Source organism: Thermus hydrothermalis (assembly GCF_022760925.1).
Classification (GTDB): domain Bacteria; phylum Deinococcota; class Deinococci; order Deinococcales; family Thermaceae; genus Thermus; species Thermus hydrothermalis.
In genome coordinates this window covers 108,376-162,597 of sequence record NZ_JAKTNT010000005.1, presented here as the reverse complement: position 1 = coordinate 162,597, position 54,222 = coordinate 108,376, and the positions used below count along the sequence as shown (strand labels likewise).

The window sequence follows — 54,222 nt, the reverse complement described above, 5'->3', positions numbered from 1 at the left end:
CATAACATCAGTCTCCTGACCCAGAAGATGGCTGGGTAGCAACTTGGGTTACACTTACTGGCATGCGGTGAACGAGGAGTATTCGGGGCGGCTCCAACTCGCCCAGATGGACACCGGCTACGTGAGCCCCAAGGAGCCCACCCCTTGGGCGGAGGTGTTGGGCTTTTAGGCTACTGGGCGCTTTCCAGGTCGGGGCGGAGCTTTACCGCCTCCCGTAGGTAGACGTGGCGTACCCGGTCCTGGGGGGTGTCGGTGTTCCACAGGGCCAGGACCCGGATAACCCGGGGGAGGCTTCCCGGCACCGGTACCTCCCGGGCGGAGAGGAGGGGCACCCGGTGCATGCCGATCTGCCGGGCGGCCTCCGCCGGAAAGGCGGAGGTGAGGTCCTCCGTCACGGTGAAGATGATGGCGGCAAGCTCCTCGTGGCTTTGGATGCCGTTGGCCTCCAGCATCTTCAGGAGAAGTTCCCGCGTGGCCTGGTGGATGGCCTCTGGCGTGTCCTCCTCCACGGTGATGGCGCCCCGTATGCCCCGTACCATATTAGGCCCCATGCTAAGGGGTTTCCCCTCCTGGGGCAAGGCGGGTAGACTCTAGCCCATGAACCTTCTCGCCGTGTTTGCCCACCCCGATGACGAGATTGGAGCGGCGGGGACCCTGGCCCTGCACGCTAGGAGGGGCGACCGGGTGATGCTCGTCTGGATGACCAAGGGGGAGCTGGCGAGCCAGTTCGGCGAGGCTCCTCCTGAAGAGGTGGCGCGGGTGCGGGAGGGGCACGGGGCCCATGTGGCGGGGCTTATCGGCGCCGAGCACCGCTTTTTGCCCTTCGGCGACACCCTCCTCACCGGGGGAAGGGAGGAGGCCTTGGCCCTGGCCCGGATCATGGCGGAGTTCCGCCCCGACGCCGTCCTCACCTGGGACCCCCTGGATGTCCACCCCGACCACCGGGCCACCCACCAGGCGGTGCTTTCCGCCTTGAAGCTTTGCCGCATCCCCAAGCTGGTGGGGGAGGCCCACCGGAAGCCCGTAAGGCTCTACCATTACCCCCGGAAGGAGCTTGCCCGCCCCTGGGTGTACGTGGACACCACCTCCACCCAGGAGGTGGCGGAGGCGGTCTTTCAGTTTTACCGGGAGTTTTACCGCTGGCCCTTTAGCCTGGAGGAGTTTCGGGCCCGGCGGCGGCTTCTGGGCCTCGAGGCGGGGGTTCGCTTTGCGGAGGCGTTTCAGACGGATGCCCCTCCGGCGTGGCCGGCGCTTCCTTAAGGCCCTCCTCCGGGTCGTGGGCGGGGGTCAGGGCGTAGGCCAGGAAGACGGCGGGCAGGGCTAAGGGGAGGCTTGCGTACCCGCCCCACTCCGCCGCCAGGGCCAGGCCGGCGAAGGGGGCCCGGGCCACCCCGGCCAGGACCGCCACCCCGCCCGCCAGGGCCAAGGCCTCGGCCGGAAGGTTGAAGGGCCCGGCCAGGTGGGCGAGGAAGGCGCCCAAAAGCCCCCCTAGGACCAGGGCCGGGGTGAAGGGCCCCCCGTACGCCCTTACCCCCAGGGCCAGGATGAGGAGGAGGAGCTTGGCGAGGAGGAGGTAGAAAAGCGCCCAAGGGGCGAGGAGGGGCGTGGTGGCCACCGCCACCCAGCCGAGGCCGTTTCCCAAGGCCTCGGGGAGGAAGAGGAGGGCGAGGGCGAGGGCAAGGCCCAGGAGGGCGTGGCGGAGGGGGAAAGGGAGGGGCTTAAGCCAGGCGGCAAGGGCCCTTCCCCCCTCGGTCCACAGGGTGGCCAAGGCGGCGGCCAAAACCCCCAGGAGGAGGCCTGCGGGGAGGCTTGCCAGGTCCAGGCGCACGGGAAAGGGAAGGAGGGGCTCATAGCCGAAAAAGGCTCCGTAGACGGCGAAGCCCGAAAGGGCCCCGATGAGGGCGGGGGTGAGGGCCCGGGCCTCGAGGAGGAGGGAGCGGTAGAGGATCTCCGTGGCGAGGAGGGCCCCCGCCACCGGGGCGTGGAGGGCGGCCCCGAGCCCGGCGGCAAGCCCGGCAAAGGCTAACCCTCCGCCCAAGCGGGGAAAGCGGCGGTCCAAAAGGAGCCCCAGCCAAAGCCCCAAAACCCCGAAAGGCCCCTCCCGGCCCATGGGGGAGTAGAGGGCGATCTGCAACGCCCCGCCCAGGACCGCCCGGGGGTGGGCGAGCCGGGGGGCCGGGGTCCCTTCCCGCGCCTGGCGCAGAAGGGCGGCGAGCCCCTGCCCGGTGCCCAGGTAGCTCGTGAGGGCGTAAAGGGGCGGGAGGAGGAAGGCGAGGGGCCAGAGAGCTGGCCCCGTGAAGGCCTGGAGGAGCCCCCCTTCCCCCGGGGGCTCGGGGGCCAGGTAGCCGAAAAGGTTGCCTACCCCTTCGGCCAGGGGCCGCAGGGCAAGGTTCAGCAGGGCCACCAGAAGCCCCGCCAAGGCCCCGGTGAAGGCGCTATAGAGGATGAGGGGCCCGGTGTGGCGCACCTCCTCGTCCCAGAAGGAAGGCAGGGAAAGGTGGGGGCCGCGGCCCAAGGGGCGCATCAGAGGGAGTGTACCAGAGAAACGGGCGTTCCCCGGGTAATCCGGGGCGTGGGGAGGCCCAAGGCCCTATACCCCCCTCGGGTTAGGGCCCGGACCAGGAGGCGGGGGTCCGCCTTGCCCCAGAGGAAAAGGGCCTCCTGGCGCACGTCCAGGTCGGGGCTGCTCGCCCGGGAGTCCGTGCCCAGGGCGAGCTCCACCCCGTACCGGGCGTAGAGGGGGATGGGCGCCTCGCCCACCGCCAGGTTCTGGTTGGAGCGGGGGCAGAGCACCACCTTGGTCCCGGTTTCGGCGAGGAGGGCCACCTCCTCCTCGTCCACCTGGACCCCGTGCACGAGAAGGGTGGTGGGGCCGAGGACCCCCAGTGCGTGGAGGAGCCGCACCGGGGTGAGGCCTGGGGGCGTGAAGGGGGCTTGGCTAAAGCGGCGGTGCACCTCGGCCAAGGGGCCCGTTCCCTCCCGGAGGAAGGCCACCTCCTCCGGGCTTTCCGCCGCATGGACCATGAGGGGGATGCCCTCGGCCTGGGCGTACTGGGCGAGCCGCTTGAGGAGGGGCAGGCTCACGGAGTAGGGGGCGTGGGGGGAAAGCCCCACCTTCACCCTCCCCTCCCGCTTCCGCCACGCCGCCACCTTGGCCTTCACCCGGGCGAAGACCTCCTCCGCCTCCAGGGGGTCCGGGGCGAAGACCTCGTAGAAGGCCACGCCGGGAAGCGGGCTTTCCAGGAGGAGGAAGTCCATCACCTCGTCCTTGAAGACGATGTCGGCGAAGGCGCCCACCCCGGTGGCCAGAAGCTCCTCTAGCCCCCACCTCGCCCCCAAAAGCCCCCGGCTTTCCCGGTGGGCCACCACGTGGGAGAGAAAGCCGGCAAAAGGCCCTCGGTAAAGGGGCAGGAGGCTTAGGTCCAGGTGGGTGTGGGCGTTCACGGGCGGGGGGAGGAGGGCCTTGCCTTTGGCCACCACGGGTGCCTCGGGAAAGCGGGCCTTAAGCTCCGCCAGGCTTCCCACCCCCACCACGTGCCCTCCCTGCACCGCCAAGGCCCCCCGGAGCATGGGGGTGCCGAAGCCGGCGTAGACCACCTCAGCGGTCCAAAGCTCCGTCTTTAGCCAGGACATAGCGGTTCGGGTGGCGCAGGAAGTCCACCGCCACAAAGCCTCGGGCGAAGTAGTGGCCGAGGACCAGGCGGCTATGCTCCCGCCACGTTAGGGCCAAGGCGGGGTCCTCCCGCAGGATCCGCCCCCAGTCCTCGGGGATCTGGAAGAGAAGCCTTGGGGCCTCGAGGTCCAGGCGGGCTTCCACGGGCACGTCCCCTTCCACCCGGTTCGCCTGGGGAAGGCCTTCCCCCGTTGGCGTGGGGGGCGGGGCGTAGATCCTTTGGTAGACCCTCGGGGCGAGGAGGTCCCACTCGGCGAGAAGCCGGTCCGAAGGGGCCCCGGCGTTGATGCCGGTCATGGGGCCGTAGTGGTCCGGGAGGTAGGTCCTGGCGGTGGCCCCGAGCTTCCGCAGGTTGAAGTTGGCGTTCACCCCCCTCAAGGGGTCAAAGGTCCAGACCACCTGCCGCACGCCCCGGACCAGGCACCAGTCCCGTTGGAAGCGTTTTAGGAGAAGGGCCGCCCCCGTGCCCCGGTGGGCCTCCAGGACTCCCAGCATGTGGGAGTGGTGCCGGGTTGGGTCCGCCGTGGGGAAGCCGAAGACGAAGCCCACCATCCTTCCCCCGAGGAAAGCCCCCGCCACCAGACCCCCCTCGTCCTGGGCGGCGATGAGGAGGCCCCGGGGGACCAGGTCCCGGGCGTCCCGCCCCCAGATGGCCTCCTGGAGGGCCACCACCTCCTCCATCTCCTCCCAGCCCTTTAGCTCGCGGACAAGTACCGCTTCCATAGGGTGATCCGCTCCACGAAGGGGAGCTTCAGGTGCACCCCAATCCCCGGCCCCTGGGGCACGGGCATGAGGCCTTCTTGGGCCTCGAGGGCTTCCTCCACGATGTCCTCCTCCCAGTAGCGGCTCGCCGAGCTCACGTCCCCCGGTTTGGTGAAGCCGGGGAGGCTCGCCAGGTGCAGGTTGTGGGCCCGCCCCACCCCCGCCTCCAGCATCCCCCCCATCCACAAGGGGATGCCGGCGGCCTCGGCCAGGGCGTGGACCTTGAGGCTTTCCGTGTGCCCGCCGAGCCGGGCGGGCTTGATGTTGAAGACCCGCCCCGCCCCAAGCTCAATGGCCTTCCTCGCCTTCTCCTTGGAGGTGAGGCTCTCGTCCAGGCAGATGGGGGTGGCGAGCTCCCGTTGCAGCTTGGCGTGGTCCAGGAGGTCGTCGTAGCCCAGGGGTTGCTCAATGTAGTCCAGCCCAAGCTCGTCCAGCCGCTTCAGGCGGGCGAAGTCAGCGAGGCGGTAGGCGGAGTTGGCGTCGGCGGTGAGGGTGGCCTCGGGGAAGGCCTGGCGCACCGCCTTTAGGACCTCGTAGTCCCAGCCCGGCTTGATCTTGAGCTTGATGCGGCGGTAGCCCTGGGCCAGGTGCCGTTCCACCGCCTTCAGCGTGTCCGCCACCGTGGGCTGGATGCCCAAGGAAACCCCCACCTCCACCTCCCGCCGCACCCCGCCCAGGACCTGGTAAAGGGGCTTAGCGAGGCCCTTGGCGTAGAGGTCGTAAAAGGCCATCTCCAGGACCGCCTTGGCCATGGGGTTTCCGCGGAAAGGGGAAAGCGCCTGTCCAAGGGCCTCGGGGTTTGGGAAGTCCCGGCCCAGGACCTGGGGCAGGAAGACCTCCTCCAGGAGGTACCGGGCGCCTTCCACCGTTTCCTCCCGGTAAAGGGGAAGCCTTTCCATCACCCCTTCCCCAAGGCCCTCGAGGCCCTCGCCAAAGAGCCTGAGGAGGAGGATGGTGCGCTTTGTCTGCACCCCGAAGCTCGTTTCAAAGCGGAACTTCAGGGGAAGCTCTAGGATCCGGAGCTCCGCCCCCTCTAGCCGCATGGCTCCAACACCTCCTTCCCCATGTAGGGGACCAGGGCCTCGGGCACCCGCACCCTTCCGTCTTCCAACTGGTGGTTTTCCAGGAGCATGGCCAGGATGCGGGGGGTGGCCAGGGCGGTGTTGTTGAGGGTGTAGGCGTACCGGACCCGGCCCTCGGGGTCGCGGTAGCGTAGCCCCGCCCGCCGCGCCTGCCAGTCCAGGAGGGCGGAGCAGGAGTGGGTTTCCCGGTAGCGCCCCTCCGAGGGGAGCCAGACCTCCAGGTCCACCTGCCGCCACTTCCCCGGGCCCATGTCCCCGGTGGAGACCTCGAGGAGCCGGTAAGGGAGCTCCAAGAGCGTCAGGATCTCCTCGGCGTTTTGCAAAAGCTCCTGGAAGGCCCGGTCCGAGGCCTCGAGGCTCGCCTCGGTGAGGACGTACTGCTCCACCTTGTGGAACTGGTGGACCCTAAGAAGCCCCCGCACGTCCTTGCCGAAGCTTCCCGCCTCCGAGCGGAAGGCGGGGGCGTAGCCGGCGTAGCGCTTGGGCAGCTCCTCGTAGGCCAGGATCTCCCCGCTATGGAGGGCGTTTAGGACCACCTCCGCCGTGCCCGTGAGGTAGAGGTCGGTGCCGGCGATGGCCCAGACCTGGTCCCTGGCGGCGGGGAAGTGGCCCGTGCCCACGAAGGCCATCTCCCGGGCGTAGGAGGGAAGGGTCATGGGCAGGAAGCCCCGCTTGGCCATGAAGTCCATGGCGAAGCGGAGGAGGGCCATCTCGTAGAGGGCGAGGTCGCCCCTTAGGGCGTAGGAGCGGCTTCCCGAAACCTTGCTAATCCTAGGCTCCCACCAGCCATTCCGCTCCATGAGGGCCACGTGGTCCAGGGGCGGGAAGGAAAACGTTCTCGGGCTTCCCACCCGCTTGATCTCCACGTTGGCGCTGTCGTCCTCCCCTATGGGGGCCCCGGGCCAAGGGGGAAGGGGCACCTGGAGGAGGAGCTCGGTGAGGCGCGCTTCCTTTTCCCTTAAGGCCTCCTCCAGCCCCTTCACCTCCTCCCCCAGGGCCTTCCCCCGGGCGATGAGGGCCTCCTTGGCCTCCGGGGGCGCCTTGGGTACCTCCTTGGCGATGCGGTTCCGCTCCGTCTGCAGGTCCTGTAGGCGTTGCTTCAGGCCCTGCACCTCCTGGTCCAGGGCCAGGAGGGCGTCCAGGTCCAAGGCGATGCCCTTTTCCCGGATGGCCTTGCGGAAGACCTCCGGCTCCTTACGCAGGCGCTTTAGGTCCACCATGGCTACTCCAAGACGGGGGGCACGCGGAAGAACCCCTCCTCCCGTTCGGGGGCGAGCGCCAGGGCCTCCGCCTGGGGGAGGGAAGGGGCGGGTTCGTCCTCCCGCAGGCGGCCCGTGGGGGCCTCCTCCTCTATCCCTTCCACCTGGGGGAGGGCGTCCACGAAGTCCAGGATGCGCTTCAGGTCTTGGAGGAGGAGGGCCTCCTCCTCTGGGGAAAGCCGGATTTTGGCGAGCCCCTCCAGCTTGCGCAGGAGGTCAAGGGATAGCTCCATGGTGGGCATTCTACGTCAGGAGGTCGGCGAGCCACCACACGAGGGGGGCAAGGAGGAGGGCGGGGAGGAAGGAGCCCACCCGCACCTTGGTGAGCCCAAGAAGGTTAACGCCTACCCCGAGGACCATGAGCCCCCCCACCCCCGTGGTGAGGAGGACCCGGGGGTCCTGGGCGGGGTCGGGGAGGGCCTGGCTTAGGGTCCCCGCCAGGAGGGCCACCCCTCCCTGGTAGAGGAGGATAACCAGGGTGCTAAACCCCACCCCAATCCCGAAGGAGCTCGTCAGGGCGATGGCGCTCATGCCGTCCAGGGTGGCCTTGAGGAGGAGGAGGCTCGCATCCCCGGTGAGGCCGTTTTGGATGGAGCCGAGGAGGGTCATGGGCCCCACGCAGAAGAGGAGGCTCGCCGCCACGAAGCCCTCGGTGAAGCTTCCGCCCCCCCGCACCGCCTGTTTGATCTTTTCCCCTACGTTCTCCAGCCCGTCCTCCAGCCGGGCCCACTCCCCCAAAAGCCCCCCCGCCACCAGGGCGAGGAGCCCCAGGACCACCCCGTCTATATTCCCCCCCTTGGCCCGGCCCAGGGCCTGGGCCATGGAGAGCCCGATGAAGAGGGTGGTGAGCCCCACCCCCTGGACCATGATGCGGGCCATGCGCTCGGGAAGCCGGCCGCGGAGGAGGAGCCCAAGCCCCGTGCCCAGGACCACGGTGAGGGCGTTCACCAGGGTTCCGGAAAGCTTCTGCCAAAGGCTAAGCTCCATGGGGGTATTCTATCCAGGATGGAGCGCTTCCTCACGGCGGACGGGACCCCTACCCTGTACCACCCCCGCTACCGGGAGGCCTACCACCCTCGGCAGGGGGCCCTCCTGCAGGCCCGCAGGCTCTACGTGGAGAAGACCCTGACCCACCTCCACCCCGCCCCTAGGGTCCTCGAGGTGGGCTTCGGCCTCGGGGTGAACTTCCGGGCGGCCCTGGAAAGCGCCCTGGAGCGGGGGGTGCGGCTTCGCTACCTGGCGGTGGAGAAGGAGCCTTTGCCGAAGGAGGTGCTTGCGGGGCTCGCCCTTCCCCTCTCCCGGGCGGAAAGGGTGTTTAGGGAGATCCTCGAGGCCTGGCCCGCCGAGCGCTTCGTGGGGCCTTGGGGGGAGCTACGCCTGCTTTTTGGGGACATACGGGAGGTGCGCCTCCCCCGGGCCTGGGCCACGGCGGTGTTTCTGGACCCCTTTAGCCCCAAGGCCAACCCCGAGGCCTGGGAGCTCCCCGTGCTCCTTGGGCTTCGGCAGGCCCTCAGGCCCAGGGGGCGGCTTGCCACCTACTCAGCGCAAGGGGCCTTCCGCCGGGCCCTGAAGCGGGCGGGGTTTAGGGTTCACCGCCTTCCGGGCCTGGGGAAGCGGGAGTGGACGGTGGGTATCGCCGTAAAAGCTCCTCCCGGGTGAGGTAGGCGAGGCTTGCGCAAAGGTTCTCCCGCTTGGGGAGTTCCCCCCGGTAAAGCCAGTAGAACCAGGCGCTGGCCAGGCTCGCCACCAGGCGGGGGAGGGGGGGGAGGGGGGCGGTGGCAAAACCGAAGAGCCTGCTGCCGGGGGCTAAGGAGGTGTAGCCGTACACGAGCCGCACCTCGGGGTCCTGGGCCACGCGCAGGGCCACCTTCTTAAGGCTTTCCCGGGTGTAGCGGATGGCCTCCAAAGGGGATAGCTCCATGGCCCTCTGGCTTTCCAGGTGGAGCTCCAGGGCGGGGGTCCCTTGGGGCAGGCCCGGGAGGCTCGGCCCGGGGAAAGGCTTTTTCTCCACCCGGAAGAGGTCAAAGGGGCCAAGCCCCGCCCGTTCCACCCGGTGGCGGAGGTTGTAGCGCTCCTCAAACCCCTGGAGGCCCCGGATGAGGGCGAGCCTGGGGGTGAGGGGAAGGGGGTTTAGCTCGTCCAGGGTTACAGGCCGGTAACCCAGGGCGAGCATCTTGGGCAAGGCGGTTTCCAAAAGCCTTAGGGTGCGCTCGGGGCCATCGTGGAGGAGGACCACCGAGCCTGGACGCAGGTAGTAAAGGAGCCTTTCCGCCAGGGCCTCGGGGGGGAGGGGAAGCCAGTCCTTGCCTTCCAGGTCCCAAAGGGCGATGCGCTTGCCCAGGGCCCTGGCGAAGAGCCGGGTGAAGGGGGTATGGAGGCCGTGGGGCGGGCGGTAGTACCGGGCGGGGGTTTGCGCCATGTGCCGCCACTCCACCCATGGGATGAGGAGCGCCCAGGCCCGGTGGTACGCCCCGTGGTCCTCCACCTGGTGCCCATCCTTCCGGATGGCCTCCACCAGGTGGGGAAAAGCCCTCGCCCTTTCCCCCGTGAGGAAGAAGGTGGCCTTTACCCCGTGGCGGCGGAGGAGGGCGAGAAGGGCCTCGGTCCTTTCCGAGGGGCCATCGTCAAAGGTCAGGGCCACCTTGGGCTCGCGCCGGCTTCCGTGGGCGTAGGCCCCAAGGCCCAGGAAGCGGAAGAGGAGGTCGGAAAGCCCGTAAAGGAGGAGGACGAGGCCAAGGGCTAGGTCCATCGTTCCCTCCTTAGAACGAGAGCGTAAAAGACCCCCAAGGCGAGGAAGGTGGCGCCGCCCGCAAGGAAAGGCGCTTGCGGGCCAAAGGCTTCCCAAAGGAGGCCTCCCACCGCCGGCCCCAAGGCCACCCCAAGCCCCTCCACGGTCATGAGCCCGCCCCAGACGGCGGCCCGGTTCTCCTCGGGGAGGTTTTTGGCCAAGAAGCCGTTCCAACCGGGCAGGAAGAGGCTATAGCCCATGCCCCCTAGGACGGCGAGGAGGGCCACCTCGGGCAAGCTTTTGGCGCTGGAGAGGCGCAACATGACCAGGGCGAGGAGGAAAAGCCCTCCCAAAAGGGCCAAACGGTAGCCCCGGCGGTCCACCAACCGGCCGGTGAAGGGAAGGAGGCCAAAGGCGAGCCCCCCTCCCAGGAGGAGAAACCCCCCCAGGGCCAGGGGCTCGAGGCCAAGCCGCTCCTTGGCGTACCGGAGGAGGAAGAGGGAGACCAAAGCGGGGGCGAAGGTCTGGCCGAAGGCGGCGGGAAGGAAAAGGAGAAGGCGGCCCCAAGGGTACGCCTCCCGCTTAGGAGGGGGCAGGGGGATGCGGAAGCCAAGGAGGCTTAGGGTGAGGAGGAAGGCCGCTCCCTGGGCCAGGAGGAGGAGGGTGAGGGCCGCCTCGGCGTGACGTTGGGCCACCTGCCCCACCCCCACGAGGCCGATGCCCGCCCAGGGCAGGACCAGGGTGAGGGTGAAGGAAAGCGCCCGGGCCTCCCGCCCAGGCACGGCGATGCGGCTCGCCAGGGTCATGAGCCCCGGGTAAAGGGTGGAGAGGGAAAGGCCCCAGAGGATGGCAAGGGCCCAGAGGATCCAGGCGGCTTCCGCTTGCGGCGTGAGGAGGAGGACCAAAAGCCCCACCCCTCCCGCCAGGGTGGCGCTCTTGCCGAAGCCCACCCGCTCCGCCAGGAGGCCCCCGAAGCTTTTGGAGAGGTTTTCCGCCAGTTGGTGGAGGGTGTAGGCCAGGGTGAAGACCCCGGGGCCCAGGTGGAGGCGGTCGGGGGCGTAGAAGGGCAAAAGCCCGGCGAAAAACCCGCTCCTTACCCCCTCCATGAGGCCCACGGCCAAGACGAGGCGAAGGAAGACGAACAGGCCTTCCCTGGCCCACGGCAAGAGGCGAAACACGCTAGAGTATACCCGTGCGCATCAGCGTGGTGATCCCCGCCCACAACGAGGAGGCCTACCTGGCCGGGGCCCTCGAGGCCGTCTTGGGGCAAGCCCTTCCCCCTTTTGAGGTCATCGTGGTGGACAACGCCTCCACCGACCGCACCCGGGAGGTGGCGGAGGGTTTTGGGGTGCGGGTGGTCCACTGCGCCCGCAAAGGGGTGGCCTATGCCCGCCAGGCGGGGCTTCTCGCCGCCCGGGGGGAGTGGGTGGCCATGACGGATGCGGACTCCAGGCCCTTACCCCACTGGCTCGCCGCCCTTTCGCGCCGGGCGGAGGGCGCTTTGGCCCTCTACGGGCCTTTGCGCTTCTACGGCGTTTCCCCTTGGGAGGCCGCTTTTTCCGAGTGGGGGTACCGGGCCTTTCTGCGCCTCATGGCCCTCTTGGGAAGGCCCAACCTGGCGGGGGCCAACATGATGGTTCTCAAGGAGGCCGCCCTTCGGGTGGGCGGCTTTCCCGAGGTGGAGGCCCGGGAGGACGTGCTTTTGGGTTACCAACTCGCCCGGCTTGGCTCCGTGCGCTACGTGCCCGAGGCCTTGGTCCTCACCTCGGCCCGGAGGCTAAAGGGAGGGTGGGGGAGGTTTCTCCTGAGGCAAGCTAGAAACCTCCTGGGCGATCCTCGAGGCTACTTCGGGGAAGGCGGGGAAAGGGAAAGATGAGCCGCCTGGGCTCGGCCCGCAGGATCTCGCTCGCCTCGTCGTAGACCGCCACAATCCTTTCGGCAATGCGCTCCGCCGAGCGCTCCATGGCCCAGGCACGGGCCTGGAGGGCCATGGCCTGCCGTTTGGCCTCGTCCCTTAGGAGCGCTAGGGCCTTCTCCGCCAGGGCCCGGTAATCCCCGGGGGGAACCAGGTAGCCCGTCCTGCCGTCCTCCACCCCCTCCAACACCCCTTCCGCCCCCACCGCCACCACCGGGACCCCCATGGCCTGGGCCTCCCAGATGACGAGGCCCTGGGTTTCGGTCTCGCTGGCGAAAAGGAAGAGCTCCGCCAGGCGGTAGTAGCCCCCGATGCGGTGGTAGGGCACAGGGCCCAGGAAGCGCACCCGCTCGGCGATGCCCAGCCCGTGGGCCAAGGCCTCGAGGGCAGGCAACTCGGGCCCTTCGCCGATATGGACCAGGTAGACGTCCGCCTCCCGGCTCAGCTCCGCCACGGCCTTCAGCACCACGTCAAAGGACTTCTCCTTGCCCAGGCGTCCCACGGTGATGAGGCGGCGCTTGCCCTCGGGCCAGGAGGAGGGGGAGGGGAGGGGGGCTTCCTCCAAAAGCCGCGTGTCAATCCCCGTGGGGATGACCCGGATGGGCCTTTCTATGCCGTAGCTTTCCGCCAGGCGTTTCACCGGCTCCGTGGGGGCGATCACCACCTCCACCCGGTTGTAAAAGGCCTTGGCCAGGCGGGGGACGATCCCCGTGTACTTGTCCAGGATGGCCAGGCCCGGCACGTAGTGGGCGTACTTCTCGTAGTGGGTGTGGAAGGTGGACACGTGGGGTAGGCCCTTGTTGCGGGCGATGCGAAGCCCCCAGACCCCTAGGGTTAGGGGGGTGTGGGTGTGGATGAGCTCAAACTCCGTGGGCAGGTACTTGGCGGAAGGCAGGGCGATCTGCTGGCCCTCGTAAAAGGGGTAGGCCACCGAGGGCACCCGCACCACCCCTTCCTCCTGAGCCGGGGCCTCGGGGTGCCTGGGGGCGATGACCCAAGCCTCGTGCCCCATGCGGCGAAGTTCCCGCAGGAGGAGGTAGACGCTCGTGGTAACCCCATTGGGGTTGGGGAAGTAGACGTCGGTGAAGAGGCCCACGCGGTAAAGGCGCATTAGCTAGATTGTAATGCCAGGCGCTCTAGTTCCTGGGCCAGGACCTTAGCGCTTAGGGCGCTCGTCCTTTCCTTTAAAATGCGCGCTCTTCCGTTTTTGCCCATGCGCTTAGCCTCCAGGGGATTGTCCATGAGCCAGCGTACTGCCTCAGCGATAGCCCGTGGGGAAGGTTCAATGAGTATGCCTTCGCTAGGTGAAAGAACCTCCTTTTGTGGGGGATGGGCGCTGGCGATGACAGGAAGGCCCGAGGCCATGCCTTCCAGGATGACGAGGCCTGGATTGTCTGCGAGGGTGGGGAAGAGGACGGCATCCACGGCTCGGTAGAGTTCTGGGATATCGTTTCGGTTTCCCAAAAAGCGCACGTTGGATGCCCTCAGGGCTTGGGCAAGCCAGCGGAGGGGATATGCCCAAGTGCCTTCACCCGCCAGGAGAAAGTCGGCTTCCACGTGAAGGGCTGCGAGCACGATGGCGAGTTGGTTTTTCTCAGGCGTGAAGCGCGCCGGCGTGAGGAGCGTGAAGCGCGTGAGTCCAAGTTTCCTCCGTAAGGAGGCACGTTCTTCTGGACTGGGAGGATGAAAGCGGTTGGGATCAACGCCTACGGGAATCACGTGAGCCTCTAGGCCAAAATGACGGCGTACATAGTCGGCTGCCCAATGCGTGCCCACAAAGATGCGGTCCGCTAAGGCCACCTTGCGTGCTTTGGTCATTCGGTACACAAAGCGATATAACCCCTTCAGGCCCAAGGGATAGTGGTACTCCAATTGATCGTGGAGAAACACGCTCCTCGGGCGGGATATGTGGGCCAGAAGTCCATAGGTGGAGGGGAACCAGGCCTGGATTACTCGTACATGGGCTTCCTGGGTAGAGGAAACGAGTTCTTTCAGGCGGGTGTACGTGGTGGTGGGTATGCCCTTTTCGTTTAGCGCCTGGACCAAAAACCGAAGCTTCGGGTTATGGGGTAGGTAAAGGATGGGCCGGATCCCGTAAGCGGTTAAGTGGGGAAGGGTTTCAAGCAACCATATTTCGCTCCCCGCAACCCGAGGAGCATCCGTTAAAAACGCGACCCTAAGCATGGGCTATCTCCGAAAGAACGTTCTTTAGACGCGCTGCGGCCTCAGGGAGAGTATGCTCCCTTAGGACCCGCTTGCGTCCGTTCACTCCAAGTTCTGGGCTTGCCAGGGCTTGGGTCAGGGCGCGGGCAAGGTGGCAAGGGGAGGTGGGGACGGTGAACCCCTCTACCCCATTTTTAAGGAGTTCCTTTTGGGCAGGAATAGGGCTGGTGACCACGGGAAGCCCCGAGGCCATGGCCTCGAGGGTAGCCAGGGATTGGTTTTCCCCCAGGGTGGGGAGAAGCATGGCGTCGGCAACCCGATAAAGCTCGGGCATATCCTCTCTCCGCCCGAGAAAAAACACGTTTTGGAGGTTGAGGGCCCGGGCAAAGCTTCGCCATACCGTAAGGAGCTCCCCGGTACCCACCAGGAGAAAGGTGACCTGGGGAAGCAGCCGAGCGGTCAGGAGCACAGCGAGGTGGTTCTTTTCCGGGCTCATTCGTGCGGGGACCAAAACCACCGGGCCTTGAAGGTTGTAACGTGTTCGTAGATATTCCTTTTCCCCCGGAAGGGGCGGTCGGAAACGGTGCGTGTCCACCCCGTTGGGCACAGGGTAAACTCGCTTCACGCTGTGGACATCTCTTAACCAACGCGCAGCCCAGTTGGAAACGGTGATGACCGCACGTGCCCGCCGAAGGTTAGGGGCTTGAAGTAGGCGGTACCCGAGCCTGTAGAGGTAGCGGCCTCCCAACGGGTAAAAGATTTCTATTTGGTCGTGCACCAGAGGGACGAAATCCGGGAAGCGTGCATGAAAAGCGCGGTAACTATGGGGGTACCAGGCTGAAGCCACCACCAGGTCAAAGGTTCGGGGCAGTTCGTTGAGGCGGGTATAGGCATAAATGGGAATGCCTGCTTGCGCTAAGGACTGACGGATGGGCAGGTTGCCTGGCGCAGAGGGTAGGGCGGCCTCGGGGCGAAGGCCCAGGTCTCTAAGCCGGGGCAACATTTCCCGCAGATAAACCTCACTTCCGCCGATCGTTAGAGCATCGGTAAGGAAGAGCACCCTCACAGCATCTCCAAAAGAAGATGTACGGCTCGGGCCTGCTCCCGTAGGGGTACGTAGGGTCCTCCCCGTTTCAAGGCCAGCGCCTCATCGGGAGGCAGGTGGACGAAGGCCACGGGGACGCTTGGCGGCAGGTGGTAAAGGGAGAGGTAAAAGGCCTGGTTGCACAGGTAGCTTCCTGCGGAGAGGCTTATCCGGGCGGGGATGCCCGCTTCGCGAAGCCGCCGCACGCCCTCCTTGACGGGAAAGCGGGCGGGGAGGGCCAGAGGTCCCCCTGGCACCACCGCTTCGTCCTCCTTGAGGACGCCCCTGTTGTCCGGCCGCTCAAAGTCCAGGAGGTTGACCGCCAAGCGTTCTAAGGTGAGGAGGGGGCGGTTTTCCGCTAGGCCAAGGTGCAGGACGGCTTGGGGGTTTCGGGCGTGAAGGGCCCGCAAGGCTTCCGGGAGCGCTTCGGTGTCCACAGGGAGAAGGGCCGTCTGGATGGGCCTACCCCCTACGCCTTCTGGAAGGAGGGCGAGGAGGGCGGCGGAGGGGTTGTGGTCTAGGCCGCCGAAGGGTTCAAAACCGGTCACGAGAAGCATGGAACAACCCGAGGCGCCATTATAGCCCATAACCTTTTGACCCAGTATAAGATAGGGGGCGTGGAACTGGGCCTCGTGACCGACACGGCGGCGGACCTATCGCCCAAGGTCCTCCAGGAAGAAGCGGTGGGCCTTGTGCCCATTTACGTCCACCTGGCCGGGCGCAGGTACAAGGACTGGCAAGAGCTCACCCCGGATGCCCTTTACCAGGCCATGCGGGCGGGGGCTGAGCCCGTCACCGAGCCCCCCAGTGTGGAGGATTTCGCTGAGGTGTATGAGCGGCACCTTCAGGTATATGATCGCCTCCTTTCCATCCACGTGTCCGGGGAGCTTTCCAAGACCGTGGAACGGGCCCGGGAGGCGGCCTTGAAGGTGGCTCCTACCCGGATCCGGGTGGTGGACTCGGGCATGGTGTCCGCCGGGCTTGGGGCCATGGTGCTCCGGGCGGTGGAGATGCTGAAAGGCGGGGCAGAGGAAGAGGAGGTGGTGCGGGAGCTAGAGAGGCTTAAGCGTTCCAGCCTCTACTTCAGCGTGGCGGACCTCTCCCACCTGGCCCGCAACGGCCGCTTGCCCCGCTTCGGCGAGGTGGTGGGGAACCTTTTGGGCCTTCGGCCCATCCTGCGCATTGAGAAGGGGCATATCCGCTTCCTGAGGGTAGCGCGGGAAAACGCCGTGCCCGAGGTGTTAGCCCGGTTGGTCCTGGACGAGTTTAGGGGGCGTGCGGCCCGCATCACCATCGCCCACACCGATGCCAAGAGCGAATGGATTGAGGGGCTAAAGAAAGCCTTGGAAAGCGCTTTGCGGCTGGAACGGGGCCGCATTACCCGTTCGGGGGCCACCATCGCCGCTAACGTGGGGCTTGGCGCTTTGGCCGTGCACGCCTATTCGGTAGAATGACGGGTGGCCCTTTGGGCCAGCCCATGGATACCCTTCTCCATACCCTCTATGGCCACCGCTTAAGCCTGCCCCAGGTGGCGGCGGCTTGGCTTTTTGCCCGGGAAACACCCCCGGCGGTCCTCTTGGCTCCGGAGGAGCGCTTGAAGCGCTACCAAGATCTTTCCGCCTTTGGGGTACCTGTCTACGTGAACCCAGGCCTCGAGGCTCTGGAGGAGAAGGCCCTTTTTCTCTTCTCCTACGAGGAGGCCCTGGCCCCCTTTCCCGAAAACCCCGAGGCCTGGCGCTTAGTCCTGGAAGTGGGGCGGCGTTACCCGCGGGAAGCCCTCCTTTCCCGCCTCCTCCAGATGGGCTACGCCCGGGACGAGGACTACCGGGTCCTGGGGGAGGTGTTGGAGCTCGGGGAGGTGCGGCTGGAGTTCTTTGGGGACGAGCTGGAAAGGCTCTTGGTGGCGGGGACGGAAAAGCGCCGCCACGTCCTCCTGCCCAAGCCGGGGAAAGCGGAAACCTTCTCAAGCCACAAGATCCGCCACTTCCCGGGGCCCGTCTACCTGGACACCCCTGCCCTGGCCCCCAAGGCCCTCTGGCCCCTCCTGGAGGGGCGGCCCCTGGTGGCCTTGGGGAGCGGGGTGGAGCTACCCCCCATGGAGCTTGGGGTGCGCCCCCTCTCCCCCTACCGGGGAAGCCTGAAGGCCTTGGAGAAGGACCTGGCCCGCTGGCTTGCGGAGGGCAAGCGGGTCCACCTCTTCGTGGGCCATGCCCGCACCTTGGAGTTCTTGAGTAGACGCTTTGGGGCCTTTAGGCCCCAGGTGGTGGAGCAGTTTCCGGGTCCCAAGGGGCGTCTCTCCCTCCTCCCAGGGGCCTTTGAGGGAGGGGCGGAGTGGGGGGAGCATGTTCTCCTCACCGAAGCCTTGGTCTTCGCCACGGGAGGTGTGCGGGCGAGGTTGCGCAAAGGGGAAGGCCTGGCCGACCCTGGGGCCCTTACCCCGGGGGACTACCTCATCCACCCCGAGTACGGCATCGGCCAGTTCTTGGGCTTGGAAACCCGGGAGGTTCTCCGGGCCAAGCGGGACTACTTGGTCCTGCGCTACAAGGGAGAGGGGCGGCTTTACCTTCCCGTGGAGCAGCTACCCCTCCTCCGGCGCCACCCCGGCACCACGGATGACCCTCCGGAGCTCTCCTCCCTTGGCAAAAACGAGTGGCAACGGGTCAAGGAAAGGGCGAGGAAGGACGTGGAGGAGCTGGCGGGGCGCCTCCTGGTCCTTCAGGCCAAGCGCAAGGCCACCCCAGGCCGGGCCTTTCCTCCCTTGCCCGAGTGGGATCCCCTCATAGAGGGCGGGTTCCCCTACCAGCTCACCCCTGACCAGAAGCGGGCCCTCGAGGAGGTTCTAAGGGACCTGGAAAGCCCCCACCCCATGGACCGCCTGGTTTCGGGGGACGTGGGCTTTGGCAAGACGGAGGTGGCCCTAAGGGCGGCCCACCGGGTGGTGGGACACGGGGCCCAGGTGGCTTTCCTGGTTCCCACCACCCTGCTCGCCGAACAGCACGGCAAGACCTTCCGCGAGCGCTACCAAGGGCTTCCCGTGCGGGTGGCGGTGCTTTCCCGCTTTACCCCGGAGAAGGAGGAGGCAGAAATCCTCAAGGGCTTGGCGGAGGGCACGGTGGACATCGTCATCGGCACCCACCGCCTCCTGCAGCCGGACGTGCGCTTCAAGGACCTGGGCCTCCTCATCGTGGACGAGGAGCACCGCTTCGGGGTGGCTCAGAAGGAGAGGATCCGGGAGCTCAAGGCGGAGGTGGACACCCTTTACCTCTCCGCCACGCCCATCCCCCGGACCCTCTACAGCGCCTTGGTGGGCCTAAAGGACCTCTCCAGCATCCAGACCCCGCCCCCGGGGCGGAAACCCATCCGCACCTTTCTTGCCCCCTTTGACCCCCTCCTCGTGCGGGAGGCCATCCTTCAGGAGTTGGAAAGGGGCGGCAAGGTCTTCTACGTTCACGACCGGGTGGCCTCCATTGAGGCCAGGCGGCGCTACCTGGAAAACCTCGTCCCCGAGGCCCGCATCGGGGTGGTCCACGGGCAGATGCCGGAAAGCCTCATTGAGGAGACGATGCTCCTCTTCGCCGAAGGGGCTTACGATGTGCTCTTGGCCACCACCATCATTGAGTCGGGCCTGGACGTGCCCGAGGCCAACACCATCCTCATTGAGCGGGCGGACCGGCTGGGCCTGGCCACCCTTTACCAGCTCCGGGGCCGGGTGGGCCGCCGGGACCAGGAGGCCTACGCCTACCTCTTCCACCCGCCCAGGCTCACGGAGGCGGCGGAGAAGCGCCTTAGCGCCATCGCCGACCTCTCCGACCTGGGCTCGGGCCACCTCCTGGCGGAGAAGGACATGGAGATCCGGGGGGTGGGGAACCTCCTGGGCCCCGAACAGCACGGGCACATCCGGGCCCTCTCCCTGGAGGTCTATACCGAGCTTCTGGAGGAGGCCATCCGCAAGCTCAAGGGGGAGGTGAAGGAGGAAAGGCCCCACGTCACCCTGGACCTGGCCCTTTCCGCCCGCCTGCCGGCGGAATACGTGGGGAGCCTCGAGGCGCGGAGCCGCTATTATGGCCGCTTCGCCGAGGCGAGGAGTTTGGCGGAGCTCTCCCGGCTGGTGCGGGAGCTCAAGGAGCGCTATGGCCCCTTGCCCGAGGAGGCGGAGAACTTCGTGAACCTGGCCCGGCTCCGCCTGGTGGCCGAGCGCAAAGGGGTGGTCTCCATCACGGAGGACCTCACCCATCTCCAGGCCATCTTCGCCCAATGGCCCTTGGACTACGATGCCCGGGGGCTTAAAGGCCTTCCCTTCCGCGTGGAGATGACCCAGTACCCCCCCGGCTTCCGCCTGGAAAAGAAAGGTTTAAGGCCCCGGGACTATCCGGAGGCCTTAATGGAAACGCTGTTTCTTTTCGCAGACCGTTAGCTCAAGTTTAGCCAAATGCTTTTCACTTCCGTATAGTGTTCTAGGGCATAGCGGCCCATTTCCCTACCCAGCCCACTTTCCTTGAAGCCACCCCACGGGCTGGTGGCATCTAGGAGAAGGTAGCCGTTGACCCAAACGGTGCCAGCCTTTAGGCTGTGCGCTACGCGGATCGCTTGCTTTAGATCTTCGCCCCAGACGCCTGCAGCCAGGCCATAACGGGTTGCGTTGGCCCGCTGAACGGCTTCAGTTAAATTCTCGTAGGGGAGAATGGTGAGAACAGGTCCGAAGATTTCTTCCTGCGCGATCGTGTGGTGATCCTCAGCCAGGAAAACCGTGGGTTTGACGTAGAATCCCTTAAGCGAATGGTTGGGTTCCCCACCCAATAGAAGCTCAGCGCCTTCCTCCTTTCCTTTCCGAATATAGGAGAGTACCCGTTCTCTATGTTCCTCGCTGATTAACGGTCCCATTTGGGTAGCCGGATCTAGCGGGTGTCCCTGGCGGATGTTTTTAACTGCATCCAGGAATGTGTTCATGAAGGTGTCCAGGTAGCTTTTGGGTACAAAAAGGCGGCTACCAGCAGCGCAGACTTCGCCCTGGTTAAAGAAGGCGGCAAAAAGTACGCCACGGACTACTTTTTGTGGATCCGCATCTTCCAATACAATGTTGGGCGACTTTCCCCCAAGTTCTAGGGTAACACGCTTTAGGTGCTCTGCTGACTTTTTGAGGATAGACTTGCCAACCTCAGGCGAACCAGTGAAGGATATTTTCGCAACCCTTGGATGCAGAACAAGCGCCTCTCCTGCTTCTGGACCGAAACCCGGTACGATGTTTACTACTCCCTTGGGGAAGCCAGCTGCTTCGATGAGTTCAGCAAGGTACAAGGCGGTAAGGGGGGTAAGTTCAGAAGGCTTTAACACCACGGTGTTCCCTGCAGCAAGGGCGGGGGCTAACTTCCAGCTCGTAATGAGGAGGGGGAAGTTCCAAGGGGTAATTGCTCCGATCACGCCTAAGGGTTCGCGCCGGGTGTAGGCAAGGTAGTTTCCTGGGAGAGAGACCGGGAGAACTTCCCCTGACCATTTGGTACTCCATCCGGCAAAATAGCGAAAGTGTTGTGCAGCCAGGGGAATATCTGCGGTCCGAGCCTCAATATAGGGCTTGCCGACGTTAAGGGCTTCCAGAATGGCGAGGGCTTCGGCGTGCTCCTCTATAAGCTCCGCGAGCCGGAAAAGCAAGCGGCCCCTTTCGTCGGGGCTTGTCCGTCCCCATGAGCCCTGAAGGGCCCTTTCAGCAGCGAGAACAGCCTGGTCTACATCGGGAGCTTTGGCCCGCGCTACCCAGGCGAGGACCTCCTTCGTAGCTGGGTTGAGGACAGGGAAGCGCTCCCCGTCCTCAGCTTCTACGAACCTACCCCCAATGTAAAGCGGTCCAACGCGCTTCAGGAACTCGTCAATTTGACGCGGGACGTTGATGACCATGGTTTAAGCTTCTCCTTCCTCCATTTCTAAGGCAATTTGTTCAATCTCTTTTAGGCTCTGGTTGCGAGCCAGCTCCAATCGCCGGTAGCGCTTTTGGAACTGGCCCATGGCATAGTTGACGAACTCCCCGACTTCTAGTTGAAGGGGAAACCCCTGCGGGTAGGCGCGGAAAATGTCTTGAACGACGCCGAGGGCGTAGGGAAGAAGGTAGTTCATTCGGCGCTCCACGATCTCCCACAAGGATGGGTTTTCTGCGAGCAACCGGGAAAGGAGGTAAATGCCGTAGGCGATATGGCGAGACTCGTCGCGCTGGACATGGCGAATACCCTCTATCGTTCCGGGAAGCTTCACGCCCCGTTGACCTAAGAGTTCAGCGGCGCGATAATAGGCGTAGTAGCCTGTTTCCGCCAAAACGCCCTCAACGATCATGTTGTACGTAACTGCGGCTTCTGCTTGCGCTTCCGGGGAGGGATCGTCCAAAAGCCGCCCCATTGCTTTCGGAAGTTCCTCGTAGAAGATCTTTTTGTAGTTATTGCTATGGAACCGCTCTAGATTAGTTTCTCGGGCCACCTCCCGAATGAGGAGATCAAAGAATTCTACGTGTTTGGCTTCGTCCACGAGGAAGGTGGTTAGGTACATCTCTTCTTCCAATCGCCCCTCACGAGCGATCACCTGAACCAAGGGAAGCAGGTCAAGGGTTACAGCTTCTTCCCCGGACACAAAGAGGGAAGCCAAGTGGAGCGAAGCTTCTTTCTGCCCTTCGTTCAGCGCAGCAAAGCTCTCTTTGTCAACCGAGAAGTCAATGGCTTTAGGGTCCCAGAAATACTTTTTCGCCTTATGGTAAAGTTGGAGAGGAAAGGAATCCTTTAAGCCTTCCCGTGCTGTCTGGAAACCTTCGCGCAACATCTTTTCACCCCCTAACTATCAAAAGCACTTTGAGCGCCTCTTTGCGGTCAAACAGCTCGTATCCCCGAGGAGCTTCTTCTAGAGGAAGATAATGGGAAACGATCTTCTCCGGTTTTAGCCGCCCGCTTGCCAGGAGAGCCAGAACGGTATCAATGTACAAATGGACGTTGGCTAGCCCTATTCGGAAGGTTAGGTCCTTGACTAGCCCAGAAGCCAAGGGAAAGGGGAAGGAGGGTGCGTTGTCCACGCCGACAGCTGATACCCTTCCACCCGGCCGTACCATCTCTATGGCTAGGCTAAGAGTGGTTGGCCCGCCCACGGCCTCGAGGACCAGATCAGGTCCTTCATCATTGGTTTCAGAACGAGCGCGGCGGACCGGATTTTCTCGCTCAGCATTTATAGGAATGGCGCCGAGAGCGGCAGCACGTTCCAAGCGCTCGGGAATACGGTCAATGGCCAGAACTTTGCTCGCGCCTAACGCCTGTGCCACTTCGATGGCCATCAATCCCACAGGCCCAGTTCCGATGACTGCTACGCTGTCCCCGGGACGGAACTGGCCCTGAATAAGGCCCCCGTACGCCGTGGAAAGTATGTCGCCGGCAAAGATGGCCCTCTCAGGGCTGAGGTTTGGGGGCAGTTTGCGAAGATTGACGTGGGCAAAAGGTACCCGTAGCAGTTCTGTTTGGGCACCCTGGAGGTTGCCGAACATGGGGCCGTAACCGTAGACGCCCCCTCGCTCGCATAGGTTGTACTGTTGCCTCCTACAGTAGGTGCAGGTGCCACATGCGATGTGGAAGGGCCCTACAACCCAATCACCCGGCCTGAGGTTCGGGATACCCTCACCTACCGCCTCTACCTGGCCCACGAATTCGTGACCCAGAATGCTTCCTGGGAGTACGGGGATTTTGCCGTGGTAAAGGTGCAGGTCGGAACCGCAAATCCCAGCTAAATGCACCCGTACCAGAGCATCTAACGGGTGTTGGAGGCTAGGGGGGTCCACCCTTTTGACTGCGATTCGTTCCTTGCCTTCAAAAACAACCGCACGCATGGTTAGAGCCCTTCTGGATACTGGGTGGGGACTTGTTTTGCCGTATTGGTGAGCTCTAGGGCTGCCATCATGTACTGGCTGAGCGCGGCAAGGTCCCCCTTTTCGAGCTTTACTTTCCCCCGCATGAGTGCGGATACGGGGTCCAGTTCTCCCTCAATGATTTGCTTCCATGTACGGGCATCAGCGGTAATGATGTATGGTGCTTCCTCAAAATCCTGCGCAGTAGCTTGTCGTGCACCTCGGCATTCACCGTGGTAAAGATCCAGGTAAATGCCCCGCTTTTCTTCCAGGCCAAAGGCGGGATCCGGCTCTACCGCCAAGATTAGCGCCCCTTCCCATGTCGCTGCGGCCTGGCGATAGGCGGAATTGCCGTTCAGTGCTTCGCAGTATGCTTTGGCCCATTCGTCGGAAAAAGGTTCGTACATAGGTTTGTCACCTCCCGTTTGGGAATGCAGTTATCACCTTAGACCGGGTCAAGGCTTCTGTCAAGAGCCGTTAAGATGCTTGTACAATTGAGCTAAAAGGCTAGCAATATCAAAGTTTTGCATAATGTATAAAAAGCGAGACAAAAGACAATATGGACTAAGAGTACGTGTAGTGTTGTTAAAACCGTCCCCGCCCCTTGACGTTCAAGCTTGCCCCCGCCTAATGTAGGCACCAACGCTTGCAGCGGATCGCCTTTAGAAGGCGACGGAGCGGTTTGGAGGGGGGCGAAGCAGATGTTGGTGAGCCTGCGGAAAGCCGTACACGGGGCGGTTATTGGTTTGGTTCTGGTTTCTCAGGTTGGGGTGGGCAATCAATCTGAACTTCGGGTTGTTTCCCCACCGGATTTTCCGTCGGACTTGGCTGACCTCGAGGCCTTGCATGGTGCTGGACGTTACCGGGAGGCGTACGAGAAGGCGCTACAGCGTAAGGATGCTTGGGGCTACATTTTGGCTTCCTATAGCGCGACGAATTATGCCCGCTATCAGGCGCAGGAGGCCGAACGCCAAGACTGGTTTAGGCGAGCTGCGGATGCGGCGCGCGAGGCGATCAAGTTGGCTCCACAAGAGAAGCGGAGGGCATCCTTTGAGGTGAGCGCTGAAGCCAAGGCGTACTTCGCTTTGGGGCAGGCGTTGGGACGGTATGTTCAGTACGCAGGGCTCTTCACGCAAGCCCTGTTGGTGAACCAGATACGTTCTGCCTTCAGTAAATCCATAGAACTGGCACCTCACTTTCCCGACCCCTATATCGGCATGGCTTTGTGGCATGCGGAGGGTGTTTCGCGGAACATATGCTTGATTTTTGGATGTCGGCGGGACCAGGTTCGCGTGTTCCTTGACAAAGCGGAGTCTTTGCGAAGCAACTCCAAGCGGGTCATTCTCGGTTATGTAGATGGGGGCTACGCCAACCTGCTAATAGGGGATTTCCAGGAATCCGATCGCGGGTTAAAAACGGCGCTGGCAACTCCCGCCAACACTGCCGAGGATCAATACGAGCACGAGCGGGCCAGGAAATTGTTGCAGGAGCTAGACCGCAAGAGGGGGGCAGGAAAATGACCCGTGCGCAAGAAAAGCCCTGGCTGAAGTTTTACGACCCGGGAGTGCCGTGGCAGCTTGAGTACCCTGAGGTCCCTGTACATGCTCTCTTGGAGGAGTCAGCTCGTAAGTGGCATTCAAAGGAAGCCCTTTTCTTTTACGGCACGAAGGTGACGTATGGCGAGCTTCTTGCTTTGACGCAGAGGGTTGCGGCAAATTTGCAGCACTTGGGTCTTCGGAAGGGGGATCGGGTAGCATTGATGCTTCCCAATACTCCCCAGTACGTGATGGCCTACTACGGGGTGTTGATGGCGGGAGGGGTTGTCGTCAACATGAGCCCCCTGTATACGCCCCGGGAGATGCGGGCGATTCTTGAGGATACAGAAGCCCGCTTTCTCATCATGATAGACTTCGCCTTCCCCCGCTACCTGGAAATAGAGGCGGAAACCCCTGTAGAGGTGGTGTTCACGGCGGGAATCCAGGATTATCTTCCTCCTCCGCTTAATGTCTTGTACTTGGCAAAGGCCAAACAAGAAGGGATCTGGCAGGAGTTGCCGGAACATCCTAAGCGGAGGGATTTCAGCGCCCTCTTACAGGAAGGAAAACCCGCTCCGGTGGAGGTGGCTCCTGATGATCTGGCACTTTTGCAATATACGGGGGGTACTACGGGATCGCCCAAAGGGGCCATGCTCACCCACAGAAACTTGGTGGCGAACGTTTACCAGGTGTGGTCGTGGATGGAGGCGGGGCGTGTTAGGCAGGACAAGTTCCGCCTCGAGGAGGGCAACGAGGTGGGGCTATGCGCGGTTCCCTTTTTCCATGTGTACGGGATGACAGTAGCCCTAAACCTCGGCATCAAGGGCGGGGGGAAGCTTATTCTCGTACCCCGGCCCGAACCGAAGGAGCTCGTGGACCACGTGGAGGACCATCGGGTGACGCTTTTCCCGGGAGTACCCACGATGTACGTGGGCTTTCTTCAGGTGCCCAATTTGGCGAAACGGGATGTTTCCTCCCTTAAGTTCTGCATCTCTGGGGCTGCTCCCCTTCCTATAGAGGTGGCCAGGCAGTTTGAGGAGGTTACAGGGGCCAAGCTAGTGGAGGGGTATGGTTTGACGGAGGCAAGCCCTGTTACGCATGCCAATCCCCTTTTTGGGAAACGGAAGGTGGGCTCCATTGGCTTGCCTCTCCCTGGGGTGGAGGCCAAGGTGGTGGACAGTGAGGGAAGGGAGTTGCCCCCTGGGGAAGTGGGCGAACTGGTGGTTCGCGGCCCAAACGTCATGAAAGGCTATTGGCGGCGCCCCGAAGAAACGGCCCAGGTTCTGCGGGATGGGTGGCTTTATACGGGGGATATGGCCCGGATGGACGAAGAGGGTTATTTTTACATTGTAGACCGCAAAAAGGATCTAATCATTGCCGGAGGGTACAACATTTATCCCAGGGAAGTAGAGGAAGTTCTCTATATGCACCCGGGTGTCTTAGAGGCCGCGGTTGTGGGGGTGCCTGATCCTTACCGGGGGGAGACGGTCAAAGCCTTCGTGGTCTTGAAGCCAGAAGCGCGTGGGCAGGTTACGGAGGAGGATTTGGAAGCATTCTGCCGCAAACATTTGGCTGCCTACAAGGTGCCCAGAATATGGGAGTTCCGAGAGGAGTTGCCGAAGAGCTTGGTTGGAAAGGTTCTTCGGCGGGTGTTGCGCGATGAGGCTGGGAGTGGAGGTGGATCGTGAAGGGGTGGCGTGCCTACGTTTGGGCGCTATTGGGTGTGTTGTTGGGAGCGTGTGGCCTTCCGAGTCCCGAGCAGGCTAGGAGGAATCTAGCCCCCGAAACTCCACTCACGCCAGAGTACCGGGATATCCCTCTGGCGAGGATTCAGCTGGACGTGTGGGATCTCTACGATCTTCTTTTTGGTGAAAGCCCTAACGTCCGCCTGTTTACGGTAAGCGGGGGTCAGGCAAGAGGCCGTATCCAGCAAGGGGATATGGCCTTGGAGATAGGTGTTCCCGATTTTGGCTTACAGTTTTTCGTTTCTGCGCTAGAGCTTAATCGGGAGGTTAGGAAGGAGATTACGCTTCCCCGGATTAGTGGCGTGAATGCTGCCTTGCAAAGCCTGCTGCAACAGGCGCAACTTCCCGAGGCGTATCTTTTCCAAACGCTTACGCTTACCCTGCCTAGAGGGTACGTACGGGCCAGGGATATCGCTGTGTGTACGCAGGGAGCAAGCAGCAAGTGCACGGGAAATTTGATGGCAGTTAACGGTGGGAGCACGGAATTCCGCTTTAACACAGGGCAACCGGTGGAGGTGGTGGCTGAGGCGAGCGCTTTGCTCAATGCCTTGGGCGTGGCTGTGTTCTCGGGGGAGGTGCGCGTAGACCTTAGGTTGACGCCATTGGCGGATCTGGAGGACCTCCTGAGGTATGTTGCGCAGGAAGGCTGCAGCGTGTTAGGCTGCAACATTAGGCAAGTTGTTAGCCAGGCACGGGTGTTAGCCCCCTTCGGGGCTAAGTCTTCAGGCCCTTTTGTTGTTACCACAAAGGCACTTGCCTCACCACTAGGAGCGCTTCCCGCAGCTACTGTGGAGGAGCTCCAACGGTATACAGAAACGCTTGGGCTTACCCTGGAGTTGGAATCTGAGCTTCCCACAGAGGTCTTGGGCGTCACCCTGTGGGCCGGATCGGGGAACGAGCCTCGGTTTGACACGCCTTTGCCCGGGGATTTCGTCTATACGGTATCCGATCCCATACCTGCTCCTCAGGTAGACGCGGATGGGCGTTCACAGGGTGCAGTTCGTAAGAGGATTGCGGTTGAGCTGCCTCAGGAGGAGGCTAGGCGGTTCTTGGGGCTTCTGGGTCAAGAGAACGTTCACGTGGCGGCACGCTTGCACCTGCAGGGGCCTGCGGGTAGCCAGGGGGTCTTCCGGTTTAAGGCACAAGATCAGCTACGCATTTTTGCTAAGGGTACAGCGAGGTTGCGGATCGGGAGGTGAGGGATGCGCCGTGTTGGCTTGGTTGCGAGCGTTTGCTTGATTTTAGGGTCGGGTGCCTTTGGTCAGCCTGCCTTGTACCCGGAAGGTCCCCAGGCTCTTCCCTTGGAGGGAGGCTTGGAGATCGGGCTTCCGAGCCTGGGGTTGGATGTGGACAACAACACCCTGACCCTTGCCGACTTAATAAACGTGGCTGCCCTGTTGCGGGACCCCCAACCCACGGACATCCTCCTCTTGGCAGCTAAGGTACCCAGGGGTTCGGATTCGGTGGCTACGTTGCGTGGCCTGGGCCAGGTGTTTGCTGTGGCCTGGCCTTTTGGCGTAGACCCGCTAACGGGTTCCGCGGCCTTTAGCCTTGGACTTTCCTACGGGATTGAAGCTCGAGGTCGGCTTAATATTGGAAAAGATTTAGTTTCCCTGGCACAGGATGGAGCGCAACCGGGTGATGTGCTCGTTTTGGATGGCACCCAAGGCACAGGTGTGGTATTTGATCGGCTGACGCTTCAGGCGGCCTTACCGCTCTTGGATGGACTGGTGGTGGCTGGTGCGGAGCTATCGGTGCTTTACGCCCGCTTCCTGGGCCAGGCTGGTCTAGGCGGTAGTCTTTACTACGATGCCAACGGTTACGATGGGGTCGCAAGCCTCGAGGCGGTGGAGGGTGGCGGGGGGTTTGGGTATCAGCTCGGTTTTGGCGTTCGAACCCGCTTGCCTACTGTAGGGGCAGGAATTCGCTTCCGCGTTTTGGGTCAACTCAGCTATACTGGGGAACGTAGAACGGTAAGCGTGCAGGCCACCGATGCAGCGGCCTTGGACATTGTGGAATGCCTTCGCAATGGTACAGGCAATAGCCAGGTGAGTTGCGCTTCGCAAACGACTCAGACGGCTGGATCTTTATCTTTGCCCACAGAAATAGATGCCTATGCGTATTATCCTATTTTCCTTGGTCAGGGGGAGCCTTTGTTCCTTTTGGCTCGGGCACGTGGGGTATTTGGGGGTTTCCTGGACGAGGGGTGGCGGCTAGGTGTGGGCGCCTCGTACCGGTTGTTCACCCGGGTGCCTTTGGGGGTGGAGCTAGGAATTGGGGGTCCTTCGGGCTTCTCGCTAGGTTTTAGGCTGGGGGTGGAGTTGCCAGGAGCAGAGCTCCGTTTCGGTTTGGCGCAACGGGGGGGTTTCCTGCTGGGCGCGAAGGGGGCAGAGTTCCGGCTTGCGGCGGTGTTGAAGTAGGGGGGGATTGCGATGGTGGACTCGGTGCGACGGTACCGCTTATCGGAGGAGGAGCGCAGGCGGCTGAAGCAGGAACTAGAGGCTAAGGCGAAGACGATCACGCCTCGTGCCCGCATGCGAGCTGTGGTAAGCACCATGGCCCGTTATGGATTGTCCCAGCTTCTTGCGGGAGGCCTACCGCGGTCTGAGGAAGGATGGCGGGCACTAGGGCGTCGGGTAAAGCAAGCGTTTCAGGAGCTTGGGCCCACGTACATCAAATTGGGTCAGGTGTTGGTTACCCGGCAGGAGCTCTTTCCCGACCCATTTACGGACGAGCTTAAAACTCTCCTAGACGAGGTTCCTCCCATGGCCTTTCCCTACATCGCTTTGGTTTTGGAGGAGGAACTTCCCGAGGGATTGGAAACGTTTAACTGGATTGATCCCCAACCCCTTGCGTCTGCTTCTGTGGCTCAAGTGTATCGGGCGGAGTTGCGGGATGGGCGTGCTTGTGCGGTTAAGGTGGTGCGCCCGTTGGTGGACCTGTTGTTCCAAACCGACATTGGCGTGATAAAGCGGATCGCGTCCCGGGTTCAACGACTTTTGCCTCCTCCCATTGCTGCTTCGTTGGATTTGCCCGGTATATTGGAGGACTATTATTCTAGCGCCATGTCAGAGCTAGACATGCGTCTTGAGGCGCGCAATACCGAAGAGGGGCGCCGGATGGCGGAAGAATTCGCCACCTTGGCTGTTCCAGAGGTGTACTTGGCAACCCAACGAGTGCTCGTAATGGAGTTTGTAGACGGTTGGAACCTAAAAGATTTTCCGGTAGATTTCTTTACTTTTGAAGAGCGTCTTGAGATCATGTTGGACCTAGCCCACATTTACATTAAAACCTTCCTTGAGGGCTTATATCACGCGGATCCCCATGGGGGGAACCTGATGATACACCGGCATAACCGCAAGTGCTACATCATTGATTGGGGAATGATGGGTCGCATGGACGCTACCCATATAGAGGCGATTTTTCGCACGTTGCTTCATGTGCGGTCGGGCCAAGCAAAGGACGCTGCCGAAACGATCATGGAGGTTTACGAACCCACAGCCTTTACGGATCGGGGGAGGCTGCGGGATCAGCTTCGGGCTCTGGGCATCCATTACGTCAACACGGAGCAGGGTAGCCTGCGAAATTGGGGCGATTTTCTTATACGGTCTATAAAAATCGCCTTCCAAAATCATTGCCGCATCCCCTCGGGTCTTGCCTTGTGGGCAAAAGGATGGTCCGCGGCAGAAGGTACAGCGCGTTGGCTTTGCCCGGAGATTAGCTTCCATCATGTAGTGGAGTCTGCGGACATACGGATTATAGAGAGCTGGCTTAAGCGCCGGTTCAATTATCGCACCAATGCGAGCTTTTTGGCAGAAGGGTTGGAGTTTTTAGCCACGCTTCCCCGAAGGGTTAAGGAGATTTTGGAAAACTTAGCCTGGAATGAGTTTAGATTGGTTCTTGAAGGGAGGCTGGCCCACGATCAAGAGCGTCTGATGTCCCGGTTGGTTAACCGGCTCTCGTTGGGTATGTTAGCGAGCGGGCTCTTTCTCGGGGGATCCATTCTCCTGGCGTTTGGTGGGGATTCCTCCCGCGACCCCTTCCTTGTGCGGTTTGCGGGGCAGTTGGGGCTTTGGGGTGGCCTGATCCTTTCAGGGTACCTGGCGTATAAGGTTGTGCGGCAGCGCATTTAGGGGGTGTTGAATGGGAAAGAGCGATTTGAGCATGGAGGAGCGTATACGGGCCTTTTACAGGCAAAGCGGTGGGCCGTTGAACCCCAAGATCCCGGAACTCATAGAGCGGCATCTTCTTTATGGCAAGGATCACGGTCCCCCTGGACGCCGTGAGACGCTAGCCGATGCTTTCATGCGCTGGTTGATGGAGGATCCGAGCATGCGCCTGGTGGCGGAATGGTACATGCGCCGGCAGATGCGGCAAAGCTCGTTGGAGAGCCGGCTAGGACAAGTAGAGAAGGAGTTGGGAGCCTTGCGTGAGGAGGTGCGGGAGCTAAGGCGCGCGTTTCTGGAGCTTTGTAAGGAGCGACCGGGTAAGTGAGGTGCGATAGGGAGTAGGATACATCTTGACGGCAGATGCCTTTGGCATTAAACTTTGACCGAGTATAAGTTTGGGGAGGAAAAGATGCGTCGGATCAAAAAGGTTGGGGTCATAGGGGCTGGAACCATGGGCAGTGGGATTGCTGCGTTGGTTATTAGCGCAGGCATCCCAGTGGTGCTCCTGGATATACCCGGTCAGGATGACCGTAATGGTCCTGCTAAGCAGGGTCTGGAGCGTGCTCTGAAGTCCAAGTTTCCTGCGTTCATGGATAAGGATTTGGCAAGCTACATTGATGTGGGCAATATTGAGGATGACCTAGACAAACTGAAGGATTGTGACTGGGTAGTGGAAGCAATTGTGGAAAAGGTGGAGCCAAAACGGGCCCTTTATGCCCGGCTGGAATCCGTGCTGCATCCGGATGCTATTGTTAGTTCGAACACCAGCAGCATCCCGATGCGGGTTTTGTTGGAGGGTCGCTCGGAAGGATTTAAGCGCCGCTTCTTGGGGACCCACTTCTTTAACCCGCCCCGGTACCTCCACCTATTGGAGATCATTCCAACACCCGAGACGGACTCGGATGTTGTGGCAGCGATGCGGCGTTTTGGCGAACGTATCCTGGGTAAGGGTGTGGTTCTAGCCAAGGATAGCCCGGGATTTATCGCCAACCGGTTGGGCGTGTATGGAATGGTGCAGGCCATGCGGCTTATGGAAAAGCACGGCCTGACCATTGACGAGGTGGATGCCCTCACGGGCTCCCTCTTGGGGCGTCCTAATTCGGCTACCTTCCGTACGGCAGACCTTACGGGGTTGGACGTACTGAAGCTGGTGGCGGAAGAGCTTGCAGAGGCTACAGGAGAGGACTTTAAGCTCCCAGAGTGGTTTTATCAGCTTGTTGAGCGGGGGCTTTTAGGCGATAAGACAGGGGCAGGTTTCTACAAGAAAGTAGATGGGGAACGTTATACCCTGGATTACGCCACCCTCGAGTACCGCCCACGCCAGAAGCTAGAGCTTCCGGAGCTGAGTGCCTTGAAGGATAAACCCTTGGAGGAACGGCTTCGGGGAGCTCAGCAACTACCCGGAAAGTACGGTGCCTTTTTGAAAGAGCTCTTTGCCTTGACGGCCCACTACACCATTTCAAAGGCCCCCGACATCGCCTATGACCTTGTAGGGGTGGACCAGGCCTTGGAGTGGGGCTTTGGGTGGGAAGAAGGGCCCTTTAAGAACATGGATGCCCTGGGGTTGGATTACGTGCGCCAGGTTTTCCGGGAGTTTGGGCTTGAGGAACCCGACTGGATTCGGGGGCATGAGCGCTTCTATCTCAACGGGACCTTCCTGGGCTTTGATGGCGTATACCACCCCCTTCCAAGCCGTCCCGACATCATTCAACTGAAGCCTCTCAAGCGGGAGGGGAGGGTCCTGCATTCTACTTCCGAAGCTTCCATCTTGGACCTGGGCGACGGGGTGCTCTTGCTGGAGTTCCACAGCAAGATGAATGCCATCGGGGAAGGGGTCCTCCGAACCCTGGAGAAGGCGCTGAGAACGGTGGAAGCGGGGGATTACCTAGGATTGGTCATTGGTAATGAGGACCCCCGGGCCTTTTCAGCAGGAGCGAACCTCGCCCTCATTCTGTCCTTAGCTCAGGAGGGAGATTGGGCTGAGCTCAAGCGCGCCACATACTTTTTCCAACAGGCCACTAAGGCGATTCGGTACGCTCCGTTCCCGGTTGTGGTGGCCCCCTTCGGTCTGACCTTGGGTGGGGGAGCTGAGTTCATGCTCCATGCAGACCATGTGCAGGCGCATGCCGAACTGTATACCGGCCTTGTAGAGGCTGGGGTCGGCTTGTTGCCCGCAGGTGGGGGCACCAAGGAGATGCTCCTGCGCTTCACGAGGGAACTTTCTGGCTTCGCCCAGGCGGACTTGTTTGAGGGTGTGCGTCGGGCATTTGAGCTTATCGCCACGGCTAAGGTGGCCACAAGTGCTCTCGAGGCCAAGAAGCTCGGCTTCCTCCGGGATCGCGATGGCATAACGATGAACCGTGACTTCCTCATCGCAGACGCGAAGCGGAAGGTGCTGGAGCTTGCTGTGGATTACCGTCCTCCCCTTCCTTCCAAAATCACAGTTCTGGGCGATGAGGCCTTGGGCAACTTAAAGTACGCCGTTTGGCAATTCCGGGAGGCAGGGGAGATCACCGACCACGAGGTCAAAATTGGCCAGGAAATTGCGTGGGTTCTTTCGGGTGGAGGTGGACCGCGACGTGAGGTGACGGAAGACTTCTTGCTGGAGCTGGAGCGCGAGGCTTTTGTCCGGCTGTTGGGCACGCGGAAAACGCAGGAGCGGATTGCCTACACTTTGAAGACGGGCAAGCCGCTGCGGAACTAAGGTGGCGCTAGGGGGATGGAAAATGCGTGAGGCAGTCATTGTCAGTGCGGTGAGGAGCCCGGTTGGGCGGGGAAAGCGGGACGGCGCTTTTGCGAATCTGCACCCAGTGGATCTTTCTGCACAGGTGATGCGCGGGGCTGTGGAGCGCATTGGCTTGGATCCACGGGAGCTGGAGGATGTCCTTTGGGGTTGTGCGGTTCCAGAAGCGGGACAGGGGCTAAACATCGCACGGTTGGCTCTTTTGAGGGCTGGCTTCCCAATAGAGGTATCGGGTGCCACTGTTAACCGTTTTTGCTCTTCGGGTCTGCAGACCATTGCCATGGCGGCTCAAGCTGTAATGACAGGGATGGCGGATGGGGTGCTTGCGGGTGGCGTGGAGGTGATGAGTCAGGTGCCCATGTCTGGGTTTGTAACCCGCTTGCACCCTGAGCTTACCCCCGATACCTGGAGTCCAGAGGCGTACTCCACGTACATCGGCATGGGTTACACCGCCGAGCGGGTAGCGGAGCGCTTTGGCATATCCCGGGAAGACCAGGACAAGTGGGCGTATAGAAGCCACCAGCTGGCAGCCAAAGCCCAGCGGGAGGGGAAGTTCACCGAGATCGTTCCCATTCGCGTACCCAAAGTGACTTTCCAGGGCACCAAGAAGGTGGTAGAGGAAACGGTCGTGGAGAAAGACGAAACTGTTCGTCCGGACACCACTCTCGAGGCCCTGGCCAAGCTCCGCCCCGCCTTCAAGAAGGGGGGCACGGTGACCGCAGGGAACGCCAGTCCCTACTCCGATGGGGCGGCGGCGGTCGTTGTCATGAGCCGGGAGAAGGCGGAGGCTCTAGGCCTAAAACCCTTGGCCCGCTTCGTCAGCTTCGCCGTGGCCGGTGTGGAGCCCGACATCATGGGCATTGGACCGGTGAAGGCTATCCCCAAGGCCCTTCAGCGGGCGGGCCTTACCCTGGATCAGATTGACCTCATAGAGTTCAACGAAGCTTTTGCCGCCCAGGTTTTGGCGGTGATGCGGAGCTTGGGGATGCCGGAGGAGAAGACCAACGTGAACGGGGGGGCCATCGCTCTCGGCCACCCCTTGGGGGCCACGGGGGCTAAGCTCACGGCGCAGCTTATTTCCGAGCTTTCCCGGCGCGGTGGGGGGTATGGTCTTGTGACCATGTGCATCGGCGGCGGCATGGGGGCTGCTGGTGTTTTTGAGGTGTACCCGGCGTAGAAGGAGGGGAGTATGGTAGAAGAGAAGAAGCTTTGGCAGAAAGGCGGCGGCTGGCTTTTGGAGGCTCCGGAGCGCATTTACACCCCAGAGGACTTTGACTCCACGATTCGCGAAATTGCCAAGACAACCCGTACGTTTGCGGAGCGGGAAGTGCTCCCTCTTTTGGAGCGCTTGGAGCATGGTGAGCTGGAGCTGAACCGCGATTTGCTCCGCAAGGCGGGGGAGTTGGGCCTTTTGGGTGCTGAAACGCCTGAAGCGTACGGGGGCCTGGACCTTCCTAAGACAGTTTCCACGGTTATTGCTGAAAATCTCGCGGGATTAGGAGGTTTTGCCGTTACACACGGAGCCCACACCACTTTGGCCATGCTTCCCATCATCTACTTTGGCAACGAAGCACAGAAGCAAAAGTATTTGCCGAAGATGGTGACGGGGGAATGGGTGGGCGCTTATTGCCTTACCGAACCTGGGGCCGGCTCCGATGCGCTTTCAGGGAAGACCCGGGCCACCCTTTCGGAGGATGGGAAGTACTACATTCTCAACGGTGTGAAGCAATGGATCTCCAATGCCGGCTTCGCTGACGTCTTCATCGTGTTCGCCAAGGTGGATGGGGAGAAGTTCACCGCTTTCATCGTGGAGCGGGGCTTCGGGGTGAAGGTGGGCCCTGAAGAGAAGAAGATGGGGATTAAGTCCTCCTCCACCAGGCAAGTGATCTTGGAAGACGTCAAGGTGCCCGTGGAGAACGTGCTGGGAGAGATTGGCAAGGGGCACAAGATCGCTTTCAACATCTTGAACGTCGGGCGTTACAAGCTGGGTGCGGGCTCCATTGGTGGGGCTAAACTCGCTTTAGAGATTTCCACCAAGTACGCCAAGGAGCGGGTTCAGTTTGGTAAGCCCATCGCCCAGTTCGGCCTGATCCAGGAGAAATTGGCCGAGATGGCGACGCGGGCCTTTGCCGGGGAAAGTGCCGTTTACCGCACCATGGGCCTCATTGATGAGGCCATCGGTGACAAGAAGGGCCCGGAAGCGGTAATGGCAGGTATTGAGGAGTACGCAATAGAGGCTAGCATCATCAAGGTGCTTGGCTCGGAGGTCTTGGCCTACGCTGTGGATGAAGGGGTCCAGATTCACGGGGGTTACGGCTACTCCCAGGAGTACCCCATAGAACGGGCTTACCGGGATGCCCGTATCAACCGTATTTTTGAAGGGACCAACGAGATCAACCGGCTTCTCATCCCAGGGATGCTCCTACGGCGGGCCATGAAGGGGGAGTTGCCCCTGGTTCAGGCGGCTACTAAGCTTCAGGATGAGCTCATGTCCCCCAGCTTTGAGGAACCTGAAGACCAAGAAGCGGCCTTGATCCAAAACTTGAAGAAGCTCGCCCTCATGCTTTCGGGCCTCGGAGCGATGCGTTTCCAGCAGAGACTAGAGGAGGAGGAGGAGCTCCTTGCCGCTGCTGCCGATCTCCTCATTGACATCTATGCTGCAGAAAGTGCCTTGTTGCGGGCCCGTAGGCTTGGTGGAGTGGCAGAAAAGATGGCCAGGCTCTACCTCTATCAGGCGGCAGACCGGGCGCAGATGCGAGCCAGCCAGGTGGTGCCTCGGTTAGCCCAGGGGGATGAGCAAAGCTTCATCCTCTCAGCTGTGCGCCGGCTTACAAAGCGCCCAGCGGTGGATTTCATTTCTTTGAGGCGGGAGATTGCGGGGGCGGTCCTCGAGGCCGAGGGCTACCCCATCCCCCGCTAGCCTCCTAGGCTCTTGGCCCCCGGGGTATCCCGGGGGCTTTTTAGATGAGCTCAAGCCGCCACTTGGGGCCCTCCTTGGTGTCCTCCACGATGACCCCAAGCTCCTTTAGCCGCTCGCGGATGCGGTCGCTTTGGGCGTAGTCCTTGGCCCTTCTGGCCTCCTCCCGTAGCTCCAGGAGGAGGGCGATGAGCCCTTCCAGAAGGGGCCCGGAAAGCCGGTCCTCCAAGACCCGTTGGGGGAAAAGCCCCAGGATGCCTTCCCCTAGGGTGTGGAAGAGGGCTTCGGCGCGGGCCAGGCTATCCCCCTTGGCCTCGGGCAGGAGGCGGTTGAGCTCGGGCAGGAAGGTGAAGAAGGCGGCGAGGGCCTCGGGGGTAGCGAGGTCGTCCTCAATGGCCTGGAAGAAGGCCCTTTCCAGGTCGTCTAGTGCCCGCTCCAGCCCGGGGGTGGAGCCAGGGGAAGCGGTCTTCCGCCTTTGGCGCACCTCCCGGTAGGCCTGGAGGAGGCGGGCGTAGCCCCGCTTGGCGCTCTCCAGGCCCTCCCAGGTGAAGTCCATGGGGCTCCGGTAGTGGGTCTGCAGGAGGTAGAAGCGGAGGGCCATGGGCTCGTGGGCCTTCAGGAGGTCGTGGAGTAGGACCAGGTTCCCCGTGCTCTTGGCCATCTTCTCGCCCTCTAGGAGGACGTGGTTGTGGTGCATCCAGTGCCGGGCGAAGCGGTAGCCCGCCGCCTCCGCCTGGGCGATCTCGCACTCGTGGTGGGGGAACTGCAGGTCAATGCCCCCGGCGTGGAGGTCAAACCCTTCCCCCAGGTACTTGAGGCTCATGGCGGTGCACTCAATGTGCCACCCCGGGTAGCCTTCCCCCCAGGGGCTCTTCCAGCGCATGATGTGCCCGGGCTCGGCCCGCTTCCAAAGGGCGAAGTCCAAAGGGTCTTCCTTCTCCTCCCGCACCTCCACCCGGGCGCCGGCCCTGAGCTCCTCCAGGCGCTTACCGGAAAGCTTCCCGTACTCGGGGAAGGCCCGCACGCGGAAGTAGACGCTTCCGTTCCGCTCGTAGGCGTAGCCAAGCCTAAGAAGCCGCTCGGTGAGCTCAATCTGTTCGGGGATGTGGCCGCTTGCCCGAGGGGCGATGGAGGGGCGGAGGACGTTTAGGGCCTGGATGGCGTCAAAATAGCTCCACATGTACTTCTCCGCCACCTCCATGGGCTCTAGCCTTTCCAGCTTGGCCCTCTTCTCAATCTTGTCCTCCCCCTGGTCGGCGTCGTCCGTGAGGTGGCCCACGTCGGTGATGTTGGATACAAAGCGCACCTTGTAGCCCTTGTGGAGGAAGTAGCGGCGGAGAACATCGTAGACCACCGGTCCCCGGGCGTGGCCCAGGTGGGGGTCGGAGTAGACCGTGGGACCGCAGACGTAGATGCCCACGTGCCCGGGGGTGGCGGGTTCAAAGGGCACCTTTTGCCGCCTTAACGTATCGTAGAGGACAAGGCCCATAAGGAGGATTATAGGTCCCGTGGCATAATGGCGGGGTATGGGAAGGATTCTTCGGGGTTTGGCCGGCGAGGGGAACCTGCGGGTGGTGGCGGCGGAGACCACGGACATCGTGGAGGAAGCGCGGCGCCGCCACGGCCTTTCCCCCACGGCCACTGCCGCCTTGGGCCGGGCCATGACCGGGGCCCTCCTCCTGGCCCAGCTCCTCCTTAAAACCCCTAAGGAGCGCATCACCTTGCGCATGGAGGGGACGGGGCCCTTGGGGGGGCTTGTGGTGGAGGCGGATGCCCTGGGAAACGTGCGGGGGTACGTGCAGAACCCCAGGGCGGAGGTTCCCTTGCGGCAGGACGGCAAGCTCAACGTGGGCGAGCTTCTGGGGGCCGGGGTTTTGCGGGTGGACCGGAGCCTCCCCAATGGGGAGGTCTACACCAGCACCGTGCCCCTGGTTTCCGGGGAGATCGCCGAGGACCTGGCCCACTACCTCTGGCAGTCGGAGCAGATCCCCTCCGCGGTGCTCCTGGGTGTGCGGGTGAAGGGGGAAGGGGAGGTGGAGGTGGCGGGGGGCGTGGCGGTGCAGGTGATGCCGGGGGCTTCGGAGGAGGCGATAGGCCGCCTCGAGGCCAACCTTGCGGGCATCCCGGGCCTCACCCCTCTGCTTCGGGAGAAGGGCCTGGAGGGCACCTTGGAGGTGCTCCTCGCCGGGCTTGGCTTCGCCCGCACGGACCTTAGGGCCTTGGGCTTCCTGGCGGACGAGATCCCTGCCCGCTTCCGGTGCCGTTGCAACCGGGAAAAGGCCCTGGAGGCCCTGGTCTTCTTCACCCCTGAGGAAAGGGAGGACATGATCGTCAAGGAGGGGGGTGCGGAGGTGGTCTGCCACTGGTGCGGGGAGGTCTACCGCTTCTCCCCCGAGGAGATCCGCACCCTGGTGGCCGAGGTGCGTTGCCCCGACTGCGGGGCGCTCTGGCTTTACCCCAAGGCGGACGGCACCGTCTTCCGCATGGAGGGGGAAACCTGCCGTTGCGGCCGCAAGGTGGAGCTTCCCGCCGAGCGCCGCCCCCAGGCCTAGTGGGGTAAGCTTTAGGCATGTTCAAGACCATCCTTCTCGCCTACGACGGCTCGGAGCACGCCAAGCGGGCGGCGGAGGTGGCCAAGGCCGAGGCCAAGGCCCACGGGGCCCGGCTTTTGGTGGTTCACGCCTACGAGCCCGTGCCTGACTACCTGGGCGAGCCCTTTTTTGAGGAGGCCCTGAAGCGCCGCCTGGAGCGGGCGGAGAAGGTCCTGGCGGAGGGGGTGAGCCTGGCCGGGGTTTCCAGGGAGGAAGGCCTCCTCCTGGAAGGGGAGCCTGCCAGCGCCATCCTCCAAGCGGCCATAGGGGAGAAGGCGGACCTTATCGTCATGGGCACCCGGGGGCTTGGGGCCTTGGGGAGCCTCTTCCTGGGAAGCCAGAGCCAGAAGGTGGTGGCCGAGGCTCCTTGCCCCGTGCTCCTGGTGCGCTAGGAGGTGGCCATGGAGTACGAAACCCTAGCGGTCCTGGCGGGCCTGCCGGAAGACCCTTATGGGGCGGTGGGCCTTCCCATCTACGCCGTGGCCGCTTACGGCTTCAAGACCCTGGAGGAGGGGCAGGAGCGCTTCGCCACGGGGGAAGGGTACGTCTACGCCCGGCAGAAGGACCCCACCGCCCGCGCCCTGGAGGAGAGGCTAAGGGCTTTGGAAGGGGCTATGGAGGCCGTGGCCTTGGCCTCAGGCCAGGCGGCCACCTTCGCCGCCTTACTGGCCCTGGTCCGCCCCGGGGACGAGGTGGTGGCGGCCAAGGGGCTTTTCGGCCAGACCATCGGGCTCTTCAACCAGGTCTTGGCCCCCTGGGGCGTGCGGGTGCGCTACGTGGACCCTAGCCCGGAGGCGGTGCGGGAGGCCCTTAGCGAGCGAAGCCGGGTGCTCTTCGTGGAGATCATGGCCAACCCTGCCCTCCTGGTGCCGGACCTCGAGGCCCTGGCCCACCTGGCGGAGGAGAAGGGCGTGGCCTTGGTCGTGGACAACACCTTTGGCGCTGCCGGGGCGCTCGCCAAACCCCTCCGCTGGGGGGCCCACGTGGTGGTGCAAAGCCTCACCAAGTGGGCCTCGGGCCACGGCTCGGTCCTGGGCGGGGCGGTGCTTTCCCGGGAGACGGCCCTATGGGGGCGCTTTCCCCAGTTCCTGGAGCCCGACCTCAAGGGACAGGTGCCCTGGGAGGCCCTGGGGCCCAAGTGCTTCCCGGAAAGGGTGCGCACCCTGGGGCTATCCCTGGCGGGCATGGCCCTTTCCCCCTTCCACGCCTACCTCCTTTTCCAGGGCCTGGAGACCGTGGCCTTGAGGGTGCGGCGCATGAGCGAAACCGCCCTCAGGCTAGCGGAAACCCTCCGGGCCCACCCCAAGGTGAAGGCCCTCCGCTACCCCGGGCTTCCCGAGGACCCCGCTTACCCCTATGCCAAGAAGTACCTGGCCGCCGGGGGCGGCATCTTCACCCTGGACCTGGGAAGCCTCGAGGCGGCAAGCCGCTTCCTCAAGGCCATCCGCCTCCTCAAGGCCCCGAACCTGGGGGATGCCCGCACCCTCCTCGTCCACCCCTGGACCACCACCCATAGCCGCCTAAAGGAGGAGGCCCGCCTGGAGGCGGGGGTGACCCCGGGCCTGGTGCGGGTTTCCGTGGGCCTGGAGGACCCGGGGGATTTGGAGGCGCTTTTTCTGGAGGCCTTGGCGGCGGTTTAGGGGGAGAGCAAAAGCACAAGCGCAAAGTATCGTGATAAAAAGAACAAACCCTGCCCCCCTTGGGGGGCAGGGAAACGCTTGGCCGCCTAAACCACCCAGACCCCCCGCCGCATGAGGGGTATGCGGGTGCCGTCCTCCAGGAGGCCGTCCACGTCCACCTCCTCCGAGCCGATCATCCAGTCAATGTGCACCAGGCTCTCGTTGCCGCCCCGTTTCCGGAATTCCTCCCCGGAGGGACGGCCCTCGAGGTTCTCCGCATAGGCTTGGCCGAAGGCGATGTGGCTTGCGGCGTTCTCGTCAAAGAGGGTGTCAAAGAAGACCAGGCCCGTCTTGGCGATGGGGTTGTCGGCCGCCACCAGGGCCACCTCCCCGAGGCGCCTTGCCCCCTCGTCCGTGTCCAGGACCCTTTTCAACACCTCCTCCCCCTTCGCCGCCCCCACCTCCACGGCCACGCCCCTTTCAAACCGGGCCCAGATGCCCTCCACCAGGGTGCCCCCCAGGGCGAGGGGCCTCGAGGCCCGCACCACCCCTTCCACCCGCTCCCGGTGGGGGGCGGTGAAGACCTCCTCCGTGGGCAGGTTGGGGTTGCAAAGCCGCCCTTTCTTCGTGGGCGTGGCGCCTCCTTGCCAAAGGTGCCCCTCGGCCAGGCCCACCACCAGGTCCGTGCCCGGTCCCCGGAAGTGGAGGGCGTGGAAGCGCTTTGCGTTTAGGTAGGCCACCTTCTCGTGCAGGAAGCGGTTGTGGGCCTCCCAGGCGGCCACGGGGTCTTCCCGGTCCACCCGGGTGGCCTGGAAGATGGCCTCCCAGAGCTTTCCCACCGCCTCCTCCTCGGGAAGGTGGGGGAAGACCGCCTTGGCCCAGCCCGGGTGGGCGTAGGGCACGATGGTCCAGTTGGTGACGAACTCCGTGATGGCCTCCAGGGCCGGCTTGTAGGCCCGGGCGTTGGCCTGTTGCGCCTTCCCGATGCGCTCGGGGGGAAGGCCTTCCAGGGCCTTGGGGTCGTTGCCGGAAACGGCAAGCCGCGCCGCCCCTTCCCGGAAGGCCTTGGCCATGCCCTCGTAGAGCCAGGCGGGGGCCTTCTCTAAGCCCTCCTCGGGGGCGAGGGAGAGGCGCTTGCGGGAGAGGGCGTTGTCCCCATAGATCACGGTGAAGAGGCTCGCCCCCTCCCGGTAGGCCTTTTCCGCTAGGAGGCGCACGAAGTCCAGGGCCTCAATGGGGGCCGTGGCGATGATTTCCTGCCCCCTTTCCAGGTTTAGCCCCACCCGGATGGCCAGTTCGGCGAGCTTTTCTAGGTTCTTCTGAAAGGCGTCCACGCCCCAAGTCTTTTCCCCTTTGGCCTTCCCGTCAAGCCCGGGGGCAGGACCGGGGGCGGCCGAGGAGGAGGGTGAGGCCGGCGAGGAGGAGGAGGGGTGGGCGGTAGGCCTCGAGGAAGACCGCAAAGCCCACCCACAAGAGGGCCAAAGCGTAGCGCAAGAGAGGCGGCATGGCCCCATTCTAAGGGAAGGGGGGCGGGACATTCCTCACCCCCTTCCAGGGCTAAGGTAAGGGCGAGGTGAAGCCTATGCGTCCCATCACCGTGGACGGGAACGAGGCGGTGGCCCGGGTAGCCTACCGCCTTTCCGAGGTCATCGCCATCTACCCCATCACCCCCTCAAGCCCCATGGCCGAGCTCGCGGACGAGTGGGCGGCCAAGGGGGAGCCCAACCTCTTCGGCCTGGTGCCGAGGGTGGTGGAGATGCAGTCCGAAGGGGGTGCGGCGGGGGCCTTGCACGGGGCCTTGCAGGAGGGCACTCTGGCCACCACCTTCACCGCAAGCCAGGGCCTTCTCCTCATGATCCCCGACATGTACAAGATCGCCGGGCAGGCCTTGCCTGGGGTCATCCACGTGGCCGCTCGGGCCCTCGCCACCCACGCCCTTTCCATCTTCGGGGACCACCAGGACCTTTACGCCGTGCGCCCCACGGGATGGGGGATTTTGGTGTCCGAGTCGGTCCAGGCGGCCCAGGACCTGGCGGCCATGGCCCATGCCGTGGCCCTTCAGGCCAGCCTCCCCGTCCTGCACGCCATGGACGGCTTCCGCACCTCCCACGAGGTGCAGAAGATCCTGCCCCTCTCCGACAAAGAACTCAAGGCGCTCTTTCCCTTCTCCGCCCTCGAGGCCTTCCGCAAACGGGCCCTGACCCCGGAGGCCCCGGTCATAAGGGGCACGGCGCAAAACCCGGACCACTACTTCCAAAACCGCGAGGCCATCAACCCCCTCTACCTCCGCTTCCCGGAGGTGGTGGAGAGCACCATGGCCCGGTTCGCCGAGATTACGGGGCGGCGCTATGCGCCCTACGAGTACTTCGGCCACCCCGAGGCGGAGCGGGTGGTGGTGGTCATGGGCTCCGCTTCCTTGGCGGTGGAGGAGGCGGTGGCGTACCTCCTCAAGCGGGGGGAAAGGGTGGGGATGGTGCGGGTCCGCCTCTACCGCCCCTTCCACGCCCAGGGCTTCTTGGCGGCTATTCCCCCAAGCGCCAAGCGGGTGGCCGTCTTGGACCGGGGCAAGGAGCCAGGGGCGGTGGGGGAGCCCCTCTTTCAGGAGGTGGCGGCAGCCTTCGCCCTCAAGGGGGGAGAGGTACCCCTCCTGGTGGGCGGGCGCTACGGCCTCTCCTCCAAGGAGTTCACCCCGGCCATGGCCCTGGGCCTCTACGAGGCGCTAAAGGAGGAAAGGCCCCGCCACGGCTTTACTCTGGGCATCCAGGACGACGTGTCCCACACGAGCCTCCCGTACCCGGAGGTGGATTTTGAGGACCCCGCTTCCGTACGGGCCGTGTTCTTCGCCCTGGGAGCGGACGGCACCGTTTCCGCCAACAAGAACACCATCAAGATCATCGGGGAGGAAACCCCGCTTTACGCCCAAGGGTATTTTGTTTACGATTCCAAGAAGTCCGGCTCTCGCACCATCAGCCACCTGCGCTTCGGCCCCAACCCCTTGAACAAGCCCTACCTCATCCAGAGGGCCAACTTCGTGGGCATCCACCAGTGGGGCTTTTTGGAACGCTTCCCCATGCTCGGGATAGCGGAGGAAGGCGCCACCGTGCTCCTCAACAGCCCCTACCCCAAGGAGGAGGTTTGGGACCGCCTGCCCAAGCCGGTGCAGGAGGAGATCCTTCGCAAAAACCTCAAGGTCTACGTGGTGAACGCCTACGAGCTCGCCCGCAAGGTGGGGCTTCCGGGCCGCATCAACGTCCTCATGCAGGCGGCCTTCTTCAAGCTCTCGGGGGTCCTGCCCGAGGAGGAGGCCAAGGCCCGCATCAAGAAGGCCATAGAGAAGAGCTACGGGAAGCGGGGAAGGAGCGTTTTGGAGAAGAACTTCCAGGCGGTGGAGCTGGGCTTCCAGGCGGTGGAACCCCTCCCCATCCCCGGGCGCATCACCTCGGAAAAGGGCCTGGTGCCGCCCATGGTGGGGGACCCGCCTCCCTTTGTGAAGGAGGTCCTGGGCCCCATCGCCTTGGGCTTGGGAGATGCCTTGCCCGTGTCCGCCTTCCCCTTGGACGGCACCTACCCCACGGGCACCGCCCGCTACGAGAAGAGGGGGATCGCCGAGTTCGTCCCCACCTGGGACCCAGAGGTCTGCGTCCAGTGCGGCAAGTGCGTCCTGGTCTGCCCCCACGCCGTGGTTCGGGCCAAGGTGGTGCCGGAGGAGGCCTTGGCGGGGGCCCCTCAGGGCTTTCCCCACCGCAAGGCCATGTGGAAGGAGCTTTCCGGGGAGTTCGTCCTCGCCATTAGCGCGGACGACTGCACCGGGTGCTCCTTGTGCGTGGAGGTCTGCCCGGCCAAGGACAAGCGAAACCCGAGCCGCAAGGCCTTGAACATGGCTCCCCGCCTCCAGGTGCGGGAGGCCATGAACGAGCACTGGGACTTCTTCCTCTCCCTCCCCGAACCCCCCCGCCAGGGCCTCAAGCTCCACACGGTCAAGGACGTGCAGCTCCTCACGCCCCTTTTTGAGTTTCCCGGTGCCTGCGCCGGGTGCGGGGAAACCCCTTACCTGAGGCTTCTTTCCCAGCTCTTCGGTGACCGGCTCATCGTGGCCAACGCCACGGGGTGTAGCTCCATCTACGGCGGCAACCTCCCCACCACGCCCTGGAGCAAGAACCGGGAGGGCCGGGGCCCCGCCTGGGCCAACTCCCTCTTTGAGGACAACGCCGAGTTCGGCCTGGGCATGCGTTTGGCTCTGGACAAGAAGGCGGAGCACGCCAGGAGGCTTTTGCCCGAGTTCCGCCACGTGCTTGGGGAGGAGCTTGTGGCGCGGCTTCTCGCCGAGGTGGGGCCGGAAGGGGTGGAGGAGAGGCGAAAGGACGTGGCCCTCCTCAGGGAGCGGCTTGAAGGGCTAGAAGACCCCAAGGCCAGGGACCTCCTGGCGGTGGCGGATGCCCTCATCCCTCACACCGTCTGGATCGTGGGCGGGGATGGCTGGGCCTACGACATCGGCTACGGGGGGCTGGACCACGTGCTGGCCTCGGGGGCCAACGTGAAGGTTCTGGTCCTGGACACGGAGGTCTACTCCAACACCGGAGGGCAGGCCTCCAAGGCCACGGGGCTTGGAGCGGTGGCCAAGTTCGCCATGGCGGGCAAGCCCACCCCCAAGAAGGACCTGGCCTTCATGGCCATGAGCTACGGCCACGTGTACGTGGCCCAGATCGCCATGGGGGCGAACGATGCCCATACGGTGCGGGCCTTCCTCGAGGCCGAGGCCCACAAGGGCCCCGCCCTTCTCATCGCCTACAGCCACTGCATCGCCCACGGGATTGACATGGCCAAGGGCATGGACCACCAGAAGCTGGCGGAGCGCTCGGGGTACTGGCCCCTTTTCCGCTATGTGCCTGGGGAGGGGCTTATCCTGGACTCCAAGCCCCCTACCCTCCCCCTCCGGGAGTACCTCTATGCGGAGAACCGCTACCGCCTTCTCCTGCAGACCCACCCCGAGGAGGCCGAGGCCTTCTTGAAGGCGGCGGAGGAGGCGGTGCGGGCCAGGTGGGAAAGGCTAAAGCGGCTTGCGGGCGAGAAGGCCATCCCGGCGAGCTAGGGGGGCGCCATGGACCTAAGGACCACCTATTTAGGCTTGGAGCTGGACCACCCTTTGGTGGCCTCCGCTTCTCCCCTCACGGAGAAGCTGGATGGGTTTTTGCGGTTGGAGGACGGCGGGGCGGCGGCCATCGTCATGCACTCCCTCTTTGAGGAGCAGGTGACCCTCGAGGAGGAGATGCTGGACCACTACCTCCACTATGGCCACGAAAGCTACGCCGAGGCCCTGAGCTACTTTCCCCGCGCCCACGAGTACCGCCTCACCCCGGAACGCCACCTGGACCTCCTTTCCCGGGCCAAGGAGCGGGTTTCCGTGCCCATCATCGCAAGCCTCAACGGGATTAGCCCCGGGGGTTGGGTGGAGTACGCCCGGCTTTTGGAGGAAGCGGGGGCGGACGCCATTGAGCTCAACCTCTACTACATCCCCACGGACCCCGCCCTCTCCGGGGAGGAGGTGGAGGCGATGTACCTTTCCACCATCCGGGCCGTGGTGGAGGCGGTGCGGGTGCCCGTGGCGGTGAAGGTGGGGCACGCCTTTACCGCCTTCGCCCACTTTGCCAAGCGGGTGGAGGGTACGGGGGCCAAGGCCCTGGTGCTTTTCAACCGTTTCTACCAGCCGGACTTTGACCTGGAAACCCTTTCCGTGGTGCCCACCCTCTCCCTTTCCCGCCCCTACGAGGCCCTTTTGCGCCTGCACTGGATCGCCCTCCTCCACGGGCGGGTGGACCTGGAGCTGGCCCTCACCGGGGGGGTGCACACGGGCAAGGAGGCGGCCAAGGGCCTCTTGGCCGGGGCCCAGGTGGTGATGATGACCTCGGCCATCCTGGAGAGGGGGCCAGGCCACTTCCGCACGGTATTGGCCGAGCTAAAGGCCTTCATGGAGGAAAAGGAATACGCCAGCGTGGCGGAGATGCGGGGGGTCATGAGCTACCAGAAGGTGGCGGAGCCCGCCGCTTTGGAAAGGGCCAACTACCTCAAGGTTCTGGGCTCGTACCGGCTTCTTCCCTAAGGGCGTAAAGCCCGTTCCCTAAGGCCACCACGGGGCTTCGCTCCCACCTGGCGAGGGCGGAAAGCCGCACCTTGGCGATCTTTTCGGGCTCCTTTACCCTGGCCCAAAACCCCTCCTCCTTGAGGAGGCGGCCCACCTCGGTGTAGTGGAGGGGGCGCCCCGCCTCCCTTAGTAGGGCCACCACCCTTTTACGGAACCGGTCCGGCCTGGGCATGGGGTTTCAGTATACCCGTATAGTGAGGGCATGCGAAACCAGGAGCTTGCCCGCCTCTTTGAGGAGATCGGGCTCATGAGCGAGTTCTTGGGGGACAACCCCTTCCGGGTCCGGGCCTACTACCAGGCGGCCCGTACCCTCTACGACCTGGACACCCCCATTGAGGAGGTGGCGAAAAGGGGCAAGGAGGCCCTCCTCGCCCTCCCGGGCATCGGGCCCGACCTGGCGGAGAAGGTGTTGGAGTTTCTGAACACGGGGAAAATCGCCAAGCACCAAGAGTTGGCGAGGAAGGTGCCCAGGGGGGTCCTCGAGGTCATGGAGGTGCCCGGGGTGGGGCCCAAGACCGCCCGCCTCCTCTACGAGGCCCTGGGCGTGGACTCCCTGGAAAAGCTCAAGGAAGCCTTGGATAGGGGAGACCTCCTAAGGCTTAGGGGCTTCGGGCCCAAGAAGGCGGAGCGCATCCGGGAGGGGCTTGCCCTGGCCCAGGCGGCGGGGAAGAGGCGGCCTTTGGGGGCGGTGCTCTCCTTGGCCCGGAGCCTCCTGGAGGAGATCCGCGCCCTGCCCGGGGTGGAGCGGGCGGAGCTTTGCGGTTCGGCCCGGCGCTACAAGGACACCGTGGGGGACCTGGACTACCTGGTGGCGAGCCTCGAGGCCCCTCGGGTGGTGGCGGGCTTCGTGGCCCTCCCCCAGGTGAAGGAGGTTTACGCCAAGGGCCCGGAAAGGGCCACGGTGTTTCTAAAGAATGGCCTCCAGGTGGACCTGCGCGTGGTGCCTCCCGAAAGCTATGGCGCAGGCCTCCAGTACCTCACGGGGAGCAAGGCCCATTCCATCAAGCTTCGCGCCCTGGCCCAGGATATGGGCCTAAAGCTTTCCGAGTACGGGGTCTTCCGGGGGGAGGAGCGCCTGGCGGGGGAGACGGAGGAAGGGGTGTACGCCGCCTTGGGCCTGCCCTTCATCCCCCCGCCCCTCCGGGAGGACCACGGGGAGATTGAGGCGGCGCAAAGGGGAAAGCTTCCCAAGCTCCTAGAGCTTTCCCACGTCAAGGGGGACCTCCAGGTCCACTCCACCTACTCCGACGGCAAAAACTCCCTGGAAGAGCTTTGGGAGGCGGCCAAGGCCCTGGGGTACCAGTACCTGGGGGTCACGGACCACTCCCCGGCGGTGCGGGTGGCGGGGGGGCCGTCCCCGGAGGAGGCCCTAAGGCGCATTGAGGCCATCCGCCGCTTCAACGAAACCCACGGCCCCCCTTACCTCCTGGCGGGGGCCGAGGTGGACATTCGGCCCGATGGCAGCCTGGACTACCCGGACTGGGTCCTGCGCGAGTTGGACCTGGTCCTGATCTCCATCCACTCCCAGTTCAAGCTCTCCAAAGCGGAGCAGACGAGGCGCATCCTGAGGGCCCTGGAGAACCCTTTCGTCCACGTCCTGGCCCACCCCACGGCCCGCCTCCTCGGCCGCCGCCCCCCTATTGAGGCCGACTGGGAGGCCATTTTCCAAAAGGCCAAGGAGCGGGGCGTGGCCGTGGAGATAGACGGCTACTACGACCGCATGGACCTGCCCGATGACCTCGCCCGCCTGGCCTACGGGATGGGGCTTTGGATAAGCCTTTCCACGGACGCCCACCAGACCGAGCACCTCCGCTTCATGGAGCTCGCCGTGGGCACCGCCCAGAGGGCCTGGATTGGCCCGGAAAGGGTGCTCAACGCCCTTTCCTACGAGGAGCTAACCCGGTGGCTCAAAGCCCGGCGAGGGCTTTAGCCCTTAGGAGGACCTCCAGGAACATCTCCCGGGTGAGCTTGCCCGTTTGCGTGTTCTGGCGGGAAACGTGGTAGCTACAGAGGAGGTGCCTCCCCTCGGGCAAGGGGTAGTGGGCCCCGTGGCGGAAGGGGTAGGCGCTCCTTCTCAGGCCCAAGTGGTCCAGGAGGGCCTCGTGGGCGATCCGCCCCAGGGCCAGGTAAACCTGGGCTTTCCGAAGGAGGCCGAGCTCCACCGCCGTCCAGCGGGCGCACGCCCTGAGCTCCTCCGGCGTGGGCTTGTTCCCAGGCGGGGCGCACCGCACCGCCGCCGTGAGGTAGACGCCATAGAGCCTTAGGTCATCCCCAGGGTGGCTTTCGGGCTTGTTGGAAAGCCCCGCCTCGTGGAGGAGGGGGTAGAGGAAGGCTCCCGAGGCGTCCCCGGTGAAGGGCCGGCCCGTGCGGTTGGAGCCGTGGGCCCCGGGGGCGAGGCCGAAGAGGACGAGGCGCGCCTCGGGGTCCCCGAAGCCGGGCACGGGCCTAGCCCAGTAGGGCTCGTGGCGGAAGGCCCTTTTCCTTCCCGCCACCCCTTCCCGCCAGGCCACGAGCCGGGGGCAGAGGCGGCAGGCGGTGAGCTCTTGGCGAAAGCTTTCCAGGTCCATGGGCTTTTAGAGAAACCTCACGTGGGCCAGCTCGCTTCGCTTCTTGACCCCGAGCTTTTGGAAAACCAGGGAAAGGTGGGCCTTCACCGTCTTCACCGAGATGCCGAGCTCCTTGGCAATCTCCTCGTTGGAAAGGCCCAAAGCCGCCAAGGCCGCCACCTCCTTTTCCCTGGGCGTGAGGTGGGGGAGGGGTTCCCCCACCAAGGTGGCCACCACCTTGCGCTCGGCCCAGACCTCGCCCCGGGCCACCGCCTCCAGGGCCTTGGCCAGGACCTCGAGGCCCTGCTCGGGGTAGAGGTAGCCCCGGTACCCCTTTTTGAGGGCCTGGGGCGCTTGCTCCTTGTCCCGAAGCAGGATCACCGCGGGCACAGGGGGTGGGGCGGGGACCTCGCGGCCCGCCTCCACCAGCCCCACCTGGGCCTGGAAGGGGTGGGTCACCACCTCGAGGCCCCAAGCCCCAAGCTGGGCTTCCAACGCCTCTTGATAGGCGCGTAGGGGTACCTGGAGCCAAACCTTCAGCATCTGCTTCCAGTTTACCCAGGCACGCCTCGTGGATGGACTCGGAAGAGCAGGTACCGGCGGGGTTGGGGAGGAGGGGTTTAGAGGGGGATATTGTCGTGCTTCTTGGGTGGCCTCTCCTCCTTCTTGTCCCAAAGCATCCTGAGGTGCAGGTAGAGGAGGCGGCGGGTGTCCTTGGGGTCTATGACGTCGTCAATGTAGCCCCGGGCCGCCGCCACCCAGGGGTTGTCAAAGGCCTGGCGGTACTCCTCAATCTTCTTGCGGCGGGTTTCCTCGGGGTTGGGGGAGGCCTGGATCTCCTTGCGGTAGATGATGTTGGCCGCCCCTTCCGCCCCCATCACCGCCACGGAGGCGGTGGGCCAGGCCAGGACCACGTCCGCCCCCATGTCCTTGGAGTTCATGGCCAGGTAGGCCCCGCCGTAGGCCTTGCGGACGATGAGGGTGATCTTGGGCACCGTGGCCTCGGCGTAGGCGAAGAGCATCTTGGCCCCGTGGCGGATGATGCCCCCGTGCTCCTGGGCCACTCCGGGAAGGAAGCCCGTCACGTCCACCAGGGTGAGGAGGGGGATGTTGAAGGCGTCCATGGTGCGGATGAAGCGGGCGGCCTTGTCCGAGGCGTTGATGTCCAGGGCCCCGGCCATGAACCGGGGGTTGTTGGCGATGACCCCCACGGGGTAGCCGCCAAGCCGCCCCAGGCCCACGATGATGTTTTTGGCGAAGCCGGGCTGGATTTCCAAAAACTCCCCCTCGTCCAACAGGGTGCGGATTACCTGGTGCATGTTGTAGGGCCTGCGGGCGTCGGGGTGGACGAGGTCCAGGAGCTCCGGGGTGGGCCGGAAGGGGTCGTCCTTGGGGTCTAGCACCGGGGGCTTTTCCCGGGAGTTTTGCGGCAGGTAGGCGAGGAGCTTCTTGATGAGGTCCAAGACCTCCTGGTCGCTTTCTCCTTCCAGGTGGGCCACGCCGCTTTTCTCCATGTGCACGTCGGCCCCGCCCAGCTCCTCAAAGGTCACCTCCTCGCGGGTGACGCTTTTAATAACCTCGGGGCCGGTGATGAACATGTAGCTGGTGCCCCGGCTCATGAGGATGAAGTCGGTCATGGCGGGGCTGTAGACGGCTCCCCCGGCGCAAGGGCCCAGGATGGCGGAGATCTGGGGCACCACCCCGGAGTAGATGGCGTTGCGGTAGAAGACCTCCCCGTAGCCGGAGAGGCTATCCACCCCTTCTTGGATGCGGGCCCCGGCGGAGTCGTTGAGGCCGATGATGGGGGCTCCCACCTTGGCGGCCAGGTCCATGAGGCTTGCGATCTTGCGCCCGTGCATCTTGCCCAAGGAGCCGCCCAGGACGGTGAAGTCCTGGCTGAAGACGAAGACGAGGCGGCCGCCGATGGTGCCGTAGCCCGTCACCACCCCGTCCGCGGGCGCCTCGAGGCCCTCCATGAGCCCGGTTTCCAGGTGCTCGGCAAAGGGCATGAGCTCCACGAAACTCCCGGGGTCCAGGAGGTAATCGATCCGCTCCCGAGCGGTGAGCTTGCCCTGCTGGTGCTGCTTTTCTATGCGCTCTTTCCCCCCGCCCAAAAGCACCTTTTTGCGCCTTTCTTCAAGCTCCGCCAAGAGCTCATCCAGGATGAGCCGGGCATTATCCGCCATACTGGCCGTCATGATACACTAAGAAACCAGGCAGGCTTCCAGGAAAGGCCGCCTGGGAAGGAGGTGAAGCGTGCGAAGGTGGCTTTGGTATCTCTTGGCGCTTATTTTGCTGGGGCTTTTGGCCTGGGGAGGCTATGCGGCCTACGCCAGCTACCAAGGCCTGAGGGCCAAGGTGGCGGCCCTGGAGGCCCGGGTAACCGCCCAGGAAGAGGCCATCAAGGGGCTTGCCGAGCGGGTGGGGAAGCTGGAGGAAGAGGTCTTCCAGGCGCCTACACCGCCCCTCTCCCTGCCCGAGGTACCCGAGGCGGGCGGCGCCCCTGTCTGGCCCTACGCCGTGGGCGTGGTGGTGGCGGCGGTGCTTCTCTACCTTCTCCTCCGCCTCCTCCGGGGGCAGGAGCCTAAGGCCGAGGCGCCAACCCAAGCTTCTCCCGACCTCGAGGCCTCCCGCATGACCGAAGAAGGCGCACCCCCGCCCCCTGGGGAGCGGGGCTAAGGGAAAGCCCGCCGGGGGAAGCCCCGGCGGGCCTTTTTTTTCTAGTCCTTTAGCTTCTTCACCGCTTCAATCAGGGCGGGGACCACCTGGTGCACGTCCCCCACGATGCCATAGTCGGCGTGCTTGAAGATGGGGGCCTCGGGGTCCTTGTTCACCGCCACGATGTACTTGCTCTTGTTCATCCCCGCCAGGTGCTGCACGGCCCCCGACACCCCTAGGGCGATGTAGAGGGAAGGTTGCACCGTCTTGCCCGTCTGGCCCACCTGCTCGCTGTAGGGCCGCCAGCCGGCGTCCACCACCGCCCGGGTGGCGCCCACGGCCCCGCCCAAGAGGGCGGCGAGCTCCTCCACCAGGCGGAAGGCCTCGGGGCTCCCCATGCCCCGCCCTCCCGTGACCACGATGTCCGCCTCGGTGAGGGAAACCCCCTTCTTCTCCTCCTGGAGGCGCTCCAGCACCTCCACGGTGGGCACAGCCGGCACCTCCAGGGGCCGCACCTCCCCCTGGGCCGCAAGGGGCTCCGCCAGGGGGGTGGTGTTGGGCTTCACCGTGAGGACCACGGGGAGGGGGGCGCGCACCCTCTGCGTCACCCGGTTCAGGTAGGCGTAGCGGGTGGCCACCACCGCCCCGCCCTCCACCCCGCTTTCCAAGGTGTCCTCCAAGAGTCCCGCCTTCAGGGCGTAGGCCACCCGGCCCAGGTAGGTGCGGCTTTGCCGGGAGGAGGGGGCCACCACCGCCTGGGCGCCCGCCTCCTGGGCCGCCGCCAAGACCCCAGCCGCCCACCGTTCGGCCGTATAGGGGCCTAGCGTGGCGGTGTAGAGGGTCTCCACGTAGCTTCGGGCCTCCTCCACCGGGGCCTTGTCCTCCGCCAGGAGGACCCCAGCCACCCGGGTGCCCAAGGCCTCCGCCAGGGCCCGGGCCCGGGTGAGGGCCTCGAGGCTCCCCTTCCTTAGCTTGTTCCCATCGTGGTCCAGAACCACAAGAACCATAGCCACCTCCTAAAGCACCTTGGCCTCTTCGTGGAGAAGCCGCACCAGCTCCTCCGCCGCCGCCACGGGGTCCTTCCCGTCCAGGATCCTCTGCAGGCGGGCCTTTTCCTGGATGCTCTCCTCGAGGATTTCCACCTTAGGCGTTCCAGTGAAGGCCACCTTCCTTATCTCCTTCTTCTTGGCCTTCATGATGCCGGGAAGGGTGGGGTAGCGGGGCTCGTTCAGGCCCTGCTGCGTGGTGAAGACGGCGGGAAGCCTTACCCGGACCCACTCCGCCCCCTCGTCTAGGTCGTGCTTGGCCTTGGCCGTTTCCCCTTCTAGCTCCAAGGCCGTGGTCCAGGACACCACCGGCACCCCCAGGGCCTCCGCCAGGGCGGCCCCCAGGGCCTGGCTATCCCAGTCCGCTTGCTGCCCCCCGGTGAGGACCAGGGTGGGGGCCTCCTCCCGCACCACGTCCGCCAGGGCTTCGGCCACGGTCACGGGGTCGGCGTAGCCCTCGTAAACCACGTGCACCCCCCGGTCGCACCCCATGGCCAAGGCGGTGCGGATGGCCTCTTCCGTCCGCTCGGGGCCGAAGCCCACCACGATGGCCTCGCCGCCGTGCTTCTCCTTGAGGCGGAGGGCTTCTTCCACGGCGTACTCGTCCATCTGGTCCAGGATCAGGGTGGCCCCGGAAAGGTCCACCCGGCCGCCTTGGATCTTGAGCCTGCTCTCCCCGTCGGGGACCTGCCTGATGACCGCCACGAACTTCATCCTGCCTCCTTTCACTCCGCCAGGAGGTGCCTGGCGATGATGAGCCTTTGGATCTCGTTGGTGCCCTCGTAGATCTGGTTGAGCTTCACGTCCCGAAGGAGCTTCTCCACCGGGTATTCCCGCACGTACCCGTAGCCCCCGTGGATCTGGATGGCCTGGTTGGCCGCCTCAAAGGCGATTTCCGAGGCGTAGGCCTTGGCGATGGCGCTGGCGTGGGCGTGGGGTAGGCCTTGGTCGGCGAGCCAGGCGGCGTAGTAGGTGTAGGTGCGGGCGGTTTCAATGCCGATCATCATGTCCGCCAGCTTGAACTGGATGGCCTGGAAGTTGGCGATGGGCTGGCCGAAGGCTTCCCGCTCCTTGGCGTACTTCCTCGCCTCGTCCAAGGCCCTCCGGGCCACCCCCACGCTTCCCGCGGCCACGGGGATGCGGGTCTTGTTCAGGGTGTTCATGGCGATTTTAAAGCCTTCCCCTTCCTCCCCGAGGCGGTTTTCCACCGGCACCTTCACGTCCTCAAAGATGAGCTCGTAGGTGCCGCTGGCCCTTTGGCCCATCTTCCCGTGGATCTTCACCGCCCGGAAGCCCGGGGTGCCCTTTTCCACCACCAGGGCCACCACGCCCTTGTGGCGGAGCTCGGGGTTCAGGGTGGCGAAGACCACCACCCACTCCGCCTCGCCCCCGTTGGAGATCCACATCTTGGTCCCGTTGAGGACGTAGTAGTCCCCTTGGCGCACGGCCCGGGTCCTGAGGGCGGCGGCGTCCGAGCCGTTTCCGGGTTCGCTCAAGGCGAAGGCGGCCAGGGCTGGCTTCTGGGTGAGGGGGGTGAGGAAGCGCCGCTTTTGCTCCTCGGTGCCGGCGAGGAGCACCGGGGTGATGCCCAGGTCGCTGGCCATGGGGATGGTGTAGATGCCCATGCAGGCGTAGGCCAGCTCCTCGCCCACGATGACCTCGTCCACCATCTTGAGGCCCATCCCCCCGTACGCCTCGGGGATGATGGCGTTGAGGAGGCCCACCTCGTGGAGCTTCTCAATCACGGGCCAGGGCACTTCCTCCTTCTCGTCGTACTCCGCCGCCACCGGCAGGATCACCTCCTTGGCGAAGCGGCGGGCCAGGGCCTGGAGTTGTTTCTGCTCTTCCGTGAGGCTGAAATCTATGGGCATACCCGACCTCCCCTGGGCAAGGGGTCCACTCTTTGACCAAGTCTAAGATTTTGCCCTTCCCCTTGCAACCCAGGCCCCATGCTACCATTGGAGGCAGATGAGATTGGCCGGGCAAC

Annotated in this window: 50 protein-coding genes and 1 pseudogene (1 of these 51 only partly in view); 22 read left to right on the top strand and 29 right to left on the bottom strand. The window is 63.9% G+C overall.

Translation table 11 applies throughout. The features are described from left to right. Positions 1 to 170 precede the first annotated feature (170 nt). Positions 171 to 539: a chorismate mutase gene (gene aroH / locus L0C60_RS04910; protein ID WP_234503795.1), complete on the bottom strand. Its 369-nt coding sequence runs from the start codon at positions 537 to 539 to the stop codon at positions 171 to 173. 58 nt (positions 540 to 597) lie between these two features. On the opposite strand from aroH, the gene L0C60_RS04905 reads away from it, so the two are divergent. Next, on the top strand, positions 598 to 1,260 hold the full coding sequence (locus tag L0C60_RS04905; RefSeq protein ID WP_234503796.1) for a PIG-L deacetylase family protein: 663 nt from the start codon (positions 598 to 600) through the stop codon (positions 1,258 to 1,260). Here the strand turns inward: L0C60_RS04905 and L0C60_RS04900 are convergent. From L0C60_RS04900 to L0C60_RS04870, 7 genes are read right to left on the bottom strand one after another with little or no spacing between them, the layout of a single operon-like run. Further along, entirely contained in the window at positions 1,148 to 2,524 is a 1,377-nt protein-coding gene (locus tag L0C60_RS04900; protein ID WP_234503798.1) for a chloride channel protein, read from the bottom strand. The two genes, L0C60_RS04905 and L0C60_RS04900, sit on opposite strands and share 113 nt — an antisense overlap. Next, the gene (locus L0C60_RS04895) at positions 2,524 to 3,633 is read right to left on the bottom strand and encodes an amidohydrolase family protein (RefSeq protein ID WP_234503800.1); all 1,110 of its coding nucleotides are present in this window, start codon (positions 3,631 to 3,633) and stop codon (positions 2,524 to 2,526) included. Before L0C60_RS04895 ends, L0C60_RS04900 begins: the two co-directional genes overlap by 1 nt. Beyond that, positions 3,599 to 4,396, bottom strand: coding sequence for a GNAT family N-acetyltransferase (locus L0C60_RS04890; RefSeq protein WP_234503813.1), 798 nt, complete (start codon positions 4,394 to 4,396; stop codon positions 3,599 to 3,601). Before L0C60_RS04890 ends, L0C60_RS04895 begins: the two co-directional genes overlap by 35 nt. Continuing rightward, the gene (gene menC, locus L0C60_RS04885; protein WP_234503815.1) at positions 4,369 to 5,478 is read right to left on the bottom strand and encodes an o-succinylbenzoate synthase; all 1,110 of its coding nucleotides are present in this window, start codon (positions 5,476 to 5,478) and stop codon (positions 4,369 to 4,371) included. Before menC ends, L0C60_RS04890 begins: the two co-directional genes overlap by 28 nt. Beyond that, on the bottom strand, positions 5,469 to 6,737 hold the full coding sequence (gene serS, locus L0C60_RS04880; RefSeq protein WP_234503816.1) for a serine--tRNA ligase: 1,269 nt from the start codon (positions 6,735 to 6,737) through the stop codon (positions 5,469 to 5,471). Before serS ends, menC begins: the two co-directional genes overlap by 10 nt. A gap of 2 nt (positions 6,738 to 6,739) precedes the next feature. Continuing rightward, a complete protein-coding gene (gene gatC / locus L0C60_RS04875; protein WP_234503818.1) occupies positions 6,740 to 7,009 on the bottom strand; it encodes an Asp-tRNA(Asn)/Glu-tRNA(Gln) amidotransferase subunit GatC in 270 nt (89 codons plus the stop codon). A gap of 10 nt (positions 7,010 to 7,019) precedes the next feature. Then, positions 7,020 to 7,763 carry a DUF554 domain-containing protein gene (locus tag L0C60_RS04870; RefSeq protein ID WP_234503820.1) on the bottom strand — a complete coding sequence of 248 codons (744 nt, stop codon included), beginning with the start codon at positions 7,761 to 7,763 and terminating at the stop codon, positions 7,020 to 7,022. 18 nt (positions 7,764 to 7,781) lie between these two features. Here L0C60_RS04870 and mnmC2 point away from each other — a divergent pair, with 18 nt between their 5' ends. Beyond that, positions 7,782 to 8,435 carry a tRNA (5-methylaminomethyl-2-thiouridine)(34)-methyltransferase MnmC2 gene (gene mnmC2, locus L0C60_RS04865; RefSeq protein ID WP_234503834.1) on the top strand — a complete coding sequence of 218 codons (654 nt, stop codon included), beginning with the start codon at positions 7,782 to 7,784 and terminating at the stop codon, positions 8,433 to 8,435. Here the strand turns inward: mnmC2 and L0C60_RS04860 are convergent. Both L0C60_RS04860 and L0C60_RS04855 read right to left on the bottom strand, forming a co-directional pair. Continuing rightward, positions 8,359 to 9,525, bottom strand: coding sequence for a polysaccharide deacetylase family protein (locus tag L0C60_RS04860; RefSeq protein ID WP_234503837.1), 1,167 nt, complete (start codon positions 9,523 to 9,525; stop codon positions 8,359 to 8,361). The genes mnmC2 and L0C60_RS04860 overlap by 77 nt on opposite strands. Then, entirely contained in the window at positions 9,516 to 10,682 is a 1,167-nt protein-coding gene (locus L0C60_RS04855) for an MFS transporter (RefSeq protein ID WP_234503840.1), read from the bottom strand. Before L0C60_RS04855 ends, L0C60_RS04860 begins: the two co-directional genes overlap by 10 nt. Positions 10,683 to 10,696: 14 nt before the next feature. Here L0C60_RS04855 and L0C60_RS04850 point away from each other — a divergent pair, with 14 nt between their 5' ends. Beyond that, positions 10,697 to 11,380 (top strand): glycosyltransferase family 2 protein, encoded by a 684-nt coding sequence (locus tag L0C60_RS04850; RefSeq protein WP_234503843.1) that lies wholly within the window; start codon positions 10,697 to 10,699, stop codon positions 11,378 to 11,380. On the opposite strand, the gene L0C60_RS04845 is transcribed toward L0C60_RS04850, so the two are convergent. The 5 genes and pseudogenes from L0C60_RS04845 to L0C60_RS04825 form a co-directional block, all read right to left on the bottom strand. After that, positions 11,319 to 12,530 carry a glycosyltransferase family 4 protein gene (locus L0C60_RS04845; protein ID WP_234503846.1) on the bottom strand — a complete coding sequence of 404 codons (1,212 nt, stop codon included), beginning with the start codon at positions 12,528 to 12,530 and terminating at the stop codon, positions 11,319 to 11,321. The two genes, L0C60_RS04850 and L0C60_RS04845, sit on opposite strands and share 62 nt — an antisense overlap. After that, entirely contained in the window at positions 12,530 to 13,603 is a 1,074-nt protein-coding gene (locus tag L0C60_RS04840; protein WP_234503849.1) for a glycosyltransferase family 4 protein, read from the bottom strand. The genes L0C60_RS04845 and L0C60_RS04840 overlap by 1 nt, the downstream gene beginning before the upstream one ends. After that, a complete protein-coding gene (locus L0C60_RS12965) occupies positions 13,596 to 14,078 on the bottom strand; it encodes a glycosyltransferase family 4 protein (RefSeq protein ID WP_234504137.1) in 483 nt (160 codons plus the stop codon). Before L0C60_RS12965 ends, L0C60_RS04840 begins: the two co-directional genes overlap by 8 nt. A 144-nt stretch (positions 14,079 to 14,222) precedes the next feature. Continuing rightward, positions 14,223 to 14,585: pseudogene (locus tag L0C60_RS12960) on the bottom strand (glycosyltransferase family 4 protein); the annotation flags it as partial. A 59-nt stretch (positions 14,586 to 14,644) separates the two neighbouring features. Continuing rightward, positions 14,645 to 15,223: a pyroglutamyl-peptidase I gene (locus tag L0C60_RS04825; RefSeq protein ID WP_234503851.1), complete on the bottom strand. Its 579-nt coding sequence runs from the start codon at positions 15,221 to 15,223 to the stop codon at positions 14,645 to 14,647. A gap of 60 nt (positions 15,224 to 15,283) precedes the next feature. Here L0C60_RS04825 and L0C60_RS04820 point away from each other — a divergent pair, with 60 nt between their 5' ends. After that, positions 15,284 to 16,120, top strand: coding sequence for a DegV family protein (locus L0C60_RS04820; RefSeq protein WP_234503853.1), 837 nt, complete (start codon positions 15,284 to 15,286; stop codon positions 16,118 to 16,120). A gap of 23 nt (positions 16,121 to 16,143) precedes the next feature. Then, positions 16,144 to 19,080: a transcription-repair coupling factor gene (gene mfd, locus L0C60_RS04815; protein WP_234503855.1), complete on the top strand. Its 2,937-nt coding sequence runs from the start codon at positions 16,144 to 16,146 to the stop codon at positions 19,078 to 19,080. Here mfd and L0C60_RS04810 read toward each other — a convergent pair. Genes L0C60_RS04810 through L0C60_RS04795 form a run of 4 tightly spaced genes read right to left on the bottom strand, consistent with a single transcriptional unit; the run spans position 19,077 to position 22,934 of the window. Continuing rightward, positions 19,077 to 20,555 (bottom strand): aldehyde dehydrogenase family protein, encoded by a 1,479-nt coding sequence (locus tag L0C60_RS04810; RefSeq protein WP_234503857.1) that lies wholly within the window; start codon positions 20,553 to 20,555, stop codon positions 19,077 to 19,079. The genes mfd and L0C60_RS04810 overlap by 4 nt on opposite strands. A gap of 3 nt (positions 20,556 to 20,558) precedes the next feature. Beyond that, entirely contained in the window at positions 20,559 to 21,461 is a 903-nt protein-coding gene (locus L0C60_RS04805) for a R2-like ligand-binding oxidase (protein ID WP_234503860.1), read from the bottom strand. Positions 21,462 to 21,465: 4 nt separating this feature from the next. Continuing rightward, positions 21,466 to 22,509 (bottom strand): alcohol dehydrogenase family protein, encoded by a 1,044-nt coding sequence (locus L0C60_RS04800; protein ID WP_243092552.1) that lies wholly within the window; start codon positions 22,507 to 22,509, stop codon positions 21,466 to 21,468. Positions 22,510 to 22,511: 2 nt separating this feature from the next. Next, a complete protein-coding gene (locus L0C60_RS04795) occupies positions 22,512 to 22,934 on the bottom strand; it encodes an SCP2 sterol-binding domain-containing protein (protein ID WP_234503866.1) in 423 nt (140 codons plus the stop codon). A gap of 294 nt (positions 22,935 to 23,228) precedes the next feature. Between L0C60_RS04795 and L0C60_RS04790 the strand changes: the two genes are divergently transcribed. The 9 genes from L0C60_RS04790 to L0C60_RS04750 all read left to right on the top strand — a co-directional run bounded on the left by L0C60_RS04790 (position 23,229) and on the right by L0C60_RS04750 (position 35,639). Continuing rightward, positions 23,229 to 24,047: a hypothetical protein gene (locus tag L0C60_RS04790; RefSeq protein ID WP_243092551.1), complete on the top strand. Its 819-nt coding sequence runs from the start codon at positions 23,229 to 23,231 to the stop codon at positions 24,045 to 24,047. Next, positions 24,044 to 25,750, top strand: coding sequence for a long-chain-fatty-acid--CoA ligase (locus L0C60_RS04785; protein ID WP_234503872.1), 1,707 nt, complete (start codon positions 24,044 to 24,046; stop codon positions 25,748 to 25,750). The genes L0C60_RS04790 and L0C60_RS04785 overlap by 4 nt, the downstream gene beginning before the upstream one ends. Then, positions 25,747 to 27,006 carry a hypothetical protein gene (locus L0C60_RS04780; RefSeq protein WP_234503875.1) on the top strand — a complete coding sequence of 420 codons (1,260 nt, stop codon included), beginning with the start codon at positions 25,747 to 25,749 and terminating at the stop codon, positions 27,004 to 27,006. The genes L0C60_RS04785 and L0C60_RS04780 overlap by 4 nt, the downstream gene beginning before the upstream one ends. Before the next feature lie 114 nt (positions 27,007 to 27,120). Continuing rightward, complete coding sequence (locus L0C60_RS04775) at positions 27,121 to 28,227, top strand: hypothetical protein (protein ID WP_234503878.1); 1,107 nt, start codon at positions 27,121 to 27,123, stop codon at positions 28,225 to 28,227. Positions 28,228 to 28,341: 114 nt separating this feature from the next. Then, a complete protein-coding gene (locus L0C60_RS04770; protein WP_279231912.1) occupies positions 28,342 to 29,940 on the top strand; it encodes an ABC1 kinase family protein in 1,599 nt (532 codons plus the stop codon). Between the two features lie 199 nt (positions 29,941 to 30,139). Then, positions 30,140 to 30,301: a hypothetical protein gene (locus L0C60_RS04765; RefSeq protein WP_234503884.1), complete on the top strand. Its 162-nt coding sequence runs from the start codon at positions 30,140 to 30,142 to the stop codon at positions 30,299 to 30,301. A gap of 84 nt (positions 30,302 to 30,385) precedes the next feature. Continuing rightward, complete coding sequence (locus L0C60_RS04760; protein WP_243092550.1) at positions 30,386 to 32,680, top strand: 3-hydroxyacyl-CoA dehydrogenase/enoyl-CoA hydratase family protein; 2,295 nt, start codon at positions 30,386 to 30,388, stop codon at positions 32,678 to 32,680. A gap of 22 nt (positions 32,681 to 32,702) precedes the next feature. Then, a complete protein-coding gene (locus tag L0C60_RS04755) occupies positions 32,703 to 33,896 on the top strand; it encodes a thiolase family protein (protein WP_234503890.1) in 1,194 nt (397 codons plus the stop codon). A 12-nt stretch (positions 33,897 to 33,908) separates the two neighbouring features. Further along, complete coding sequence (locus L0C60_RS04750) at positions 33,909 to 35,639, top strand: acyl-CoA dehydrogenase family protein (protein ID WP_234503900.1); 1,731 nt, start codon at positions 33,909 to 33,911, stop codon at positions 35,637 to 35,639. 40 nt (positions 35,640 to 35,679) lie between these two features. Here the strand turns inward: L0C60_RS04750 and cysS are convergent, their stop codons facing one another. Continuing rightward, a complete protein-coding gene (gene cysS, locus L0C60_RS04745; protein ID WP_234503904.1) occupies positions 35,680 to 37,125 on the bottom strand; it encodes a cysteine--tRNA ligase in 1,446 nt (481 codons plus the stop codon). A 37-nt stretch (positions 37,126 to 37,162) separates the two neighbouring features. Between cysS and hslO the strand changes: the two genes are divergently transcribed. From hslO to L0C60_RS04730, 3 genes are read left to right on the top strand one after another with little or no spacing between them, the layout of a single operon-like run. Next, positions 37,163 to 38,188, top strand: coding sequence for an Hsp33 family molecular chaperone HslO (hslO, locus tag L0C60_RS04740; RefSeq protein WP_234503908.1), 1,026 nt, complete (start codon positions 37,163 to 37,165; stop codon positions 38,186 to 38,188). 17 nt (positions 38,189 to 38,205) lie between these two features. Continuing rightward, the gene (locus tag L0C60_RS04735; protein WP_234503909.1) at positions 38,206 to 38,619 is read left to right on the top strand and encodes a universal stress protein; all 414 of its coding nucleotides are present in this window, start codon (positions 38,206 to 38,208) and stop codon (positions 38,617 to 38,619) included. Positions 38,620 to 38,628: 9 nt separating this feature from the next. Next, positions 38,629 to 39,867 carry an aminotransferase class I/II-fold pyridoxal phosphate-dependent enzyme gene (locus L0C60_RS04730; protein ID WP_234503911.1) on the top strand — a complete coding sequence of 413 codons (1,239 nt, stop codon included), beginning with the start codon at positions 38,629 to 38,631 and terminating at the stop codon, positions 39,865 to 39,867. Between the two features lie 86 nt (positions 39,868 to 39,953). Here L0C60_RS04730 and L0C60_RS04725 read toward each other — a convergent pair whose 3' ends face one another. Then, complete coding sequence (locus L0C60_RS04725) at positions 39,954 to 41,180, bottom strand: aminopeptidase (RefSeq protein ID WP_234503914.1); 1,227 nt, start codon at positions 41,178 to 41,180, stop codon at positions 39,954 to 39,956. 31 nt (positions 41,181 to 41,211) lie between these two features. After that, positions 41,212 to 41,352, bottom strand: a complete 141-nt coding sequence (locus L0C60_RS04720; RefSeq protein ID WP_234503916.1) for a hypothetical protein — start codon at positions 41,350 to 41,352, stop codon at positions 41,212 to 41,214. Between the two features lie 76 nt (positions 41,353 to 41,428). Here L0C60_RS04720 and nifJ point away from each other — a divergent pair, with 76 nt between their 5' ends. Both nifJ and L0C60_RS04710 read left to right on the top strand, forming a co-directional pair. Continuing rightward, positions 41,429 to 44,935, top strand: a complete 3,507-nt coding sequence (gene nifJ / locus L0C60_RS04715) for a pyruvate:ferredoxin (flavodoxin) oxidoreductase (protein WP_243092549.1) — start codon at positions 41,429 to 41,431, stop codon at positions 44,933 to 44,935. Between the two features lie 9 nt (positions 44,936 to 44,944). Next, complete coding sequence (locus L0C60_RS04710; RefSeq protein ID WP_234503920.1) at positions 44,945 to 45,943, top strand: dihydroorotate dehydrogenase-like protein; 999 nt, start codon at positions 44,945 to 44,947, stop codon at positions 45,941 to 45,943. Here the strand turns inward: L0C60_RS04710 and L0C60_RS04705 are convergent. Beyond that, positions 45,909 to 46,157, bottom strand: a complete 249-nt coding sequence (locus tag L0C60_RS04705) for a winged helix-turn-helix domain-containing protein (protein WP_234503923.1) — start codon at positions 46,155 to 46,157, stop codon at positions 45,909 to 45,911. The genes L0C60_RS04710 and L0C60_RS04705 overlap by 35 nt on opposite strands. Before the next feature lie 30 nt (positions 46,158 to 46,187). Here L0C60_RS04705 and polX point away from each other — a divergent pair, with 30 nt between their 5' ends. Beyond that, entirely contained in the window at positions 46,188 to 47,915 is a 1,728-nt protein-coding gene (gene polX / locus L0C60_RS04700) for a DNA polymerase/3'-5' exonuclease PolX (RefSeq protein ID WP_234503926.1), read from the top strand. Here the strand turns inward: polX and L0C60_RS04695 are convergent. From L0C60_RS04695 to L0C60_RS04685, 3 genes are all read right to left on the bottom strand, one after another. Continuing rightward, on the bottom strand, positions 47,893 to 48,552 hold the full coding sequence (locus L0C60_RS04695) for a uracil-DNA glycosylase (RefSeq protein WP_234503929.1): 660 nt from the start codon (positions 48,550 to 48,552) through the stop codon (positions 47,893 to 47,895). The two genes, polX and L0C60_RS04695, sit on opposite strands and share 23 nt — an antisense overlap. A 6-nt stretch (positions 48,553 to 48,558) precedes the next feature. Beyond that, positions 48,559 to 49,074, bottom strand: coding sequence for a helix-turn-helix transcriptional regulator (locus tag L0C60_RS04690; RefSeq protein ID WP_234503933.1), 516 nt, complete (start codon positions 49,072 to 49,074; stop codon positions 48,559 to 48,561). A 77-nt stretch (positions 49,075 to 49,151) separates the two neighbouring features. Then, positions 49,152 to 50,717 (bottom strand): acyl-CoA carboxylase subunit beta, encoded by a 1,566-nt coding sequence (locus L0C60_RS04685; protein ID WP_234503934.1) that lies wholly within the window; start codon positions 50,715 to 50,717, stop codon positions 49,152 to 49,154. A gap of 70 nt (positions 50,718 to 50,787) precedes the next feature. On the opposite strand from L0C60_RS04685, the gene L0C60_RS04680 reads away from it, so the two are divergent. After that, the gene (locus L0C60_RS04680) at positions 50,788 to 51,210 is read left to right on the top strand and encodes a hypothetical protein (RefSeq protein WP_234503937.1); all 423 of its coding nucleotides are present in this window, start codon (positions 50,788 to 50,790) and stop codon (positions 51,208 to 51,210) included. A gap of 41 nt (positions 51,211 to 51,251) precedes the next feature. Here the strand turns inward: L0C60_RS04680 and L0C60_RS04675 are convergent, their stop codons facing one another. Genes L0C60_RS04675 through L0C60_RS04665 form a run of 3 tightly spaced genes read right to left on the bottom strand, consistent with a single transcriptional unit; the run spans position 51,252 to position 54,106 of the window. Beyond that, the gene (locus L0C60_RS04675; RefSeq protein WP_234503940.1) at positions 51,252 to 52,196 is read right to left on the bottom strand and encodes an electron transfer flavoprotein subunit alpha/FixB family protein; all 945 of its coding nucleotides are present in this window, start codon (positions 52,194 to 52,196) and stop codon (positions 51,252 to 51,254) included. Positions 52,197 to 52,205: 9 nt separating this feature from the next. Beyond that, positions 52,206 to 52,949 carry an electron transfer flavoprotein subunit beta/FixA family protein gene (locus tag L0C60_RS04670; protein WP_234503943.1) on the bottom strand — a complete coding sequence of 248 codons (744 nt, stop codon included), beginning with the start codon at positions 52,947 to 52,949 and terminating at the stop codon, positions 52,206 to 52,208. Between the two features lie 11 nt (positions 52,950 to 52,960). Further along, positions 52,961 to 54,106, bottom strand: a complete 1,146-nt coding sequence (locus L0C60_RS04665) for an acyl-CoA dehydrogenase family protein (protein ID WP_243092548.1) — start codon at positions 54,104 to 54,106, stop codon at positions 52,961 to 52,963. Between the two features lie 97 nt (positions 54,107 to 54,203). Between L0C60_RS04665 and L0C60_RS04660 the strand changes: the two genes are divergently transcribed. Then, positions 54,204 to 54,222: the beginning of an ATP-binding protein gene (locus tag L0C60_RS04660; RefSeq protein ID WP_243092547.1), read on the top strand. 2,873 nt of this gene lie beyond the right edge of the window; only the first 19 of its 2,892 coding nucleotides appear in the window; the start codon lies at positions 54,204 to 54,206; its stop codon lies off the right edge, out of view.

Excerpts from the sequence above, each read along its gene's own strand:
- aroH (WP_234503795.1), bottom strand. The coding sequence starts at position 539 with ATGGTACGGGGCATACGGGGCGCCATCACCGTGGAGGAGGACACGCCA.
- L0C60_RS04905 (WP_234503796.1), top strand. The coding sequence starts at position 598 with ATGAACCTTCTCGCCGTGTTTGCCCACCCCGATGACGAGATTGGAGCG.
- L0C60_RS04900 (WP_234503798.1), bottom strand. The coding sequence starts at position 2,524 with ATGCGCCCCTTGGGCCGCGGCCCCCACCTTTCCCTGCCTTCCTTCTGG.
- L0C60_RS04895 (WP_234503800.1), bottom strand. The coding sequence starts at position 3,633 with ATGTCCTGGCTAAAGACGGAGCTTTGGACCGCTGAGGTGGTCTACGCC.
- L0C60_RS04890 (WP_234503813.1), bottom strand. The coding sequence starts at position 4,396 with ATGGAAGCGGTACTTGTCCGCGAGCTAAAGGGCTGGGAGGAGATGGAG.
- menC (WP_234503815.1), bottom strand. The coding sequence starts at position 5,478 with ATGCGGCTAGAGGGGGCGGAGCTCCGGATCCTAGAGCTTCCCCTGAAG.
- serS (WP_234503816.1), bottom strand. The coding sequence starts at position 6,737 with ATGGTGGACCTAAAGCGCCTGCGTAAGGAGCCGGAGGTCTTCCGCAAG.
- gatC (WP_234503818.1), bottom strand. The coding sequence starts at position 7,009 with ATGGAGCTATCCCTTGACCTCCTGCGCAAGCTGGAGGGGCTCGCCAAA.
- L0C60_RS04870 (WP_234503820.1), bottom strand. The coding sequence starts at position 7,763 with ATGGAGCTTAGCCTTTGGCAGAAGCTTTCCGGAACCCTGGTGAACGCC.
- mnmC2 (WP_234503834.1), top strand. The coding sequence starts at position 7,782 with ATGGAGCGCTTCCTCACGGCGGACGGGACCCCTACCCTGTACCACCCC.
- L0C60_RS04860 (WP_234503837.1), bottom strand. The coding sequence starts at position 9,525 with ATGGACCTAGCCCTTGGCCTCGTCCTCCTCCTTTACGGGCTTTCCGAC.
- L0C60_RS04845 (WP_234503846.1), bottom strand. The coding sequence starts at position 12,530 with ATGCGCCTTTACCGCGTGGGCCTCTTCACCGACGTCTACTTCCCCAAC.
- L0C60_RS04840 (WP_234503849.1), bottom strand. The coding sequence starts at position 13,603 with ATGCTTAGGGTCGCGTTTTTAACGGATGCTCCTCGGGTTGCGGGGAGC.
- L0C60_RS12965 (WP_234504137.1), bottom strand. The coding sequence starts at position 14,078 with ATGAGCCCGGAAAAGAACCACCTCGCTGTGCTCCTGACCGCTCGGCTG.
- L0C60_RS04825 (WP_234503851.1), bottom strand. The coding sequence starts at position 15,223 with ATGCTTCTCGTGACCGGTTTTGAACCCTTCGGCGGCCTAGACCACAAC.
- mfd (WP_234503855.1), top strand. The coding sequence starts at position 16,144 with ATGGATACCCTTCTCCATACCCTCTATGGCCACCGCTTAAGCCTGCCC.
- L0C60_RS04810 (WP_234503857.1), bottom strand. The coding sequence starts at position 20,555 with ATGGTCATCAACGTCCCGCGTCAAATTGACGAGTTCCTGAAGCGCGTT.
- L0C60_RS04805 (WP_234503860.1), bottom strand. The coding sequence starts at position 21,461 with ATGTTGCGCGAAGGTTTCCAGACAGCACGGGAAGGCTTAAAGGATTCC.
- L0C60_RS04800 (WP_243092552.1), bottom strand. The coding sequence starts at position 22,509 with ATGCGTGCGGTTGTTTTTGAAGGCAAGGAACGAATCGCAGTCAAAAGG.
- L0C60_RS04795 (WP_234503866.1), bottom strand. The coding sequence starts at position 22,934 with ATGTACGAACCTTTTTCCGACGAATGGGCCAAAGCATACTGCGAAGCA.
- L0C60_RS04790 (WP_243092551.1), top strand. The coding sequence starts at position 23,229 with ATGTTGGTGAGCCTGCGGAAAGCCGTACACGGGGCGGTTATTGGTTTG.
- L0C60_RS04785 (WP_234503872.1), top strand. The coding sequence starts at position 24,044 with ATGACCCGTGCGCAAGAAAAGCCCTGGCTGAAGTTTTACGACCCGGGA.
- L0C60_RS04770 (WP_279231912.1), top strand. The coding sequence starts at position 28,342 with ATGCGAGCTGTGGTAAGCACCATGGCCCGTTATGGATTGTCCCAGCTT.
- L0C60_RS04765 (WP_234503884.1), top strand. The coding sequence starts at position 30,140 with ATGCGCCTGGTGGCGGAATGGTACATGCGCCGGCAGATGCGGCAAAGC.
- L0C60_RS04760 (WP_243092550.1), top strand. The coding sequence starts at position 30,386 with ATGCGTCGGATCAAAAAGGTTGGGGTCATAGGGGCTGGAACCATGGGC.
- L0C60_RS04755 (WP_234503890.1), top strand. The coding sequence starts at position 32,703 with ATGCGTGAGGCAGTCATTGTCAGTGCGGTGAGGAGCCCGGTTGGGCGG.
- L0C60_RS04750 (WP_234503900.1), top strand. The coding sequence starts at position 33,909 with ATGGTAGAAGAGAAGAAGCTTTGGCAGAAAGGCGGCGGCTGGCTTTTG.
- cysS (WP_234503904.1), bottom strand. The coding sequence starts at position 37,125 with ATGGGCCTTGTCCTCTACGATACGTTAAGGCGGCAAAAGGTGCCCTTT.
- hslO (WP_234503908.1), top strand. The coding sequence starts at position 37,163 with ATGGGAAGGATTCTTCGGGGTTTGGCCGGCGAGGGGAACCTGCGGGTG.
- L0C60_RS04735 (WP_234503909.1), top strand. The coding sequence starts at position 38,206 with ATGTTCAAGACCATCCTTCTCGCCTACGACGGCTCGGAGCACGCCAAG.
- L0C60_RS04730 (WP_234503911.1), top strand. The coding sequence starts at position 38,629 with ATGGAGTACGAAACCCTAGCGGTCCTGGCGGGCCTGCCGGAAGACCCT.
- L0C60_RS04720 (WP_234503916.1), bottom strand. The coding sequence starts at position 41,352 with ATGCCGCCTCTCTTGCGCTACGCTTTGGCCCTCTTGTGGGTGGGCTTT.
- nifJ (WP_243092549.1), top strand. The coding sequence starts at position 41,429 with ATGCGTCCCATCACCGTGGACGGGAACGAGGCGGTGGCCCGGGTAGCC.
- L0C60_RS04710 (WP_234503920.1), top strand. The coding sequence starts at position 44,945 with ATGGACCTAAGGACCACCTATTTAGGCTTGGAGCTGGACCACCCTTTG.
- L0C60_RS04705 (WP_234503923.1), bottom strand. The coding sequence starts at position 46,157 with ATGCCCAGGCCGGACCGGTTCCGTAAAAGGGTGGTGGCCCTACTAAGG.
- polX (WP_234503926.1), top strand. The coding sequence starts at position 46,188 with ATGCGAAACCAGGAGCTTGCCCGCCTCTTTGAGGAGATCGGGCTCATG.
- L0C60_RS04695 (WP_234503929.1), bottom strand. The coding sequence starts at position 48,552 with ATGGACCTGGAAAGCTTTCGCCAAGAGCTCACCGCCTGCCGCCTCTGC.
- L0C60_RS04690 (WP_234503933.1), bottom strand. The coding sequence starts at position 49,074 with ATGCTGAAGGTTTGGCTCCAGGTACCCCTACGCGCCTATCAAGAGGCG.
- L0C60_RS04685 (WP_234503934.1), bottom strand. The coding sequence starts at position 50,717 with ATGGCGGATAATGCCCGGCTCATCCTGGATGAGCTCTTGGCGGAGCTT.
- L0C60_RS04675 (WP_234503940.1), bottom strand. The coding sequence starts at position 52,196 with ATGGTTCTTGTGGTTCTGGACCACGATGGGAACAAGCTAAGGAAGGGG.
- L0C60_RS04670 (WP_234503943.1), bottom strand. The coding sequence starts at position 52,949 with ATGAAGTTCGTGGCGGTCATCAGGCAGGTCCCCGACGGGGAGAGCAGG.
- L0C60_RS04665 (WP_243092548.1), bottom strand. The coding sequence starts at position 54,106 with ATGCCCATAGATTTCAGCCTCACGGAAGAGCAGAAACAACTCCAGGCC.